Annotated in this window: 53 protein-coding genes (1 of these 53 only partly in view); 30 read left to right on the top strand and 23 right to left on the bottom strand. The window is 60.0% G+C overall.

What is annotated here, in order from left to right; genetic code table 11:
- A protein-coding gene (locus AB8E48_RS03860; RefSeq protein WP_368885828.1) for a glycine betaine ABC transporter substrate-binding protein crosses the window boundary here: on the top strand, positions 1-782 show its 3' portion. Its footprint begins 403 nt before the window's first position; 782 of the gene's 1,185 nt are visible here — the last part of the coding sequence; the start codon falls outside the window, past its left edge; it ends in the stop codon at positions 780-782.
- A gap of 6 nt (positions 783-788) precedes the next feature.
- On the top strand, positions 789-2,012 hold the full coding sequence (locus tag AB8E48_RS03855; RefSeq protein ID WP_294643817.1) for a pyridoxal phosphate-dependent aminotransferase: 1,224 nt from the start codon (positions 789-791) through the stop codon (positions 2,010-2,012).
- A 140-nt stretch (positions 2,013-2,152) separates the two neighbouring features.
- Here the strand turns inward: AB8E48_RS03855 and AB8E48_RS03850 are convergent, their stop codons facing one another.
- Both AB8E48_RS03850 and xseA read right to left on the bottom strand, forming a co-directional pair.
- Positions 2,153-2,413 carry an exodeoxyribonuclease VII small subunit gene (locus AB8E48_RS03850; RefSeq protein ID WP_298700136.1) on the bottom strand — a complete coding sequence of 87 codons (261 nt, stop codon included), beginning with the start codon at positions 2,411-2,413 and terminating at the stop codon, positions 2,153-2,155.
- A gap of 42 nt (positions 2,414-2,455) precedes the next feature.
- Positions 2,456-3,751, bottom strand: coding sequence for an exodeoxyribonuclease VII large subunit (xseA, locus tag AB8E48_RS03845; protein WP_368885827.1), 1,296 nt, complete (start codon positions 3,749-3,751; stop codon positions 2,456-2,458).
- 156 nt (positions 3,752-3,907) lie between these two features.
- Between xseA and AB8E48_RS03840 the strand changes: the two genes are divergently transcribed.
- From AB8E48_RS03840 to AB8E48_RS03795, 10 genes are all read left to right on the top strand, one after another.
- Positions 3,908-5,116: a dehydrogenase gene (locus AB8E48_RS03840; protein WP_368885826.1), complete on the top strand. Its 1,209-nt coding sequence runs from the start codon at positions 3,908-3,910 to the stop codon at positions 5,114-5,116.
- A gap of 27 nt (positions 5,117-5,143) precedes the next feature.
- Complete coding sequence (locus AB8E48_RS03835; RefSeq protein WP_314672359.1) at positions 5,144-6,229, top strand: 4-hydroxy-3-methylbut-2-enyl diphosphate reductase; 1,086 nt, start codon at positions 5,144-5,146, stop codon at positions 6,227-6,229.
- Positions 6,230-6,727: 498 nt separating this feature from the next.
- Complete coding sequence (locus tag AB8E48_RS03830; protein ID WP_070629902.1) at positions 6,728-7,681, top strand: ABC transporter ATP-binding protein; 954 nt, start codon at positions 6,728-6,730, stop codon at positions 7,679-7,681.
- Between the two features lie 70 nt (positions 7,682-7,751).
- Positions 7,752-8,510 carry an ABC transporter permease gene (locus AB8E48_RS03825; RefSeq protein WP_049349339.1) on the top strand — a complete coding sequence of 253 codons (759 nt, stop codon included), beginning with the start codon at positions 7,752-7,754 and terminating at the stop codon, positions 8,508-8,510.
- A 164-nt stretch (positions 8,511-8,674) separates the two neighbouring features.
- Positions 8,675-9,949, top strand: a complete 1,275-nt coding sequence (locus AB8E48_RS03820) for a sensor histidine kinase (RefSeq protein ID WP_368885825.1) — start codon at positions 8,675-8,677, stop codon at positions 9,947-9,949.
- 138 nt (positions 9,950-10,087) lie between these two features.
- Complete coding sequence (locus tag AB8E48_RS03815; protein ID WP_005505116.1) at positions 10,088-10,720, top strand: response regulator transcription factor; 633 nt, start codon at positions 10,088-10,090, stop codon at positions 10,718-10,720.
- A gap of 297 nt (positions 10,721-11,017) precedes the next feature.
- Complete coding sequence (gene ychF / locus AB8E48_RS03810; RefSeq protein ID WP_060824475.1) at positions 11,018-12,103, top strand: redox-regulated ATPase YchF; 1,086 nt, start codon at positions 11,018-11,020, stop codon at positions 12,101-12,103.
- 315 nt (positions 12,104-12,418) lie between these two features.
- Positions 12,419-13,270 carry a hypothetical protein gene (locus AB8E48_RS03805; RefSeq protein WP_368885824.1) on the top strand — a complete coding sequence of 284 codons (852 nt, stop codon included), beginning with the start codon at positions 12,419-12,421 and terminating at the stop codon, positions 13,268-13,270.
- A 121-nt stretch (positions 13,271-13,391) separates the two neighbouring features.
- Positions 13,392-14,267 carry a hypothetical protein gene (locus AB8E48_RS03800; protein WP_368885823.1) on the top strand — a complete coding sequence of 292 codons (876 nt, stop codon included), beginning with the start codon at positions 13,392-13,394 and terminating at the stop codon, positions 14,265-14,267.
- 353 nt (positions 14,268-14,620) lie between these two features.
- The gene (locus AB8E48_RS03795; RefSeq protein WP_368885822.1) at positions 14,621-15,412 is read left to right on the top strand and encodes a hypothetical protein; all 792 of its coding nucleotides are present in this window, start codon (positions 14,621-14,623) and stop codon (positions 15,410-15,412) included.
- A gap of 139 nt (positions 15,413-15,551) precedes the next feature.
- On the opposite strand, the gene AB8E48_RS03790 is transcribed toward AB8E48_RS03795, so the two are convergent.
- Positions 15,552-15,764, bottom strand: coding sequence for a TOBE domain-containing protein (locus tag AB8E48_RS03790; RefSeq protein WP_005505155.1), 213 nt, complete (start codon positions 15,762-15,764; stop codon positions 15,552-15,554).
- Between the two features lie 344 nt (positions 15,765-16,108).
- Here AB8E48_RS03790 and AB8E48_RS03785 point away from each other — a divergent pair, with 344 nt between their 5' ends.
- A complete protein-coding gene (locus AB8E48_RS03785; protein WP_368885821.1) occupies positions 16,109-16,477 on the top strand; it encodes a zinc ribbon domain-containing protein YjdM in 369 nt (122 codons plus the stop codon).
- Positions 16,478-16,631: 154 nt separating this feature from the next.
- Here AB8E48_RS03785 and AB8E48_RS03780 read toward each other — a convergent pair whose 3' ends face one another.
- The 4 genes from AB8E48_RS03780 to AB8E48_RS03765 all read right to left on the bottom strand — a co-directional run bounded on the left by AB8E48_RS03780 (position 16,632) and on the right by AB8E48_RS03765 (position 19,785).
- Positions 16,632-16,889 (bottom strand): GlsB/YeaQ/YmgE family stress response membrane protein, encoded by a 258-nt coding sequence (locus AB8E48_RS03780; RefSeq protein ID WP_368885820.1) that lies wholly within the window; start codon positions 16,887-16,889, stop codon positions 16,632-16,634.
- Positions 16,890-17,055: 166 nt separating this feature from the next.
- On the bottom strand, positions 17,056-17,448 hold the full coding sequence (locus AB8E48_RS03775; protein ID WP_368885819.1) for a hypothetical protein: 393 nt from the start codon (positions 17,446-17,448) through the stop codon (positions 17,056-17,058).
- A 451-nt stretch (positions 17,449-17,899) separates the two neighbouring features.
- On the bottom strand, positions 17,900-18,682 hold the full coding sequence (locus AB8E48_RS03770; protein WP_368885818.1) for an LppP/LprE family lipoprotein: 783 nt from the start codon (positions 18,680-18,682) through the stop codon (positions 17,900-17,902).
- Positions 18,683-18,861: 179 nt separating this feature from the next.
- On the bottom strand, positions 18,862-19,785 hold the full coding sequence (locus AB8E48_RS03765; RefSeq protein WP_368885817.1) for a hypothetical protein: 924 nt from the start codon (positions 19,783-19,785) through the stop codon (positions 18,862-18,864).
- Between the two features lie 132 nt (positions 19,786-19,917).
- On the opposite strand from AB8E48_RS03765, the gene tpx reads away from it, so the two are divergent.
- The gene (gene tpx / locus AB8E48_RS03760; protein WP_049327611.1) at positions 19,918-20,418 is read left to right on the top strand and encodes a thiol peroxidase; all 501 of its coding nucleotides are present in this window, start codon (positions 19,918-19,920) and stop codon (positions 20,416-20,418) included.
- Between the two features lie 268 nt (positions 20,419-20,686).
- Here tpx and AB8E48_RS03755 read toward each other — a convergent pair whose 3' ends face one another.
- From AB8E48_RS03755 to AB8E48_RS03745, 3 genes are all read right to left on the bottom strand, one after another.
- Positions 20,687-21,643 (bottom strand): AzlC family ABC transporter permease, encoded by a 957-nt coding sequence (locus AB8E48_RS03755; RefSeq protein ID WP_368885816.1) that lies wholly within the window; start codon positions 21,641-21,643, stop codon positions 20,687-20,689.
- Between the two features lie 9 nt (positions 21,644-21,652).
- Positions 21,653-21,988 carry a branched-chain amino acid transporter permease gene (locus tag AB8E48_RS03750; protein WP_070593666.1) on the bottom strand — a complete coding sequence of 112 codons (336 nt, stop codon included), beginning with the start codon at positions 21,986-21,988 and terminating at the stop codon, positions 21,653-21,655.
- Between the two features lie 459 nt (positions 21,989-22,447).
- Positions 22,448-23,296, bottom strand: a complete 849-nt coding sequence (locus AB8E48_RS03745) for an AzlC family ABC transporter permease (protein ID WP_368885815.1) — start codon at positions 23,294-23,296, stop codon at positions 22,448-22,450.
- A 223-nt stretch (positions 23,297-23,519) separates the two neighbouring features.
- Here AB8E48_RS03745 and AB8E48_RS03740 point away from each other — a divergent pair, with 223 nt between their 5' ends.
- Both AB8E48_RS03740 and AB8E48_RS03735 read left to right on the top strand, forming a co-directional pair.
- On the top strand, positions 23,520-24,032 hold the full coding sequence (locus tag AB8E48_RS03740; RefSeq protein ID WP_368885814.1) for an OsmC family protein: 513 nt from the start codon (positions 23,520-23,522) through the stop codon (positions 24,030-24,032).
- 308 nt (positions 24,033-24,340) lie between these two features.
- Positions 24,341-25,834, top strand: a complete 1,494-nt coding sequence (locus AB8E48_RS03735) for an amino acid permease (protein ID WP_049354198.1) — start codon at positions 24,341-24,343, stop codon at positions 25,832-25,834.
- Positions 25,835-25,972: 138 nt separating this feature from the next.
- Here the strand turns inward: AB8E48_RS03735 and AB8E48_RS03730 are convergent, their stop codons facing one another.
- Positions 25,973-27,796, bottom strand: a complete 1,824-nt coding sequence (locus AB8E48_RS03730; RefSeq protein ID WP_368885813.1) for a hypothetical protein — start codon at positions 27,794-27,796, stop codon at positions 25,973-25,975.
- 251 nt (positions 27,797-28,047) lie between these two features.
- Between AB8E48_RS03730 and AB8E48_RS03725 the strand changes: the two genes are divergently transcribed.
- The 3 genes from AB8E48_RS03725 (at position 28,048) to AB8E48_RS03715 (ending at position 30,064) form a co-directional block, all read left to right on the top strand.
- Positions 28,048-28,596: an NUDIX domain-containing protein gene (locus AB8E48_RS03725; protein WP_368885812.1), complete on the top strand. Its 549-nt coding sequence runs from the start codon at positions 28,048-28,050 to the stop codon at positions 28,594-28,596.
- Between the two features lie 150 nt (positions 28,597-28,746).
- Positions 28,747-29,334, top strand: coding sequence for a TIGR00730 family Rossman fold protein (locus AB8E48_RS03720; RefSeq protein ID WP_368885811.1), 588 nt, complete (start codon positions 28,747-28,749; stop codon positions 29,332-29,334).
- 25 nt (positions 29,335-29,359) lie between these two features.
- On the top strand, positions 29,360-30,064 hold the full coding sequence (locus AB8E48_RS03715) for a pyroglutamyl-peptidase I family protein (RefSeq protein ID WP_368885810.1): 705 nt from the start codon (positions 29,360-29,362) through the stop codon (positions 30,062-30,064).
- Positions 30,065-30,205: 141 nt separating this feature from the next.
- On the opposite strand, the gene pgi is transcribed toward AB8E48_RS03715, so the two are convergent.
- Positions 30,206-31,882 (bottom strand): glucose-6-phosphate isomerase, encoded by a 1,677-nt coding sequence (gene pgi / locus AB8E48_RS03710; protein ID WP_368885809.1) that lies wholly within the window; start codon positions 31,880-31,882, stop codon positions 30,206-30,208.
- Between the two features lie 129 nt (positions 31,883-32,011).
- Here pgi and AB8E48_RS03705 point away from each other — a divergent pair, with 129 nt between their 5' ends.
- From AB8E48_RS03705 to dapC, 5 genes are all read left to right on the top strand, one after another.
- Positions 32,012-32,965, top strand: a complete 954-nt coding sequence (locus tag AB8E48_RS03705; RefSeq protein ID WP_368885808.1) for an NAD(+) diphosphatase — start codon at positions 32,012-32,014, stop codon at positions 32,963-32,965.
- A 200-nt stretch (positions 32,966-33,165) separates the two neighbouring features.
- Entirely contained in the window at positions 33,166-35,079 is a 1,914-nt protein-coding gene (gene typA / locus AB8E48_RS03700) for a translational GTPase TypA (protein WP_368885807.1), read from the top strand.
- 338 nt (positions 35,080-35,417) lie between these two features.
- Positions 35,418-36,767 (top strand): PIG-L family deacetylase, encoded by a 1,350-nt coding sequence (locus AB8E48_RS03695; protein WP_368885806.1) that lies wholly within the window; start codon positions 35,418-35,420, stop codon positions 36,765-36,767.
- A gap of 512 nt (positions 36,768-37,279) precedes the next feature.
- Positions 37,280-37,600 (top strand): ferredoxin, encoded by a 321-nt coding sequence (gene fdxA / locus AB8E48_RS03690; protein WP_005505213.1) that lies wholly within the window; start codon positions 37,280-37,282, stop codon positions 37,598-37,600.
- A gap of 193 nt (positions 37,601-37,793) precedes the next feature.
- Positions 37,794-38,933, top strand: a complete 1,140-nt coding sequence (dapC, locus tag AB8E48_RS03685) for a succinyldiaminopimelate transaminase (protein ID WP_368885805.1) — start codon at positions 37,794-37,796, stop codon at positions 38,931-38,933.
- Positions 38,934-39,047: 114 nt separating this feature from the next.
- Here the strand turns inward: dapC and AB8E48_RS03680 are convergent, their stop codons facing one another.
- The 7 genes from AB8E48_RS03680 to dapD all read right to left on the bottom strand — a co-directional run bounded on the left by AB8E48_RS03680 (position 39,048) and on the right by dapD (position 45,980).
- A complete protein-coding gene (locus AB8E48_RS03680) occupies positions 39,048-39,986 on the bottom strand; it encodes an amino acid ABC transporter permease (protein WP_306525675.1) in 939 nt (312 codons plus the stop codon).
- The gene (locus AB8E48_RS03675; protein ID WP_049332080.1) at positions 39,983-40,666 is read right to left on the bottom strand and encodes an amino acid ABC transporter permease; all 684 of its coding nucleotides are present in this window, start codon (positions 40,664-40,666) and stop codon (positions 39,983-39,985) included. The genes AB8E48_RS03680 and AB8E48_RS03675 overlap by 4 nt, the downstream gene beginning before the upstream one ends.
- A gap of 20 nt (positions 40,667-40,686) precedes the next feature.
- Positions 40,687-41,517, bottom strand: a complete 831-nt coding sequence (locus tag AB8E48_RS03670; RefSeq protein ID WP_294626926.1) for a glutamate ABC transporter substrate-binding protein — start codon at positions 41,515-41,517, stop codon at positions 40,687-40,689.
- A gap of 15 nt (positions 41,518-41,532) precedes the next feature.
- Positions 41,533-42,297, bottom strand: coding sequence for an amino acid ABC transporter ATP-binding protein (locus tag AB8E48_RS03665; RefSeq protein ID WP_294626995.1), 765 nt, complete (start codon positions 42,295-42,297; stop codon positions 41,533-41,535).
- A gap of 375 nt (positions 42,298-42,672) precedes the next feature.
- A complete protein-coding gene (gene galE / locus AB8E48_RS03660) occupies positions 42,673-43,686 on the bottom strand; it encodes a UDP-glucose 4-epimerase GalE (protein ID WP_049341848.1) in 1,014 nt (337 codons plus the stop codon).
- A gap of 201 nt (positions 43,687-43,887) precedes the next feature.
- Positions 43,888-44,772, bottom strand: coding sequence for a DUF4253 domain-containing protein (locus AB8E48_RS03655; protein ID WP_368885804.1), 885 nt, complete (start codon positions 44,770-44,772; stop codon positions 43,888-43,890).
- A gap of 242 nt (positions 44,773-45,014) precedes the next feature.
- On the bottom strand, positions 45,015-45,980 hold the full coding sequence (dapD, locus tag AB8E48_RS03650) for a 2,3,4,5-tetrahydropyridine-2,6-dicarboxylate N-succinyltransferase (protein ID WP_070629891.1): 966 nt from the start codon (positions 45,978-45,980) through the stop codon (positions 45,015-45,017).
- Positions 45,981-46,081: 101 nt separating this feature from the next.
- Between dapD and dapE the strand changes: the two genes are divergently transcribed.
- The 4 genes from dapE to AB8E48_RS03630 all read left to right on the top strand — a co-directional run bounded on the left by dapE (position 46,082) and on the right by AB8E48_RS03630 (position 49,790).
- Positions 46,082-47,260 carry a succinyl-diaminopimelate desuccinylase gene (dapE, locus tag AB8E48_RS03645; RefSeq protein WP_368885803.1) on the top strand — a complete coding sequence of 393 codons (1,179 nt, stop codon included), beginning with the start codon at positions 46,082-46,084 and terminating at the stop codon, positions 47,258-47,260.
- Between the two features lie 120 nt (positions 47,261-47,380).
- Entirely contained in the window at positions 47,381-47,782 is a 402-nt protein-coding gene (locus AB8E48_RS03640; protein WP_049356447.1) for a hypothetical protein, read from the top strand.
- Positions 47,783-47,787: 5 nt separating this feature from the next.
- Positions 47,788-49,143 carry a hypothetical protein gene (locus AB8E48_RS03635; protein WP_368885802.1) on the top strand — a complete coding sequence of 452 codons (1,356 nt, stop codon included), beginning with the start codon at positions 47,788-47,790 and terminating at the stop codon, positions 49,141-49,143.
- Positions 49,144-49,412: 269 nt separating this feature from the next.
- Positions 49,413-49,790 carry a twin-arginine translocase TatA/TatE family subunit gene (locus AB8E48_RS03630; RefSeq protein WP_005505243.1) on the top strand — a complete coding sequence of 126 codons (378 nt, stop codon included), beginning with the start codon at positions 49,413-49,415 and terminating at the stop codon, positions 49,788-49,790.
- 90 nt (positions 49,791-49,880) lie between these two features.
- Here AB8E48_RS03630 and AB8E48_RS03625 read toward each other — a convergent pair whose 3' ends face one another.
- Genes AB8E48_RS03625 through AB8E48_RS03615 form a run of 3 tightly spaced genes read right to left on the bottom strand, consistent with a single transcriptional unit; the run spans position 49,881 to position 53,326 of the window.
- On the bottom strand, positions 49,881-51,083 hold the full coding sequence (locus AB8E48_RS03625) for a P-loop NTPase (protein WP_368885801.1): 1,203 nt from the start codon (positions 51,081-51,083) through the stop codon (positions 49,881-49,883).
- On the bottom strand, positions 51,073-52,005 hold the full coding sequence (locus AB8E48_RS03620; RefSeq protein ID WP_368885800.1) for a DUF1003 domain-containing protein: 933 nt from the start codon (positions 52,003-52,005) through the stop codon (positions 51,073-51,075). Before AB8E48_RS03620 ends, AB8E48_RS03625 begins: the two co-directional genes overlap by 11 nt.
- A complete protein-coding gene (locus tag AB8E48_RS03615; RefSeq protein WP_005508498.1) occupies positions 51,998-53,326 on the bottom strand; it encodes a magnesium transporter MgtE N-terminal domain-containing protein in 1,329 nt (442 codons plus the stop codon). The genes AB8E48_RS03620 and AB8E48_RS03615 overlap by 8 nt, the downstream gene beginning before the upstream one ends.
- Positions 53,327-53,456: 130 nt before the next feature.
- On the opposite strand from AB8E48_RS03615, the gene AB8E48_RS03610 reads away from it, so the two are divergent.
- On the top strand, positions 53,457-54,434 hold the full coding sequence (locus AB8E48_RS03610) for a hypothetical protein (protein WP_368885799.1): 978 nt from the start codon (positions 53,457-53,459) through the stop codon (positions 54,432-54,434).
- A 137-nt stretch (positions 54,435-54,571) separates the two neighbouring features.
- Here the strand turns inward: AB8E48_RS03610 and AB8E48_RS03605 are convergent, their stop codons facing one another.
- Positions 54,572-56,101: an aminopeptidase P family protein gene (locus AB8E48_RS03605; RefSeq protein WP_070688539.1), complete on the bottom strand. Its 1,530-nt coding sequence runs from the start codon at positions 56,099-56,101 to the stop codon at positions 54,572-54,574.
- A 215-nt stretch (positions 56,102-56,316) separates the two neighbouring features.
- Between AB8E48_RS03605 and AB8E48_RS03600 the strand changes: the two genes are divergently transcribed.
- Positions 56,317-57,282, top strand: coding sequence for a PHP domain-containing protein (locus tag AB8E48_RS03600; protein ID WP_368885798.1), 966 nt, complete (start codon positions 56,317-56,319; stop codon positions 57,280-57,282).
- The last annotated feature ends 12 nt before the right edge of the window (positions 57,283-57,294 follow it).

The following is a 57,294-nucleotide window of genomic DNA, read 5'->3' as shown; positions in this document are numbered from 1 at the left end:
ACGGCAAAATCAGCCCCGCCGCCGCGCAGAACGAACGCATCGCCGCCTCCGTGAGTGCCTCCGCTCAAGCGGCAGGCGTGACCCTGCCCCCGGCAGCTACCCCCACCGCGGAGGAGAGCACCGCCTCCGCGCATGCTACGGACGCAACCGCGAGCCCCACCGCAAGCTCCACCCGTTCCGCAGACCCCATCAACCTGCGCGCCATGAGCACCACCGACATGACCAACGCCATCTCGCGCATCCTGCCCGAAGAGCTCATGCTCCTCAACGGCGCTAACGCCACCAACAAGGATGTACTGGTCACCACCCGCGCCGTGAGCGCCCGCCACAAGCTAAGCTCCCTCGCGAACCTGCGTGACGTGCAGTCCTCCCTGGCGTTCTCCATCCCGACCGGGTACTCCAGCGGCACCTACGGCGTGGATTCTTTGCGTAGCCTCTACCGCTACCGCGTGCACGACCCGAAGATTCAGGACGACCCCGCCGAACGCGTCAACGCCCTCACCGCAGACACCGTGCAGGTGACCCTGCTGCACAGCTGCGACTCGGCAATTGACGATAACCGCCTGGTCACCCTGGAAGACCCCTCAGCGGCACTTTTGCAGCAGCAGCTGGTGCCCATTATCCGTCGTACCCTGCCAGATAGCGCCCGTACGGCGATTAACCGCGTATCATCTACATTAGACACGGGTAACCTCTCGTTCCTGTTGCGTCTGACTAGCGGTTCCAACCCCATCGCAGATGATGACGCAGCACAATTCATTTTGGATCACCCTAGAAAGTAAAGCATCATGACGAAGTACCGTCAGTCCTCAAAGTTGAGCAACGTCCTGTACGACATCCGCGGCCCCATTCTGGACGAGGCCAATCGCATGGAGGCGATGGGTCACCGCATCCTCAAACTGAACATTGGTAACCCCGCACCCTTCGGCTTTGAGGCGCCGGATGCCATCATGATGGACATCATTCGTCACCTGCCTGAAACCCAGGGATATTCCGACTCCCGCGGCCTCTACTCGGCACGTACCGCCATTGTGCAGCACTACCAGAACCGCGGCATCATGAACCTCGACACCGACTCCATCTACCTGGGTAACGGTGTGTCTGAGCTGATCCCGATGACCCTGCAGGCACTTTGCGAGACCGGCGACGAAATCCTGGTCCCCATGCCCGACTACCCGCTGTGGACCGCATCCACCGCGCTGGTGGGCGGCAAGCCCGTGCACTACCTGTGCGACGAGGAAAACAACTGGTACCCGGACATCGAAGACATTAAGTCGAAGATTACCGAGCGCACCAAGGGCATCGTGGTCATTAACCCGAACAACCCGACCGGTGCCGTCTACCCGCGCTCGATTCTGAAGCAGATCGTGGACCTGGCACGCGAGCACGGCCTGGTCGTGTTCTCCGATGAAATCTACGAAAAGATCACCTACGACGGTGCTGAAGCCATCAACATGGCGACCCTCACCGGCGATGACGTGCTCTGCCTGACCTTCTCCGGTCTGTCCAAGGCGTACCGCGTCTGCGGTTACCGTGCTGGTTGGGTCGCTATCACCGGCCCGAAGAAGGACGCAGCAAGCTACCTGGAAGGCATTCACCTGCTCGCCTCCATGCGCCTGTGCTCCAACGTTCCGGCACAGCACGCCATTCAGACCGCACTCGGCGGCTACCAGTCCATTAATGAGCTGATTGTTCCCGGCGGTCGCCTGTACGAGCAGCGCACCCTGGCGCACAAGATGCTCAACGAGATTGACGGTATCAGCTGCACCAGCGCGGATGGTGCGCTCTACCTGTTCCCGAAGATTGATATTGAGCGCTTCGACATTACCGACGACGAGCAGTTCGCACTGGACCTTCTGAAGAGCCAGAAGATTCTCTTCAGCCACGGCCGCGCGTTCAACTGGAAGGACCCGGACCACTTCCGCCTGGTGTTCCTGCCCGATACGCAGACCCTCACCAGTGCCCTGGAGCGCCTGGGTAACTTCATGGCTGACTACAAACAGAAGCACTAGCGAGCTTTACGGCCGCCTCTGCTTTGCGAGAGACAGAAATAGCCTGCCCCGCAGTTCTGATGAGCTGCGGGGCAGGCTATTTTTATTTGACGGCTGGCGGATGCGACAGGGGAGCGGGGCAACGCGCCAGGAGGGGCGTGTTAGTTCGCCGCAGGCTCCTGACCGCCCTGCTGTGCGCCGCGTGCCGCGTTCAGGCGCTCCTGCGCGCCCTGCAGCCACGCCTCGCAGCGGGCGGCAAGCGCCTCGCCGCGCTCCCACAGAGCGATGGAGGTTTCCAGGTCGCTGGCGCCGGACTCCAGCTGGCGCACGACCTGCTCCAGCTCGGCGCGCGCCTGCTCGTAGCCGAGGGTTTCGACGGGTGCGCCCAGCTCGGCGCTGTTGAAGCTAATGTTCTCGCTCATTGAGGAACCTTTCAGGGGTAAAAAACTTGGGGTGTTCGAGGTTTAGGAGATGTTCGAGGGATCCGTGGAGGTCACAGTCGCCTGCGCCGAACCGGTCGCCGCACGTACCGTAATCTGCTCGCCCTCGTTCAGCGTCGAGGCGTCACGCACAATAGCGCCCGCGGCATCCTGAACGATGGAGTAGCCGCGGTTCAGCGTCTGCGCCGGGGACAGTGAACGCACCCGCGCCAACGTGTGCGACAGGGTTGCCGACTCACGCTCCAGACGGTGCTGCACCGAACGGTGGGCGCGCTCGCGTAGCTGGCTCAGCTCCTCCACACGCATGAGCAGGGAGGACTCCGGGTGAGTGAGCACCGGGCGGCTCCGCAGCTGTGCAATGTAGTTCATCTGCATGCCCACGTAGCTGAGCACCGCGCGGTCCAGGCGGGCGCGCGCCTCGGTGATGCGGGCGGTCTCCTCCGAAATATCGGGCACAATGCGCTTACCCGCATCGGTCGGGGTGGAAGCACGTAGGTCGGCGACCGCGTCGAGGATGGGGGAGTCCGCCTCGTGGCCAATCGCCGAAACCACCGGGGTGGTGGCCGCCGCGACGGCGCGGATGAGCGCCTCCTCGGAGAAGGGGAGCAGGTCCTCGAAGGAGCCGCCGCCTCGGGCGATGACGATGACGTCAACCTCCGGGTGGGCATCCAGCTCGGCGAGCGCCGCAATGACCTCAGCCGCCGCGCCTTCACCCTGCACGCGGGTATTGCGCACCTCGAAGGTCACGCCGGGCCAGCGCAGGGAGGCGTTGCGGATAACGTCCTTCTCCGCGTCAGAATCGCGACCGGTAATCAGACCCACACGACTCGGCAGCATGGGTAGTGGCTTCTTACGCGCATCAGAGAACAGCCCCTCGGCGGCGAGAGCCTCACGCAGACGCTGCAGCTGCTCGTGCAGGTTGCCGGTGCCGACCGCATACACTTCCTTGCCGATGAGGGAGAGCTTGCCGTTCTTCCACAGGCTCGGCTTGGCGCGAGTAACGATGCGAGCGCCCACGGTCACATCAGCCGCCAGGCCGCTACCGGCACGCCCAAAGAGCGCGAGGGTGAAGGAGAAGTCTTCGTTGAGGTCCTTGAGCTCCATGAAGACGTTGCCGCCGCGGCCGTTGAGGGAGGCGACCTGCGCCTCCACCCACAGCTCGGGAACCTTGTCCACGTAGTTTTTGAGGTTCTGCGCGAGCAGGGCGAGGGGCCAGGGGTTGGTGGCGGTGGTCTCCTGCGACTTTGCGGGGAGTTGCCGCTCGTGCACGGGCGGCACCACGAGCGTCTGCTGCGCTGCGGAGGGGTTGTAGAAGTTCATACCCTCTATTGTCCCTGATTGGTCGGTTATGCGCCTGCTCACAGGTCACCCGGGTGAATCGGGGGAACTTGCACGGAGTGCAGACGGAACTTAGCTTCTGGCGCATTCTGCGGGTCTGAATCGGCTTTGAACAGTGTGAGCGGGTACCCTAGGCTCATGCGCTCACCCGATCAGTCAGCACATCAGAACAACGCCTTCAACACCGCCGCGGCTTCGTCTGCGGCGGGTACTGGCGCGCAGAACTACCCTGCGGACGCGACCCGAGTCGTGGATACCCGGATTACCCGCCCGGACGGCTACTACTCGGCAGATGAAGACACCACCCTGCTGCAGCCCACGCGCACGCTCGGTCACGCAGGTGCCCCCACCAAGGCTGAGCTGCAGGCTGCCCCGGAGCCTCCCTTCGCGGCAGGTCTGCGACGGTTCCTGACTGTTGTGCTGTGCGCCCTGGCACTGGTGACCGGACTGGGCGCGACCGCGGGCGCCTGGGTGAACTCTAAGCTCATGTCAGAGCGTGGTTTCTCGCAGATTTCCTCCAACCTGGCGGAGGATTCGCAGCTCGCCTCGCGCATCGCGGACGGCGCGGTCGAAGACCTCATGAAGTCCGAGGCTATGACAACCTTCCTCGACGGCACCAAAGAAAGCGGCTTATACTCCATTCTTGTAAAGCCGACACAAGACGGCATACGTTCCATGCTCAACCGTTCCGCGGCTGAGCTGTCAAAAACTGAAGAATATCGAAGCCTCTGGAAGGAAATAGCCGAGGAAACTCGCCGCTACAACCTTGAGCACCAGGACGGCCCCGCCGTCATTGTGCTCACCCCCTTCTACCGTGCGCTGGATGCGAAGGTCGGCTCTATCGGCTCCTTCGACCCGGACCTGACGAAGCTCGGCCCTGAAACCCTCAATATTGACCGGGTGAAGGACGGCAACAGCCAGCAGGACCAGCAGGAGTGGTACCTGCACTCCGGCATTAACCGTGCCGCCGCGCTGGGCAAGTCCACCGTGCCGCTGACTATTATCTCGGTGCTGAGCCTGCTGCTGGCTATGTTGCTGGCACCCAGGCACCGCATCCTGGTACCGGTGGTCACGGCTCTGCTCTACGCCCTGCTGGGTTGGGGCGCCGCAGCCTGGTTAGGCGGCCAGAGCCCCGAATCCCTAGGAATTACCAGCCACAGCACCGCCGGAACGGCGCTGATTACCGGGGTATGGAACCAGCTCGCACCGTCACTGACCGGGCATCTGGAGGCGGCGGCAAGCTACGGGTTGGTCCTGGCAATCCTCGCCCTGCTGCTCGGTATCCTGATTCGCCTCACCGCCCTGGGCCGTAGCCCTGCGAGCGGTGCCACAGTCATCACACACTAAAAGTCCGAACAACGTAGGATAGTAACCATGTCCACTGAAACTATTGCCCTGGGCCTGCCGCCCGTACCCCGCGAGCGCCGCAGTCGTGCCGAGGTTGAAGCCGCCGCACCCGTCAACGGTGAGAAGAAAGTCCTGCTCGCCACCCCGCGCGGTTACTGCGCAGGCGTTGACCGTGCCGTGATTGCTGTTGAGAAGGCGCTGGAGCACTACGGCGCGCCCGTCTACGTGCGTAAGCAGATTGTTCACAACCGCCACGTGGTGGAGACCCTGGAGAAGCAGGGCGCTATCTTCGTTGATGAAGTGGATGAAGTTCCCGAAGGTTCCGTGACCGTGTTCTCGGCGCACGGCGTGTCCCCGGCGGTGGTTTCCGCAGCCGGCGACCGCTCCCTGAACACCATTGACGCGACCTGCCCGCTGGTGAACAAGGTGCACCGCGAGGCTGTGCGCTTCGCCAAGCAGGACTACGACATCCTGCTCATCGGCCACACCGGCCACGAAGAGGTCGAAGGTACCGCCGGTGAGGCGCCCGAGCACATCCAGATTGTGAACTCGCCCGACGAGGTGGACCAGGTGACCGTCCGCAACCCGGAAAAGGTCGTCTGGATTTCTCAGACCACCCTGTCCGTGGACGAGACCCTCGAAACCGTGGCGCGTCTGCGTGAGCGTTTCCCGTCCCTGCAGGATCCGCCCTCGGACGACATCTGCTACGCAACCTCCAACCGCCAGGGCGCTATCAAGGAGATCGCTCCGCGCGCAGACCTGGTGATTGTGGTCGGTTCGGCGAACTCCTCGAACTCCGTGCGCCTGAAGGAAGTAGCACTCGAATACGGCGCTAAGCGTGCCGAGCGTGTGGACTTCGCACACCAGGTCGACGAATCCTGGTTCGAAGGTGTGGCAACCGTGGGCCTGACCTCCGGCGCGTCCGTACCCGAGGTTCTGGTTCAGGAGGTGCTGGCTCTGCTCGCCGAGTACGGCTACAGCACCATCGAAGAGGTCGAGACCGCGAAGGAAGATATTCTCTTCTCCCTGCCGAAGGAACTGCGTTCCGCCCTGAAGAATGACGAGAACGTGGGCCGCCAGCTCGGTGGCCGCGGCGCTAAGCCCACTCGATAAAGGCTAGATAGCCCAAATACTGCGAATAATCCCCGTATCTTCCCCGTAGTGGGGCGGATACGGGGATTTTTGTATCTGATGTGCGGGATGCATGGGTAGGGGTTCTTGTGCAGCTTCGCCTTTGTGCAGCTTCGCGTTCACGCTACGCGGGGGAGTGCCCCCTCTGCGGCGCTGGGCGCCTTGAGGACGGAGCCCCCGCTCCGCGTGACCGCCTCCGCTGCTTCGTGGTCTCGCTACGCGGGGTTTTTGCGTCTGATGTGCGGGATGCGCGGGTAGGGGTTCTTGCGCAGCTTCGCGTAACCGGTTGCCTCCGCAGCTTCGCGGTCTCGCTACGCGGGGGAGTGCCCCCTCTGCGGCGCTGGGGCGCCTTGAGGACGGAGCCCCCGCTTCGCGTAACCGGCCGCGACGCTCGCATGTCCTCAACTCATGACATTTGTCATGTGCAGGTCATGACACTCTGTACCGCACCGGCGCGAAAACCGGCGGTGTAATAGAAACATGAACACCGCAGCACTTCAGAACAGCAAGAACAACACCGCAGAAACCGTTATTTCTGCCCGCTCCCTCCGCCAGGTTTTCTCCACCCGTGCGGCAGGCACCGTGGTCGCCGTCGACTCGATTGACCTGACCGTCAAGCGCGGCGAAATCATCGCCCTGCTCGGCCCCAACGGCGCAGGTAAGACCACCCTCATCGACATGATTCTTGGTCTGACCCAGCCCAGCGGCGGCGAGTTGAGCGTCTTCGGTCGCAACGCCTCCGAGGCGGCACGCGCCGGTCTGCTCGGTGCGGTTCAGCAGACCGGTGGCCTGCTCAAGGACCTGACGATCCGCGCCACGGTCGAGATGATTGCGGCGCTGTACCCCAAGCCCATTGACGTGGATGAGGTACTCGCCGGCGCCGACCTGACCGATATCGCTAAGCGTAAGGTCGGCAAGTGCTCGGGCGGTCAGCAGCAGCGTCTGCGTTACGCCCTGGCGACCATGCACTCGCCGGAACTGCTGATCCTGGACGAGCCGACCGCCGGCATGGACGTGAATGCGCGCCGCACCTTCTGGGAGCGTATGGAAGCCATCGCCGAACGTGGAACGACCATTCTTTTTGCGACGCACTACCTGGAAGAAGCACAGAACTTCGCCCAGCGCATCGTGCTCATGGAATCCGGTTCCATCATCGCTGACGGCTCCGCCGACGAGATTCGCGCCCTGACCGGCCACCGCCACCTTTCCTTCCTCGCACCCGCACCCATCACCGACCTGGATGTGCCGGTCGAGGTGACCGAAGAGTCCGGCGGGTACCGCCACCGCATCTCCGTGCTGGAGATTGAGCAGGTACTGCGCACTCTGCTGAACAACTACAGCATCAGCGACCTGGAGGTCACCAAGCCCTCCCTGGACGAGTCCTTCACCCTGCTGACCGAGCAGGCCGCCGCCTCCAAGGCATCCGACGCCTAAACATCAGACCGCCTAAACACCACACCATCTAAACGCCACACAGCCGCTACACACTTTCAAGGAAAACATCATGCTCCGCTACGCACTCTACGACATCCGCGCTTCTATCCTCTCGACCGACCGTTTCTTCTTCGGCGTGGCACTGCCCATCGTCTTCTTCCTGCTCTTCGGTGCGATGCAGGACTACTCCTCCCAGCAGATGGGTGACGGCAACGTAGCGGCCTACGTCATGATTGGCATGGCGCTGTACGGTGCCGTGCAGAACACCGTGGCGATTAGCGGCAGCACCGTCACCGAGCTCTCCAGCGGCTGGAACCGCCAGCTGGCGCTCACCCCGCTGACCACCGGCAAGTACCTGGGCGCGAAGGCGCTGACCGCCCTGGTGATTTCTGCGGTGCCGGTGATTGCGGTGAACATTGTGGGCATGTTCACCGGTGTTGAAATCCCCGTGAACCAGCAGCTTGCAGCCGGCGCGCTGACGGTGCTGTGCGGTCTGGTGTTCGCCTTCTACGGCATCATGATGGGTCTGCTGATTCGTAACGAGAACGCCGTGTCCATTGCGAACGGTCTGCTGGTGATTATGAGCTTCTTCGGTACCGTGTTCTCCCCGCTGAGCACCGACCTGCTGAAGTACGCCCGCTTCACCCCGCTGTACGGTGCCGCCGAGATTGCCCGCTACCCCTTCGCCGCAGGTCAGACCATTATTCTGGGTGGTGAGGACTGGTTCGTGACCGAGCCGCTCTGGTACGCAGTGGTGAGCTTGGTTGTGTGGGCGGCTATCTTCCTGGGTGTTTCTGCCCTGCTGATGCGCCGCGCAACCCGCCGCTAAATGCTTCTTCCCGCCGCAGTCTCAAGGGTTCCGTAGTATCAGGGGCTTCCGAGGCTGCGGCGGAAGCCGTATCCACTCACGCTGCTCCTACTAACACTGCCGCTACTGACACCGCCGCGCCGGTGGTATCTGCACCCGCGGCACCCGCACGTTAGGCTAGAACCATGACCGAAACCCACACCCACACCCACACCCATTCCTACGAGAACGAACACCCCCATACGGAGAATGAGGCGGTACCCTCCGCCGCGAAGCGCACCCTGGGCAAGCACCGCTTCCGCTTCCTCTACCGTGAACGCCGCGGCAACGTGAACTGGCTGGCGCTGGGCTTTAGTGCCCCGTGGCTGGTGTTTCTGCTCATGCCGCTGGACAGCTTCCTCACCACCCCGGAGTTGGGGCCGGTGCGCTGGGCCGGTGTGGCGCTGGTGGCACTGTTTGCGGTGGTGAACTGCTCGGCGTACGCGGTGCCGTGGCTGGTGCCGGTCGCCTCCACGGTGCGTCGAAGCGTCATCTGGACGCTACTGATGGTGCTGCCTGTGGCTGGCCTGACGGCGCTGCGGCTGGAATCGGCGTATATGGTGTTCTTGTCGTTCAGCATGTACTTTGTGGCGTTCTGGATTTTTGGCACAATCGCCCCGTACCGCCTGCGCTTGGGTGTAGCGGCGACGATTGCCCTGGCCTGCTGGCTAATTTTTATGGCGAGCATCGGCTTTGATGTCACCGCGCGCGGTGGTATGGCCCTCTTTATCGGTGCGCCGATGGTGGGCATGCTGGGCTTCTCCTACCTGATTGAGCTGGGCGAACGCGCGGACGTAGCACGTGCCTCGCTGGCGCTCTCTGAGGAACGTGAAGAGATCGCCCGCGACGTGCACGACGTGCTCGGACACTCCCTGACCGTCATCACTCTCAAAGCGGAGCTGGCGCAGCGCCTGCTGGAGATTGACCCCGCCCGCGCCGGCGCGGAGATGGAGGCTATCGCGCAGCTGTCCCGCGCATCCCTGGCGGAGGTTCGTTCAACCGTGACGCGCCTGCGTGTGCCCGACTTTTCGGGTGAGATTGAGGGTGCGGGTCGTGCCCTGCAGACCGCCGGTATCCGTGCCGAGCTGCCGGAGGCTCAGAGTGCGCTCGCGGTGGCCGGTGTGAACGCGAAGCTGTTCTCCTGGGTTCTGCGTGAGGCGGTCACGAACATGGTGCGCCACTCGGGTGCGAACGCGGCGCGGGTACGTCTGAGCGCAACCGGCCTGGACATCCTCGATAACGGCGTGGGTGCGGGTGATGCGCGCGGTAACGGCCTGACGGGCATGGCTCAGCGTGTGGCGGCGTCTGGCGGTAGCGTGGTGATTGAGGCATCGCCCGAGCAGTGGCTGGTGGAGAACCCCGGCGGTGGGGCGGGCACGCGCATCCGTGTGAGCATGGACGGTGACACCTCACTGCTGTAAATAGGTGCTGTAGATTGTGGAACTTGTCGCCGCGCCCTGGACGGGGGAGCTACCTGCCCCTGTATGGTGGTGATAGACAACCTCACGCGGTTGTTCCGCCCGCCGTTATCACCCCGTCTTCAGCCCTGGGAGGCTCCTATGATTCGTGTTCTGCTCGCTGACGATCAGCAGCTCATCCGTGAGGCCCTTGCCGCTCTGCTGGGCCTGGAGGTTGACCTGCAGATTGTGGGTCAGGTCGGTAGTGGTGATGAGGTGTTGGGTGCTGTCGCCCTGTTGAAGCCGGACGTGGTGTTGCTGGATGTGCAGATGCCCGGTACTTTGCTGGCTGATGGTATTGAGGCGGCTGCGGCGCTACGTGATGCGGGTGCTTTGAGTGAGTCGGGTGAGCCGGTGCGCACGCTGATTGTGACGACTTTTGGCCGCCCGGGCTATGTGCGCCGCGCCCTGGAGGCTGGTGCGAGTGGTTTCGTGGTGAAGGATACGGGTGCTCGCCAGTTGGCGGAGGCGATTCGTCGTGTGCATGCGGGGTTGCGTGTGGTGGATCCGTCGTTGGCGGCGGATTCTTTGGTGACGGGTGCTTCTCCGTTGACGGAGCGTGAGGCGCAGGTGCTGCGTGAGGCGGCGTCGGGTGGTACGGCTCAGCAGATTGCGTCGGCGTTGTTTTTGTCGGCGGGTACGGTGCGTAATTATTTGTCGGCGGCGATGGCGAAGACGGGTGCGTCGACTCGTCAGGACGCGGTGCGTATCGCCACGGAGAACGGCTGGCTCTAACTCGCTGCTTCTCAATAATTCGGGCGGGGGAGCGATGGCGCTTCCTCGCCTCAGTTTTTTCGCCTTCACTTTCTCCTAACCGGTGCCTATCCCTGCACTCGGGGCGGCTCCTGCGCGAACACGGTAGAATGGTAGTGTCTATGCCCGCAGGCGCCCCGCACCCGTTTCTTCCCGAGACTGGCGGTGTCGCGCTTGGAAGCGGGCACCATTTTCGCCCTGTGCCCGCCCGCACCCGCCGCATCACGTACGCGGCGCATCCTGAGTGTTTGGTGGGGTACATGATTCGAAGGAAAACTTGTGGCTCTAACTATCGGCATTGTTGGCCTGCCTAACGTGGGCAAGTCCACCCTGTTCAACGCTCTGACCGGCAACACTGTGCTGGCGGCTAACTACCCGTTCGCGACCATTGACCCGAACGTGGGCGTGGTGAACCTGCCGGATGCGCGTCTAAACCGTTTGGCTGAGATTTTTGGTTCGGAGCGTATTCTGCCTGCGACTGTTTCGTTCGTTGATATTGCGGGTATTGTGAAGGGCGCTTCTGAGGGTGAGGGCCTGGGTAACAAGTTCCTCGCGAACATTCGTGAGGCGCACGCTATCGCCCAGGTTGTGCGTGCGTTTGATGACCCGGACGTCATTCACGTGGACGGCAAGGTTGACCCCGCCTCCGATATGGAGACCATCAATACTGAGCTGATTCTGGCTGACCTGCAGACTCTGGAGAACGCTATTCCGCGTCTGGAGAAGGCTGTGAAGATTAAGAAGGGTGACGCCGCTCAGCTGGAGACCTACAAGGCTGCGCAGAAGATCCTGGAGGATGGTGACACCATCATTTCTCGTGCGAAGGACGAGAAGCTGGAGCTGGCTCATCTGAAGGAGCTGAACCTGCTGACTGCTAAGCCGTTCATTTACGTGTTCAACGCGGATGAGGGCATTCTGGCGTCTGAGGAGAAGCAGCAGGAGCTGCGTGACATGGTGGCGCCGGCTGAGGCTGTGTTCTTGGACGCGAAGCTGGAGGCTGATCTGGTGGAGCTGTCTGAGGAGGAGGCTCGCGAGATGCTGGAGATGAACGGTCAGGATGAGTCCGGCCTGGACCAGCTGGCTCGTGTGGGCTTCTCGACTCTGGGCCTGCAGACTTACTTGACTGCTGGCCCGAAGGAGGCTCGCGCCTGGACTATTTACAAGGGTGATACTGCGCCGCAGGCTGCTGGTGTGATTCACTCTGATTTTGAGCGTGGCTTCATTAAGGCTGAGGTCGTGTCGTTCAAGGATCTGGATGAGGCTGGCTCCATGGCGGAGGCGAAGGCTCGCGGTAAGGTCCGTATGGAGGGCAAGGATTACATCATGCAGGACGGCGACGTGGTGGAGTTCCGTTTCAACGTGTAAGTCTGACGGGTCGATAGGACTTTGAGAATCCGGTGACGGAGGGATGACGAAATTCATCTCACTGTCACCGGATTTTTTGTACCCTTTAAACGCAAGCTGAATTTGTAATAATTCTCAAATCAGGAGATATGGGATACGGATATATCTGTAAATAATGAAACAAATGAAGAGAATAACGAACTTATTGCCCCGAAGGCCTTAACAGCAGGTGCGCATAGAGCTAAGCAAAATATACCTATCCAATCCCATTTTTTTGAACCATCTGGCGAATGGACTGAAATATGTAATCGATTTATTGCTCCCGTTAGGGAAGCGATGAGGCCGCTTGAGAATCATTACCAGGGTTCAGTGCTAGCTGAGCTATCAAATCGTGCACTATCTAATTTTGAAATTCTTCAGTTGGATAATCTAGTTTTTAATGGTGGCTTTATTGAAAACAACTCATTAGTGGAAAGAGTCTCTAGGGGTCTTCGAGAATGTCTAAAAGAAGTATTTTCTTCAGGATTTTTTAATCTATTTGAAGGAATTATTATTCCTGAGAATCTTGCGGGTTTAGGTAAGGAAGTAACTTTAGAAAATTTAATTGATTTGGTTTATGATGACGGAATCCCTCTTTATGGTATACCTCGATTGGATACTGTGTATAAGCTAGTGCGCGCAGATGGTTCGAGAGGAAGAGGAAATGTGCTAATTGAATGTCAAGAGTCAATTTTTGAAGATTGTATGTCTGCTCTAAATAGTCTCCATTCTGACTATGCTCAGGAAATGCGATGCTTTATTCTGAGTGGTTTATATGCTTTGAAAAACGGATATTCAGATGCGGCGCAGGGGCTATTTACAAATATTATGGATACTGTGCACCAGAAATTCTGGCCAGATAGGGATGACCGTAAGGATATTACTCATCATGAAAAGGGTGATGAGGTTCCTGAGTCGTTTGCTGAAATGAGCGTTGGAGAAAATATGGTTTTCGCTGCTCTCTGGAATAGCCATATAGCGTTCTGGCCAAAGCGGGGGGAGGAACCGCCGACGGAGTACTCGCGTCATGCGAGTGTTCATGGCGTCTCGCGTAGGCAGTATAAATTGGAAAATTGTATTCAAGCACTCATGCTTGTTACAAGTCTTCTGGTCTACGTTGACGAGAATGAACAAGTTTCTGATTCATGATTTATAATAGAAAATCCTAGTGTTAGATGCTATGTAACATATCTAGTGAAGGAATATGAAGTAACACATGGTTCGTGTTGATGGTACAGCGAGGTTTCACTTTAATGCCTAAGGCAGAAGCATGACCCTCCAAGATTGGGCGAATTTAGCTACGGCTCTTGGGGCAATAAGTACTTTTATTGTGGGTATGTCTGCTCTAGTTGTGTCAATTGCCGCGCTTCGAACGCAGCGTGAGTCGCTTCCAGTGTCAGCGGAATTTATGCTGGCCCCCCAGCGTCTCCTCATTGATGATGATGGGGTACGTTGGATTTGGGCCTCGTTGAAGAATACAGGTGTGCGGGCCTATGTACATGATATATATCCAATTGATTGGAAGCCAAAAGTTCCGATTGGCAGGAGAACCCCTAATTCGGTAAGGCTTGGTGTGCCCGATTCTTTGCCAGATAACTTAAAATCGGTAAGTAAACGAAAACTGAGACGAAATCTAGGTGTTTTCGTGCCTTCATATGTTGGTTCACAAGCTTATCTATCGTTTTGGATTTCTTGTCCTCCGGAGTTTGAAAAAATACAGTTTGTCGCTGCTGTGAGCGTACGGCGACGGGATAAAATAAGATTTATTGATAGCGAATGGTTGGATGTGCCGATTCCAGATGAAACTGCGAGGGCTGTATCGAATAAAACGTTCCTTTCTTTTGACACTTTTGTTCGCTCTGAAGATTTTATGGACCCTGCAGAATCCGAGGAATATGAATACTGGGAATACGGGTACTGGAAAGATGAATACGAGGGATCTGAACCTGAAGAAAATGACTTTTGGGGATATGGGTACTGGCAAGATGATTGCGAAGACCCTGAATCAAGAGAAAATGAATTCGAGGATCATGACTGTTGGGAATATGGGTGCTGGGAATATGAACTCGAGAAATTTCAATCCGAGGAATATGAATACTGGGAATATGGGTACTGGCAAGATGAATATGATGAAAATAGTTATTAAATACTGGATGTCCAGTAGTCTAATTCAATCTGAATGAGATGGTAGGCTTGACTAATTTTTATAGACCTTGTAGGTAAATTTGAATATAGAGGAGCCTTGCATAACGAACTGTAGTGTGGGGCTCCTCTTGATTTATCCCCGCTAGTTGCCATAATGGGCAGTCATCGGAGGGTATCTCACCAGGTGGATTCAGTAGTTAGCATCAGGTGTCACATTTGTGGATAGCGAGATGGCTGTTGGAGTGAGTGAAAAAACAAGAATATTTATCAGTATGTTGGTCTAAAATCGTGGCTTGCCATGCATACTTGTTATGCATTGAAGCAATAAAACAAGATTAGACTAGGAGAACGGCTATGAGTGTTAGTGCTGACTGGGTAAGTGCGATTGCGGGGAGCCTCGCGGCTCTTTTCTCGGCATATGCAGTCGGAGTTGCAGTATGGGTGTCTCGGCAGAGCGCCAAACAAGCAGATGCAATTGCGTCGGAACAAGCCCGACGTGAAGTACAGGCATATTATGCAGAACGTAAAGCAGAGTTTCGTGAGCAGTGCAGAGCTATTTTGTCTACCGCTAATACTATTGAGACACTGCTTAGTCCTCGAGTTTCAGAGATTTTGGCAGATTCCTCGACATCGGTAGATGCGGAAACTATGCGAACGGTTCGAACATACCTAGCGCAGCTGTCTGCGGAGACTTGCCTTCTTACAACATTTACGGATGATGCAAGCGGAATCCCCGAGACCGAAGCTCAAACAGTAAGGGAATTCTTGGAAGAAGCTGCATGGCTCTATGCGGATTCTCTGCACTTGGCAATCTTGGTTATGAACCCCAGCGATGAAGAGAATGTAGACCTGCGAAACTCTCAGAAGGTGATTGACGCTTTGCTCAACGGTTCATCGGTAAACCTGGAACCTCGTCTAATGCCCAGCTATGATTCTAAAACTCTAAATTATGATCGCAGTGATTGGGGTAATGCATGCACGCGACGGGATAAGATGCTCAAGGAATCCGGTATTGTGACTGGGCAGCCTCTTCCTGACTCTCTTGCGGAGGTAGCCGCAAGGTCATTGGGATGGGTTTCAATACGTCGTTTTGCGGATTTGACCGACCGCCTTCTTTCCTCCTGGGGTGCCGAAAATGCAGAATAAAGTGGAGTTCCGCTTCAACGTCTAAGCGATAAAAACATAACAGCGGAGCCCCGCACTGTACACACAGTGCGGGGCTCCGCCCTATTAACCCTCGCGCCACACAAGGCAGCCGCCCGGGTTTAATTCTTATTGACCGGGATTAGTGGTCAGCACCAACCATCACGTTGGACGCCTTAATCACTGCGTATGCGGTCTCGCCAACCTTCAGGCCCAGTTCCTTAATGGACTCGTTGGTGATCGATGCAGAGATAACAACCTCGGGAGCGATCTCAATCTTGACGATGCCGTTAGTCGCACCCTCAGTAATCTCAACAACCTTGCCAGCGAACTGGTTACGTGCAGAAAGCTTCATGAAGCCGTGCCTTTCACTACTCAAAACGTACAAGTACTCTAAGCACTCTACACGCCGCAGCCACCCAGAATCACCTTCCAACCAAAATATTACGCACGAACCATGCAAATTTTATTTTCGGCTTCACCCACACCCCGAACCCACCCCAAAAGACCGGCAAAAACCAGCCCCACACATGCGGTTCACACCCGCCAAATGGTATAGTCAGCACGAACGCGAGAATCCTCGCACCCTCCACCGTCACCCCCCTGCCTGGCTGACGCGCGCCCACACGCCGCAGCACCACCGCAGTAACACCGCGGAAACAGGGGAGCGGCGCATCCGCACAGATTGAAGAAGGAATCATGAGCGAAAACCTCAACGAAATCGAAGCACCCGCCTGCCCCGAATGCAGCGAAAACTACACCTACGAAATGGGTGAACTCTGGGCATGCCCTATGTGCGGCCACGAATGGGAACGCACCGTAGCAGGCGAAACCGAAGAAGCGGCAGGCTCCAAGGTTCTCGACTCCGTCGGTAACGAGCTCGTCGACGGCGACTCCGTCACCATCGTCAAGGGCCTGAAGGTCAAGGGCGGCGCAGACATCAAGGCAGGCACTAAGGTGCGCGGCATCCGCCTGCTCGAATCCCCCGTCAACGGCCACGACATTGAGGCGAAGGTCCCCGGCGCAGGCCAGATGTACCTGAAGTCCTCCGTCGTGAAGAAGGCATAAATCAAGAAGGCATAAGCCCAGGCGATATAAGCCAAGAAGACGTAACGCCTCTTGCGGGGCACAGAAAAGGCGGCATCTCCCGTACTAGCTCACGCTAGGGGAGGTGCCGCCTTTAGTTATGAAGGACTCCGTGAGCCCTCAATAGGTCGGATTGTTACTTCCTGCCGGTAAGGCCCAGGTAGACGGAAATAGTCAGCATTGCAGCGAAAATCGAAATAATCCAGCGGATCCAGTCAATGCCGCTGGTGTCCGCTACACCCAGCTGGGTTGCTGCCCAGGTACCGATAGCCGCGCCGATAGCGCCGCAGATAATGGTCCAGAGCATCGAAATGTTCTGACGGCCTCGCATGAAGAAACGTGCAAGTGCGCCAATGATTGCGCCGGTGATAATGGTGCCAATAAAAGTACCCATTGTTCTCTCCAAAGGTTATACACCTGCCGCTGTGACAGGTGGTGTGTTAGTTCCAGTGTAGGCAATGCTGGTTACGGAAAGCTTAATAACGGGTATGTTAAGGTAAACGGCACCTCAATGTTTTACGTGTAAAACACTGGGGTGCCGTTCCTAATGAATGAAGCGACTACTTCGACTTACGCCAAATCTTCAGTGCGCTACAAATCATCGGCAACTGCAGGGGCAGACGACCGTACGCAATAGCCTTACGCTGAGTGGACTGGTTACGGGCATCCAGAGCCATCTGAATGTTCGCGGGGAACACCGCAACAAACAGCAGAGCCGCAAGCAGACCACCGGCACGGCGGGTCTTATCATTAGCCAGCAGGGCAGCGGTGCCCAGCTCAGCTACACCCGAACCGTGAGTGTACGCGTGGGGAGGACCCGGCAGATACTTCGGAATAATCGAATCAAACGGATCCGGGATGATGAAGTGCAGTGCACCCATCACAGCGAGGGCACGAGCCATACGAGTAGCCGAGCGCTCAGCGCTGTACTCTTTCTTCTTAAAAATACTCATGCTCCCATTATGCGCCTGTCGGAGGCGTATTCCTCAGCTCAAAGACGCACCGAACCGCTGCGTGTTTGGCTGTCTAGAATGCGGACGATTCGCGCTGAACAGAAAAACATTGTTCAAAAGCAGGTAAGATAGGGAGCAACGGCACCACGTGCGGATGACACTTCGCCTGCTTCACCTCCGGGTGAGTCATTAGACGGAGTAAAACACCGGGTGCCTACCGGAACAATCAAAGGAGTACATCATGAAGAAGATTCTGTTCATCGCTATCCTGGCAGGCGCTGCATACTTCGGCTACAAGAAGTTCGCTGCCTAAACAGCTAGCCCTCGGGCATTCTACATATCCTTAAGCAACGAAAACCCCGCCCCTCACATATGTCACCATATGCGAGACGGCGGGTTTCTCGTATGCCCAAATCCTGGGCTCAAACACGCGGTTTATGGGGCGAACAGGCTATTCGCTCGGCGGAACCTCACCGGTCATCACAACCTTGTTCTGCGAAGAGCTCCAGCTGAACTCAGCGGTCGCGCGACCGCTCGCGCTAGCGGAGCTCTCATCGCCCTTCACGTAGCGGTAGGTCACGCTAATCGAGCTGTCGGAGGTGCGGGTAATCACCGGCGAGAACGAGTACGGCTCGTAGGTTGCGGTACCGATGAACTTGCCGCGGTGGAACAGCAGAATGTGGTGCGCCATCGAGGAGATGCAGCAATCAGACGGGGAAGAGCCCGGAATAGCGTCAATCCACGACAGCTCAGCACAGGGGTCGTAGCCCTCATAGGTGCGGGATACGTTCGTCCACTGATCCCACTTGCTCTTATTCTTCAGCTCACGCAGAGCCTTCGACACCACGGTCGATGCAGAATCAGAGGCGCAGGTGGAGTCCTTCTTCGACTCAGACTTAGCCTCGGACTTGGAATCCGATTTCGACTCGGATGCGGTCGGCTCAGCATGAACCGTAATCGTCACTACCGACGGAGCCGGAGCAGGCGACGAAGCACTCGGGCTAGCGGATGCACTCGCGGATGCGCTCGGGCTCGCCGACGGGGTCGGGAACAGCGCCTGCGTAGAAGTAGCGCTCGCGGAGGCAGAAGCGCTGCCAGAAGAAGACACCACGGTACCCGAAACAGCAGAATCAGTGCTTGCCGAGCAGGACGTGACAACAAGAGCTAGAGCGGCACCCAACGCGGGTAGAGCCAAAGAGGTGCGGCCGGTAAAGCGGCGGCGATTAGAAGACATGGGATACTCCTGAAGATGCGCGGCAGCGCGCATCGGTGCTGGTCAAGAAGTGAATAGTGAACTCGTCCAGTATAGGGAAAAAGTGGCGGGCGCGCGGTGTGCGCCGTCAGTGCCGTTCGTTACCAGTGCCGTTCATTACCGTGCTCTTCGCCGCATGCCGGGGCACAACAGAAAACCGGCTAGCAGACCTTATCGTCGGTTAGGTAGTACACCAGCCAGGCGCGCCTCGCCGTCGCAATACGCGCCGTAATCCGCGGAAAAACCCACAGACTAATAGCGCCCTGCGCCCACAAAATCAGCGAAAACAGCAGCGGCCTGAACGCATTATCGCGTGGATGCGTTCCGGGATCGAAGATGCGGATGATTGCATCAGACAGGAAAATCGACGGGAACATCAGCGACATCAGCACCGTACCCAGCACCCAGCCCGGCCCGAAACAGAGCAGAACCCAGCGGGCACTCATCCGCAGGTTCTTGCGGTGCGCCCAGCGGAACTGCCAGCCGCGCAGACGGTACGGATACATCACGCCCAGAATCGAGCCCAGGGACACCACAATAGCCGGCACCACAAAGAACGATAGGGACATCATGAGGGTGGGGGTCAGGTGCTTGTCCTGACTGTGCAGAATCAGTGCCAGCAGGGTGCCAGAAACACCCGTGATCAGACCGATTGCAATAGCCTTCGTGCGTACGAACAGGTGCAGGGCGTGCGGGTCGCTACTGCGCAACGCACGCAACGCATGCTCCTCATCGTGGCCCATCAGGTTCGTTGAGGTGACGTCCGCAACCATCCAGCCGACCATCACCAGCGCAAAACCAGACGGGCCCTTAAACTCGCTAAACAGCCACGAACGCCAGGCTTCCGGGAGCAGGTACCAGCAGATTGCCGCCAGCAGGGCGTTACATATGAGCGTCTGCGTTTCCACCGGGAGAGGGCGCGTGAACATGCGGCGCAGCTCAGTGCGCACACTCGGTCGGTACGTATTCTGCGGATCAACGAGGGCACGACCCTCCACCCGCTGACGGCGCAGGTCCTGACGGAGTGCCCTGAAATTCGTCACGGGATGCGCCAGCGGCGCAAGGCGGGAAGATACGTGCCTCAAAAAGCTCACCTGCCCATTGTAGAGGTGCCGCTAAGGCGAAGCGGCACCGCAGAAAATCAGCTATGCGGAAACTCCGCTCGCTAGTGCCTGTGTCCCCTTGCACACCCGCCGCATCCAAGGGACAATGAAAGCATGGCTGAAGTAACTCTACAGAACGAACTCGTAATCCACACCAACGGCGACCTGCCCGCAGTCGGCGCAAAGCTGCCCGAATTTTCGGTTCTCGCGGCTGATCTCTCCGAGATTTCCTCCGCAGATTTCGCAGGTAAGAACCTGGTGCTGAACATCTTCCCCTCCGTCGACACCGGTGTCTGCGCAAACAGCGTCCGCACCTTCAACAAGCAGGCTGCAGGCCTGGAGAACACCGTCGTGCTGTGCGTCTCCAACGACCTGCCCTTCGCAATCGGCCGTTTCTGCGCAGCCGAGGGCATTGAGAACGTTGTGACCTCCTCCGCTTTCCGCTCCTCCTTCGGTGAGGACTTCGGCGTGAAGCTCGTGGACGGCCCCCTGGCTGGTCTGCTGGCACGCTCCGTGGTTGTCGTGAACCCCGACGGTGAGGTTGTCTACACCGAGCTGGTTCCCGAAACCACCAACGAGCCCAACTACGAAGCAGCCCTGGCAGCTATCAAGTAAGCCCTAATAGCTATCAACTAGTAGCTATCAAGTAAGCTTAGTACGGGAGCCGGACGTGACGCCGGCACCCGCATAGTACTTCCGTCAGGGACACCTGGCGGTACACAGCACAGCAGATACTGAACGTCTACAGCGCATGATCTAGGGTTCACCCACACATGCGGCTGGCGACAGCATAACGCCCCGCCCACCCGGTATTTCGGGTGGGCGGGGCGCTTTACTATATCCAGACTTAGTGCGCGATTCAGACTTAGTGCGCGATTCAGACTTAGTGTGCAGAGGCGTCGGGATTGCCGGGAGCGTCGGTTGCGGCGGGCTCCTCGTCCGCGACCAGCATATGCTCCGGCAGGGTGCCGCGGCGCTTAGCTACCACAAAACGCGACACCAGCAGCAGAATGTACACCACCATCGAAATCAGTAGCATCGATTGCGGCGACACCAACAAACCAACCGCCGCAGACACGCCTGCGATAGCCGCGGTGGTATGGTCTTTTGAACTCTGATATGCATCGATGGCGAGCACCGCAAAGAGTGCCGTCATCACAAAATCCACGCCCTTGAGCTCACTCAAGAAGCTTGCACCTAGTACGTAGCCGAGCGTTGCGCTCGCTAGGACGCTCAAATGCAGGCCCGCGTGAATCCACAGGATGCGGGAGGCACGAAGCTTATGGCGGTCCGGTCCGGTGTTCAGCGCGTACGCCTCATCAATGAGGGTGTACACGGTGTAGAACTTCGCCAAACCACCCCGCACACGCTCAATCGGGTAGGACAGACCGTACATGAGGTGGCGGGAATTAATGAGCAGAGTCATCACCGCAATAGAGAACAGCGACGCATGATTCGAGATCATGTCAATCAGCACGAACTCTACGGAACCGGCAAAAACAACGGCAGGCAGCAGGGGAGCCACCCAGAACGGCAGACCGTAACTGTGCACCAGCACGCCCAAACCAATGCCGACAAAGAACAGGCCCAGCATGATGACACCGGCAACGCGCATCGCCTCGGCGAAGCCGCTCTCGCGCGGCTGCTGAGGCCCCTGTGCATCGGGGGAGGCGGGAGCCTCCACCACGGGAATCATGCCGGTTAGCGGAAGCGCAGAAGCAATGACCTGCTCCACCTGCTCGGGAGAAGCCTGATGGGGCGCGGGTTGGCTCGCCTGCTGAGGTGCGGGCTGATCAGCAGAAACAGCAGGGGAAGAAACAGAATTCTTAGAGATGCTCATCGTGACCCCCTAGAAAACCCAGTTAGCCAGCACAACGCAGGTGACGGTACCCGCCACCATGCTCAGCACCATATTCTTACGCCACAGGTGCGCCCCCACGGTCACCACCAGGCCCGCCAGGTACGGTGCCGCCGTTTCAACGGAAGAATAATCAATCTTTGCCACCGCATAGATGGCAAGCAACGCAACCGCGCCGAGCGGAATCCAGTGGCTGAGCGCATCCAAAAGTTCGGAGCCAGCCAGAGCCTTCTTCAAACCGAAGGGAAGCAAACGAAGCAGGAACGTAATACCTGCAGCCACAAGAATCGCGGCAAGAATATAGCCGGTGGTCACTTCACTGTTCATGAAGATTTTCTCTTTCTGCACATACTCAGCGAAAGACCCGAAAGAGGCGCGCGGGTGAAGCCGTGAAAACGCCCGCGAAAAAGGATAGGGGAGAGCCCAGCCGAATAGGGATACTAAGTAGTGCGGTAGGTACGTGAGTTGATGAAAGCCGCGAAACATGGAGGTGGAGGGTCGTTCCTCCTGCGTGAGACTAGTGCTCGGCGCGGGTAGTTGTGCGCGTTGCTAGTTCTCGCGTGACCTCGGGTGATGCCGCTCCCGGTGCGGTGTTACTCCGGGGCGGCACAGCGTTCTGCGTCGCTAGTTTCCTTAGCGGTGTCTTTCATCTGAGTCATGGGTACCTCAACCTCTGGGTGCCACCGCGCAGGTTCGCGCGGGAAGCATCGTGTAAATCCTAGAAAGAGGGGAGAGCGAAGCTCTACTCATCTATCCTAACCGGTTTTGAATACGTATGTAACGTTCTTATCGCTGTGTGGAAGCGGGCGCATCAGCGGATGCGGTGGTGCCTGAGCTCTCTGCGGCAGTGCCTGGGGTCTCTGCGGCGTTTTCAGCCTTAGCCTCTACCTCAAGCACAGCACGATGCGGTAGCGTGCCGCGGCGCTTCGCCACCGGGAAACGCGCCAACAGCAGCACCACATACGAACCCAACGCCACCACAAGGAACGAGGACGGTGCAAAAATCAGCGCGACCGCAGCCGAAACCGCCACAAAGAGCGCCGTCACACGATCCGGGTTGGCGCGGTAGCCGTCCATCGCAAGAACCGTGAAGATTGCCACCATCACGAAATCCACGCCCTTCAGATCGCTCAAGAAGCTCGCGCCGAGTACGTAGCCGAGGATTACGCTCAAAATCCAGGAGACGTAAATCAGCACGTTCACCCACAGAATGCGCGCACCCGAACGCTCATTGCGATCAGGACCGGAGTTGAGCGCAAACGCCTCATCGCAGAGAGTATGAATAGCCAGAGCCTTAGCCCAAAAACCCTTCACCCTGTGCAGAGGGTAGGAGAGGCCGTACACCAGGTGGCGCGCATTCACGAGGAACACCGTCAACGCAATCGACGCTAGGGGCGTGCCAGCGCTGACCATGCCCACCATGAGGAACTCCACCGAACCGGCAAACACCAGGGCAGATAGCAGCGGAGCAGTCCAGATCGGCAGACCGTGCGCGTTGAGGATAATACCCAAACCCAAACCCAGCACAGCAATACCGAGCATCACCACGGAAGAATCCGCAATAGCCAAGCGGAAATCACTCTGCGTGCTCGTACGCTCAGTGCCGGGACGCTCAGCGCCGGGGGTCTGTGCCATAAAAGAGTTCCTTGTGCCTGTTGTGCTCTTCAAAAAATCTACTGTGTGTGTGAGGGACTTCGAAGCTCCGCCGCGGTTTTCCAGTGTATAGGAGCACCCAGTTGACCGACGAGAAAAAGAGTCCGGGAATAAAATAATGAGAAACACGCTTATAGTGAATGACGCTAAACAACGCGGCGCTGAATAACATAGCGACCGCGCAGACAACCCGAAAGGAACCTCAATGGCTGAACAGAACAACACCGAGCAGAACAACGCAGCGCAGACCGCAGAAGAGCAGAAGAAGGTGTACTCGCGCCAGCAGGAACGCCGCGAACTCGACAACTACCGCCAGACCAAGATTGAGCGCATCGACCGCCTGCACTACCGCGCCTACGGTGCTAACGGCGCAACCCTCGACTTCGGTGTGGGCGAGGGCCTGCTGACCCCCGTCGAGCTGCTGCTCGCCGCGATTGCCGGTTGCTCCTCCGTGGACGTGGACGCGGGCACCTCCCGCCGCTCCACCCCCGAGGTGTTCGAGGTGCTCGCCTCGGCGCTGAAGCAGACCGAAGACGGCGCGGTGCGCCTCGACGACGTTGAGGTGGACTTTGATGTGCGATTCCCCGAGGATGAGCAGGGCGCTAAGGCTCAGAAGATGGTGGACCGTCTGATTCAGCTCAGCGAGCAGAAGGACTGCACCGTTTCTCGTACCGTGGAGCACCCCACGAACGTTTCGTTCCACAACCTGGCTGACTAAAGCCGGGTGGGCTAAATAGATCGGGTGAATTAGCCTGATAGGGAACCCTCCCGTACCGCTTATATATGAGCGGTGCGGGAGGGTTTTTCTGTGTTTTTGTGGTTTTGGGTGGAAAAGAGCCTCAAAAGCGAGTAGGATTGACCCTCAGATTAGGAAAACTTACGGTACGTAAGAAATCCTTAAGATTGAAGAATTTCTTGACCCAGGCACAAACCTTCGGCGGCACCACCCGCAGCAGGACTAGACTGGACACCAGACTAGACCGCTAGCAAACGCACGAAGCAATAGCCTCAGAAAGAAGACCTGACATGGCACAGCCTACAGAGACTTCCGGCGCTGCATCGGAAGCCACCCCCGCAGAGGGTGAACTGAAGCGAGGCCTCTCCGCCCGCCACATGCAGATGATCGCAATCGGCGGCGCAATCGGCACCGGCCTCTTCGTCGCCTCCGGTAAGACCATCTCCACCGCAGGCCCCGGCGGCGCAATCCTCGCCTACGCCCTCATCGGCATCATGGTGCTGTTCCTCATGCAGTCCCTCGGCGAGATGGCCGCGCACCTGCCCGTCCCCGGCGCATTCCAGACCTACGCGGCACGCTACGTGTCCCCGTCCTTCGGCTTCGCTATGGGCTGGAACTACTGGTTCAACTGGGCGATTACCGTCGCCGCCGAACTCGTCGCCGTCGGCGAGGTGATGAGGTACTGGTTCCCGGATATCCCATCCTGGGTGTGGGCGGCAGGATTCCTCGTGCTGCTGACCGGCATCAACGCCCTTTCGGCACGCTCCTACGGTGAAAGCGAATTCTGGCTCGCCACCATCAAGGTCGTTACCGTGGTCGTCTTCCTCATCGCAGGTATCGCCATGATCTTCGGCATCCTGGGCGGTAGCTCCCCGGGTGTCTCCAACTGGACCGTCGGTGAGGCACCCTTCGTCGGCGGCGCACCCGCCGTACTCGCCATCTTCATGGTGGCAGGCTTCTCCTTCCAGGGCACCGAAATGATCGGTGTGGCTGCCGGCGAATCTGAGAACCCCCGCCGCGACGTGCCCCGCGCACTGACCAGCGTGTTCTGGCGCATCATGCTCTTCTACATTGGTGCGATGGTCGTCATCGGCTTCCTGATTCCTTACTCCGACCCGAACCTGCTCACCGCAGCGGACGGCAACATCAACATCTCCCCGTTCACCCTCATCTTCGAGCGTGCAGGTATTGCCTTCGCGGCAGCCATCATGAACGCCGTGATCCTCTCCGCAGTGCTCTCTGCAGGTAACTCGGGCCTGTACGTTTCGGCTCGTATGCTCTTCGCGCTCGCGCAGGAGGGTAAGGCACCGAAGATGTTCACCCACATCAACTCCGGCGGCGTGCCCATGAACGCGCTGCTGGCTACCGCAGCTATCGGCGCGGTCGGCTTCATCGCCGCACTGCTCTCGCCGGATGGGGCGTACCTGTGGCTGGTGAACGTGTCCGGTCTGGCTGGTTTCATCACCTGGGTGGGTATTGCCGTGGCTCACTACCGTTTCCGCCGCGCGTACCTGAAGCAGGGCAACAGCTTGAAGGACCTGCCCTACGTGGCGCCGTTCTTCCCCGCGGGCCCGATTATCGCCTTCCTCATGTGCCTGGTCGTTATTGGCGGCCAGAACTACGAGGCATTCCTGAGCGGTGACTGGGCTGGCGTGCTCAGCTCCTACATTGGTCTGCCCGTGATTATTGCGGTCTGGCTGGTGCACCGCGTGGTCACTCGTGACCGTCTGATTCCGCTGGAACAGATTGACGTGAGCGGCATTGAGGTTAAGGCTTCGAAGTAACGCGAACGATTGCACCAGCTGATTGAATGAGCTGATACGTGAAGAGCCGCCGGTTCCCCTGACTGAGGGGAGCCGGCGGCTCTTTGCTATGCGCGGTTTACACTGGGCGGGTGGGGTAGACTGTGCGCCCTGCAGCTCTTAGGAGTGGCGGCGCGAGCGCAGAACGCTCAACCCCAGACCCGCGCAAATCGCGACAACGCCAATACCAACAATCACGCCAACACTGGATGCGCCGGTGTTTGCCAGGGTAGCCTTCTTGGGGCTGCTCTCCTTAGCGAGGCTGTCCTGTGCCAGGCTGTCCTTTGCCCCAGTGTCCTTAGCCAGAGTGTCCTTAGCCAGAGTGTCCTTAGCCGAGCGGGCGGCGGTCACCGGAGCCTCCTGAGCTGGCTTACTCTTGGGATGCGCCACGGTTGCGTCCTCCAGCTTGTCAGCGTTGGGGGTCTTATCGGCAACCGGCGCCGGAGTGACCGTTGCTTCCGGCAGCGCAGGCACCGTGGGTGCATCAGTCGGGTTTACTCCGATGGTTGCTTCCGGCAGCGCAGGCACCGTGGGGGCATCGGTGGGGTTCACGCCGATGGTTGCCTCGGGCAGAGGTGCCACGGTGGGCGCATCAGTGGGATTCACGCCAACGGTTGCTTCCGGCAGAGCGGGAACCGTCGGTGCGTCAGTGGGATTCACTCCAACGGTTGCTTCCGGCAGGGGCGCTACGGTGGGCGCGTCAGTGGGGTTAACGCCTACGGTTGCCTCAGGCAGAGGCGCCACGGTGGGCGCATCGGTCGGGTTCACGCCAACGGTTGCCTCAGGCAGAGGCGCCACGGTGGGTGCGTCGGTCGGGTTTACACCAATGGTTGCTTCCGGCAGGGGTGCTACGGTGGGTGCGTCGGTCGGGTTCACGCCCACGGTTGCCTCGGGCAGGGGCGCTACGGTCGGTGCGTCAGTGGGGTTCACGCCCACGGTTGCCTCCGGCAGGGGCGCTACGGTCGGTGCGTCGGTCGGGTTCACGCCAACGGTTGCCTCCGGCAGAGGTGCCACGGTGGGAGCGTCGGTGGGGTTTACACCAATGGTTGCCTCAGGCAGAGGAGCCACCGTCGGAGCATAGGTCGGAACCGCAGAAACCACGGGCTCCTGCGCGAAAAGCTCAAGAGGCTTCTGAGCATCAAACGAACCGTACTCGGCACCCTCAACGCCGGCAGCCATGGTGCCCGCAATGTACTTGTGAGAGGTATTCAGCGTCGCCGCAACATCCGCCGGGACCTTCACCTCCGTCTCAAAAGCACCGTTGTGAATCTGCGAAGCAGGTACGGTCACCTCAGCCACGAAGCGCATACCCGTCTGGGGAAAACGACCGGGAACCCACACATTCGTATCAGACACCACCACGCGCACACCGTGCGGGGTCGCCTCACCGGTGTAGCCGGTACCGCGCACCTTCAACACAGTCTCACCCTTGGTGTTCAGACGCGGCGAATCCACGTGCAGAACCGGCGCGGCGCTATCCTTCACAACGTCCATGCGCAGAACCTGACCGCCCCCGTAACCATCAACGATGATATTAGCGACGAAGCTGTAGTTCTTCGCCGGGTCAATCAGGCTACCGGGAACGTAATGGGTCGCAGTCGCCGTGCCGTCCTTGAACGGGCCCTCAACGCGCACCGTCTGAATCGGGTTCAGAAACGGGAAACCCCTATGGTTTGCCTCGTGCAATGCCGGGGCGAAAGCGGTAGTTTTCGCGGGCAGTTTCGACGCCTTGAACGTAATCTTGTTCAGACGCAGGGCAGTCTTCAACTCACGAGTATTGGTCTCAACCTTGTAGTTGTAGACCGTAATAACCGGTGGGTTATCCGGATTCGGGGTATTCGCTGCCGCAACAGAAGGCAGAGCGCACAAGCTCAAGGAAGCGGCAAGAAGAACAGAAGCGCCGGCGCTACCGTAGCGGCGGGAACGAGAAGAGTTAGCCATCATGAAGTTCCTTCTACATGGGTGATTGAGTGATCCGCACTCTTCCTGTATCGCGCCAAGTCGAGTGCGTATACGGTACCGCGACATCGCGGTTAATTACACCGTAACACGCACCTAAACGCATAAACCGGACATAAGATAACTCGCCGAAATATTACGTAAAACCAATGCCTACAGGGCGCACAATAGGGCGGATGAATAAGACAAACACGCACAGCGCCGGGTGGAGGATACGGAAATGCTAGGGTAGAAAGATGCCCACGCAGAAGAACCCGCAGAACCGAGTAGAAGCAGCCCAGCCCTCCCCGCTCGCCGAACCCAACGCTACTGAGCACAGCGCTACTGAGCACAGCGCCATCGACAGCACGCACCGCGTCGTGAACGTATGCGCCGTAGCAATCCGCAACCGGGACGGGCTCGTACTCACCGTGCGCAAACAAGGAAGCGACGGGTTCATGATGCCCGGCGGCAAACCCGAACCGGGGGAGACCCCGCTACAGACCGCCTGCCGCGAAGTGAACGAAGAAATCGGGCTCACCCCCGACCCCGCCCGGATGCACCACCGCGGACTCCTGGAAGCGGCGGCACTGAACGAGGCAGGCTTTACGGTACGCGCCGAAACCTACGAATACGCACCCACCGACGAACAACACGAGCTATTGGCTTCACTGGTGCCGCAGGCAGAAATCGCTGAGCTGCGCTGGGTCAACCCCGCCATGAGCAGCCCCTTCGATTCTGCATCGCAGGCACCGCTGAATACCGAGCAGATTTTCCCGCTGCTGGCACGCACCCCGCTACCGTAACCCCCGCCCCTGACGTGCCCCCTGAACCGGCGGGTGGCACACATGAGGTACACAGGTGCATCCGGTACCCTCAACATAGCAGCATCTATCACGGGTAGAACGCATAGAGGCGCTCCACCCCGGAAACCCCCATACACCCCAAGGAGAACCATGAAGAAGACTGACTACAACCTCGCCGTCTACTGCGGTGCACGCTCCGGCAACGATCCGCTCTTCACCACCCGCGCCCAGGAACTCGGCACCCTCTGCGCCCAGAAGAATATTGGCGTGGTGTACGGAGGCGGCCGCACCGGCCTCATGGGCACCGTCGCGGGCGCAACCCTGGACGCCGGCGGCGTGGTCTACGGCGTGGTCACCCACAAGCTGGTCGGCCTGGAGGGCGTGTACCCCGGCCAGACCACCCTCGACATTGTGGACACCATGCACCAGCGTAAAATCGCCATGATTGAGAAGGCTGACGCGTTCGTCGCCATGCCCGGCGGCCCCGGCACCCTCGAAGAGTTCTTTGAAGTTTTCAGCTGGCAGTTCCTCGATATTCACTCCAAGCCGGTCGCGCTGCTGAACGTCAACGGCTACTGGGACAAGCTCATCGACGCGATGCACTACATGGCGTCCACCGGCCTGCTCAACGAACGCTACCTGGACGAGCTCATCATCGCCACCACCCCCGAAGAGTTGCTGGAGGCGCTCGCCAAGGACCTGGAGCGCCGCGCCGCCGAAAAGAACGCTGCTGAATAAACCACCGCAGAAAACGAGATCGACTATGTCAACCACACCCAACCAGGCACGCACCCTGCTGCTGACCTTCTTCGGCCCGTTCCCCGGTGTGCCCGTGAACCCCACCGTGGCGCTCGCCGAGGGTGCTCAGCGTCTGCTGAGCCAGATGCGCCCGGACCTGAACGTCATCACCCGCGAACTGCCCGTCAGCTATGACGGTTCCAGCACCGCCCTGCGTGCCGCCCTGCAGGAGGTGCAACCCGACGCGCTCATCAGCCTGGGCGTGGCGGTCGGTCGTGACGTGGTCAGCCTGGAGCAGGTTGCTATCAATCTGGACTCTGCTGGTATTGAAGATAACGACGGCGACCAGCGCTGCGACGAGCCGATTGCGCCGGGCGGTCAGGAGGCGTACTTCTCCTCCCTGCCGGTGCGCGCCAGCTTTGAGCGTCTGCGTGCGGCGGGGGAGCCGGTCGAGATTTCGTACACCGCCGGAACCTACGTGTGCAACCACGTGTTCTACGAGGGCCAGCGCATCAGCCGCGAGCTGGGGCTGAGCATCCCCGCAGGGTTCGTGCACGTGCCCGCAACCCGCGCCGATGGTGGAGAGACGACCGAAGATGTGGAGCTGACCGCTCACCGTGACGCCGGTGGCCTGGTCCGTGATGAGCAGGGCATCCCGCAGCTACCCGAATCCACCGTGGTGCGCATTATTGCGGAGGTCGTCTCCGATACCCTGCCCGCGCTGGACTAACAGTACTGAGTCAGCCAGAACCCATATAACTAGAACCCATATAGCAAAACCGCCGGATAGCCTCCCAAACGGGAGCCTATCCGGCGGTTTATGCATCCTACACCCGCAGGCTATAAAACCCTCGGGTGTAGGTTCAAGCTACTACTTGGTGCGGTTCTTCAGATAGTAGTCAATCAGCGAAGCGGTCGAAGAATCCTGACGCTCCAGAACCTCGCGGTCACCCTCAATAGCGGGAACCAGGTCCAGAGCCAGCTTCTTACCGAGCTCAACACCCCACTGGTCGAAGGAGTCAATGCCCCAAACGACACCCTGAACGAAGGTGATGTGCTCGTACAGGGCAATCAGGGAGCCCAGAACGCGCGGGGTCAGGCGCGGTGCCATGATAGAGGTGGAGGGGCGGTTACCGCTGAAGATACGTGCGTTGACCACGTGCTCTGCGGTGCCCTCTGCACGAACCTCTTCCTCGGTCTTGCCGAAGGCGAGAGCCTGAGACTGCGCGAAGAAGTTAGCCAGGAACAGCTCGTGAACGTCCTGCTCGCCGTCCTTGGTCGGGTGGACCGGGTTAGCGAATGCCAGGAAGTCCGCGGGGATCAGGCGGGTGCCCTGGTGGATCAGCTGGTAGAAAGCGTGCTGGCCGTTGGTGCCGGGCTCCCCCCAGAAGACTTCACCGGTTGCGTAGTTGACGAAGGAGCCGTCTGCGCGAACGGACTTGCCGTTGGACTCCATGGTCAGCTGCTGCAGGTATGCGGGGAAGCGGTGCAGGTACTGGTCGTAGGGCAGGACCGCGTGGGTCTCAGCACCCAGAAAGTTCACGTTCCAGATGTTCAGCAGACCCATCAGAACGGGCACGTTCTGCGCCAGGGGAGCGGTGCGGAAGTGCTCGTCCATTGCGTGGAAGCCAGCGAGGAAGTCAGCGAAAACCTTCGGGCCGAAAACAATAGCCAGGGAGGTGCCGATAGCGGAGTCTACGGAGTAGCGGCCGCCAACCCAGTCCCAGAAGCCGAAAGCGTTCTCGGGGTCGATGCCGAATGCTGCAACCTTGTCGAGTGCGGTGGAGACAGCCACGAAGTGCTTAGCCACAGCCTCGGACGCTTCCTTACCTTCCAGCGCGCCAGCCTCACGCAGGGAGGAGAGCAACCACTCGCGTGCCACGCGTGCGTTGGTCAGGGTCTCCAGGGTGCCGAAGGTCTTGGATGCGACGATGAACAGGGTGGTCTCGGGGTCCAGGTCGGAGACCTTCTCTGCCACGTCGGTCGGGTCAATGTTGGAGATGAAGCGTGCGGTGATGCCTGCGTCTGCGTAGGGCTTGAGAGCCTCGTACACCATGACCGGGCCCAGGTCGGAGCCACCGATACCGATGTTCACGACGGTCTCGATGCGCTTGCCGGTGATACCGGTCCACTCGCCGTTGCGCACGCGCTCAGCGAATGCGTAAATCTTCTTCAGAACGGCGTGGACGTCTGCGTCTACGTCCTGGCCGTCAACGGTCAGTGCGGGGGTGTAGCCCTCGGGGCGGCGCAGCGCGGTGTGCAGTACTGCGCGGTCCTCGGTGACGTTAATGTGCTCGCCGGAGAACATTGCCTCGCGAGCCTGCTCCAGCTTGACCTCTTCAGCGAGCTTGAGCAGCAGCTCAACGGTCTCGGAGGTAATCAGGTTCTTGGAGAGGTCGACGTGCAGTTCGTCGGCGGTGAAGCTGAGCTTCTGCGCGCGTTCCGGGTCAGCGGCAAACCATTCGCGCAGGTTCGGAGTGAGGGACTTGTGATGAGCGGACAGAGCAGACCACGCGGAGGTGGTCGTAGGGTCAATAGAAGTAGTCATGGTTCCATTCTCTTATTTTCGGGTGCCCCTGTCATCTCTTTCGAGAGTGATATGGGACGATACGGCGAAAAAATCGAAACCTGGCACCCTATTGTGGGCCTTACAGTATCAAGATGTAGAGTAAAATCCATGACTTCTTCACCTGAACACACGCCCGAGACTATTTCTGACAGCGCCCCGCGCTACCTGCTCATCTCCCGCGAGGGGGAGACCCTCCTCAACGATGACGGAACCCTGCACTACCTGACCGGTAGCGATACTGCCGAGCCGCTACCCGAGGACGCTATCCTGGCGCGCAGCGTGATTCGCCCCGCTGCCTACAGCGTCGAAGCAGAAAAGAGCAGCGAGGCAGAGAAGAACGGGTCACAGGTGCACGTACTCTACTGCGAGGACGAAACCCTCGCGCAGGTCGCTGCCGACCTGAACAACCCTCGGGTGCACGCCTCCACCAGCGGTTTCCGCTACTACCCGGTCCACGACGACCCGGAAGGCCGCGCCCACTACGCTACCGCCCTGGCACGCCGCGACTACCTCATCGACATGCGCTACTCCGCCTACAGCGGTGAGGAGGCGCCCCTCGGCTCGAAGGGAATCCGCCGCACCGCCTCCGGCGAGATGGTGTTCCCCCGCATTGAACCTGCCGTCATGGCGCTGGTGACCAGCCGCGACGGCGAGCGCGTGCTACTCGCAAATAACCGCCAGTGGCACCCGAACCGCTTCGCCCTTATTGCTGGCTTTGTTGATCCGGGTGAAAACCTCGAAGAGGCGATTGCCCGCGAGGTCTACGAAGAGACCGGCTTGCACGCCCTCAGCACCGAATACCGCATGAGTGATGTGTGGCCTTTCCCGCGCTCGCTCATGATTTGCTACCGGGTGCGCGTGGACGAAAACGAACCCATCATCCACCACGACGGTGAGATTCGTGCGGCACGCTGGTTCACCGCCCCCGAACTGCGTGAGGCGATTGCTATCTCGGAGGAGCGCGGCAACAGCGACGAGGACGACCCCGCCAAGCTGGAGCTGCCCGGCACGAACGCCGTTGCCCGCCGCATGATTGATGAGTGGCTCGCCGAAAAGCCCTAGTGATACACTGGTAGCTAAGCCCAACGGAGGGGGGTCCGTTTTGGCGTGCCCGGAAATGCTCTCACCGCAGAGCGGTTCCAGGAGTAAATGCCCGAACCGGCAAGTACCTGAGAAATAAGGTACTGCCCCGTGACCCCCGCGCCTCTAGAGCGCACCCGCTGGCAAGACTATCCCCTAGATTTAAGCGAGAAACTTAACGCATGTCTGAAAACACCGCTTCGCGCCCCGACCTTCGCAATGTGGCCATCGTGGCACACGTTGACCACGGCAAGACCACCATCGTCGACGCGATGCTGCAGCAGACCCACGCCTTCTCTGCCCACGCAGATGTTGAAGACCGAGTCATGGACTCCGGCGACCTCGAAAAGGAAAAGGGCATCACCATTCTGGCGAAGAACACCACCGTGTTCTACAACGGCCCTTCCGCCAACAGTGAGACCATCACCATTAACGTTATTGACACCCCCGGCCACGCCGACTTCGGTGGCGAGGTGGAGCGCGGCCTGTCCATGGTTGACGGTGTTGTGCTGCTCGTGGACGCATCCGAAGGCCCGCTGCCCCAGACCCGCTTCGTGCTGCGTAAGGCACTGGCTGCTAAGCTGCCCGTGATCCTCGTGGTCAACAAGGTTGACCGCCCCGACTCCCGCATCGACGAGGTCGTTGGCGAGTCCATGGACCTGCTGCTGGGCCTGGCATCCGACCTGGCGGACGAGGTTCCCGACCTGGACCTGGACGCTGTGCTGAACGTTCCGGTGGTGTACGCATCCGGTAAGGCTGGCGCTGCGTCCCTGAACCAGCCCGCAGACGGCCAGCTGCCCGACAACGACGACCTTGAGCCGCTGTTCAAGACCATCATCGAGCACGTGCCCGCCCCCACCTACGACCCCAACGAGGTTCTGCAGGCACACGTGACCAACCTCGACTCCTCCCCGTTCCTGGGTCGTCTGGCACTGGTCCGTATCTTCAACGGCACCCTGAAGAAGGGCCAGACCGTTGCGTGGGCACGCCACGACGGTGAGATCAAGAACGTCCGTATCTCCGAGCTGCTGGCTACCAAGGCTCTCGAGCGCGTTCCCGCAGAGTCCGCTGGCCCCGGCGAAATCGTCGCAGTGGCTGGTATCGAGGACATCACCATTGGTGAAACCCTGACCGACGCTGAGAACCCCAAGCCCCTGCCGCTGATCAAGGTGGACGACCCCGCAATCTCCATGACCATCGGTATTAACACCTCCCCGCTGGCTGGCCGCGTCAAGGGCGCAAAGGTCACCGCACGTCAGGTGAAGGACCGCCTGGACCGCGAGCTGATCGGTAACGTGTCCATCAAGGTTCTGCCCACCCAGCGTCCGGATGCGTGGGAAGTTCAGGGCCGTGGCGAGCTCGCTCTGGCTATCCTCGTGGAGCAGATGCGCCGCGAGGGCTTCGAGCTGACCGTGGGTAAGCCCCAGGTGGTTACCAAGACCATCGACGGCAAGGTCTACGAGCCCATGGAGCACATGATCATTGACGTGCCCGAGGAGTACCTGGGTGCTGTTACTCAGCTGATGGCTGCACGTAAGGGTCGCATGGAGAACATGGCGAACCACGGTACCGGTTGGGTCCGTATGGAGTTCGCTGTTCCCGCACGTGGTCTGATTGGTTTCCGTACCCAGTTCCTGACTGAGACCCGCGGTGCCGGTATTTCTTCCTCGTACTCGATTGAGCACGAGCCCTGGGCTGGCGACATTGAGTACCGCACCAACGGTTCGCTGATTGCTGACCGTGCCGGCGTGGTGACCCCCTACGCGATGATTAACCTGCAGGAGCGCGGCACCTTCTTCGTGGAGCCCACCTCCGAGGTGTACGAGGGCATGATCGTTGGTATGAACTCCCGTGCAGACGACATGGAAGTTAACATCACCAAGGAAAAGAAGCTGACCAACATGCGTTCCTCGACCGCGGACAACTTCGAAAACCTGACCCCGCCGAAGAAGCTGACCCTGGAAGAGTGCCTCGAGTTCGCTCGTGAAGACGAGTGCGTTGAGGTGACCCCCGAGGCGATTCGTATCCGCAAGGTCATCCTGGATTCCAACGAGCGTGTCCGCGAGTTCCGCCGCCGCGCACGTGCGAACGACTAATACAGCGCGAACAATTGTTAGCGTTAGCGACTAACCTGCTCTAGTGGGTGCTGTCGTTGCGTAAGAGCCGCCGCTACCTTTCTGTATGGAAGGTGGCGGCGGTTCTGTTTAACCCTCGAACGCCTTCGGGAAATATCGGCGGGGTAGGGGAGGGGGAGGAGAGCAGAGCGCTTTTGCTTTCTGCCTAAAACCGCCTCCGAAAAGCCCGAACACCCCGCACCGTGCGGGTGAGTGTGTAAGATAAAATAATGCGCCCGAGGCGGTGGCACCTACCCGCCACCCCGCACGGCGCCGTTGACTGTCCGAAAGCCCGACCCTGCGTATGAGAGGGAAAGCCTGTGTCTGAAACCGAGAACACTCAGCCTGATTCTGCGACCCCCAGCTACCCCACGCAGGGTGAGCGCATCGCCCCCGGCTCGCGCCGCGATCTGTTGCCGAATAACTACGATGCGAAGAATGCACGCATCCTCTTCGTGCATGCGCACCCGGATGATGAAACCTCTTCGACCGGCGCAACCATGGCGTACTACGCGCAGAAGGGCGCGGAGGTGTACCTGCTGACCGCTACCCGCGGTGAGCTGGGCGAGGTGATTCCCGAGGAGCTGCATCACCTGGAGGTCGGTAAGCCCGGCTGCCGTGATAATGGTGAGGCGCTGGGCGAGTACCGTACCGGTGAGCTTGCCGGCGCTATTAAGGCGCTGGGTGTGAAGAAGCAGTTCTTCCTGGGTCAGGAGCCCGCCGTCGCTGAGGGCGCACTGCCCCTGTACCGTGACTCCGGTATGGCGTGGGGTCCGGAGGGTAAGCCCGTCGCTAACCCGGTGGCGGCGGCTGATTCGTTGACCGCGCAGCCTCTGGAACCGCAGGCTCAGGCGCTGGTGGCGGCTATTCGCGCCCTCAAGCCGGATGTTCTGGTCACCTACGATTCGGACGGCGGCTACGGCCACCCCGACCACGTGCGCGTGTACGAGATCGTGCACCGCGCCCTGCAGATTCTTGAAGATGATGAGGACCGCCCGATTCTCACCTGGGGTATTGAGGGTGAGTTCGATACGGCTGATCAGCGCGTTCAGGCGGCTATCTACGGTGACGGAACCGCCAAGCGTAAGGCGATGGAGGCGCACCGCACCCAGATTACGGTCGTGGACGAGAAGACTTTCGAGTATTCGAATAAGGTGCCTCAGAAGATTTCTGCCGTGGAGACTTTCCGCGTGCTCGACGGTGACCCGACCGCGACCGTGCATCCGAAGCCGCAGGAAGCGGGTCTGGTGGCGGGCGTTCTGACCGGCTCGATTCTGGGTATTTTCGCCGGTATCGCCGGGTCGATTTACCACGCCTGGGTCGTGTACGCGGGGGACACCGCCCTGCCGATCGGCCTGCTGGTGGCGTACCTGACGGTTTTCTTTACCGCCCTGTGGTGTGCCCTGTCGCTGCGCCGCGGCTATGCGGCGGCTGTTGTGGCCGTTGCGGCGTTCGTGACCGTGTACGTTTTGGGGTATGGCCGCCCCGATTCGCCGTTCGTGCTGGTGAACCCGAGTCACTCGGCGATTGGTTTCTACGGTGCCCTGTGGTGGTTTGGCGCCCCGGTGGCGGCGATGCTGGGCATGCTCGTGTACACTCGCGCTCGCGTGAAGGACGCGCAGTATTTCTCGCCGCGTGCGGCGCATCAGCGTGCGCGCGCTAAGAAGTAGCTCGCAAAGCTATTCGCAAAGCAATAATGTAGGGGAGGGGCGTTCCGGTGTGCCGGGGCGCCCCTCCTTCTTTGGTAGCGGTTTCTTCTGCATCCTTGTCTGGTCTGCGGGCGATGAGTTGCGAGTGTGGGCGTGAAAGCAGGAAAATAGCGAAGAAAATTTATGCGTTATTCGGTGAATTTCATGCGTGGGAAAAAGCGTGGACTTCATCAAAAAATTCATGTGACGAAGATTTCATTTTTGGCTTAATCTATTTTTAAAAGCCTGCCGACTAGCCGCAACGTAAAAAAATACCAGGTCAGCCTAGCCTAAAAAATACCCCCGCAAACCCAAATGGGGACTGTCTGTTACACCACGAAAATACTGTTAAACAGCCGGTGCGCGATAGACTATACACAGACTTCCCCGCCGGGTACCGAATACTCGGCGGTTTACTCTGTAGATTTTGCCCTGCAGCAGACGACCCGCAGACCGGCGGGCACGGGGCGAACAGCTTCTAGAAAGGCACACCAATGACCTACGTAATCGCGCTTCCCTGCGTGGATGTCAAAGACCGCGCATGCGTTGAAGAATGCCCCGTCGACTGCATCTACGAAGGCGAACGCACCCTGTACATCCACCCGGATGAGTGCGTGGACTGCGGCGCCTGCGAGCCCGTCTGCCCCGTAGAAGCAATCTACTACGAAGACGACGTCCCCGAAGAGTGGAGCGAATACGTCAGCGCCAACGCAGACTTCTTTGACGACCTGGGTTCCCCCGGTGGCGCAGCAAAGCTCGGCCCCACCGGCAAGGACGTGCCCTTCATCGCGGCACTGCCCCCTCGTGGTGAATAATCCCCGCGGCGAGTAATAACGGTAGAACCGAATAGACCAACGCATCCGATACAAGATGCGGAGAGCCTCCATCTAGCCCCCGGTGCCCACGCACCGTCTAGGCGCTGGAATGGAGGCTCTTGCTGTAGGCACGCCAGCGCGCGGACGCTAGACTAAAATGACGAAAACTAATCCCAAGCAACCAGGTGACACAATGACTTACGGCCTGAACCTGCCCGAATACCCCTGGGAGGCGCTCGCCCCCTACCGCGCAACCGCAGCCGCCCACCCGGACGGTCCGGTGGACCTGTCCATCGGCACCCCGGTCGACCCGACCCCGCAGAACATCCGCGAGGCGCTGGCGGCTGCCTCTGACGCTCCCGGCTACCCGACCACCCACGGCACCCCCGCCCTGCGTGAGGCTATTGCCGAGTGGTTTGCGCGCCGCCGCGGTGTGACGGGTCTGAGCCCGGACGCGATTATGCCCACGGTTGGTTCTAAGGAGCTTGTGGCGTGGCTGCCGTTCCTGCTGGGCCTGGGCCCGGGCGATGTGGTCGTGTACCCGCGCGTTGCCTACCCTACCTACGATATGGGTGCCCGCTTTGCCCGCGCTGAGTCTGTGCCCGCCGACAGCCTGGACGAGCTGGACGCTGACACCCGCAGCCGCGTGAAGCTGATTTGGGTGAACTCCCCGGCGAACCCGAACGGCGTGGTGCGTACCGTGGAGCAGCTGCGTGAGATTGTGGCGCAGGCACGTGAAATCGGTGCCGTGGTGGCGTCCGATGAGTGCTACGCGGAGCTCGGCTGGGGCGCTTGGGATGAGGCGCGCGGCGGTCAGCCCGTGCCGTCCATCCTGGATCCTCGCGTGTGCGACGGCGACTTCACCGGTCTGTTTGCCGTGTACTCGCTCTCGAAGCAGTCGAACCTCGCCGGTTACCGTGCCGCGTTCATTGCAGGTGCCCCCGAGCTCATGCCGAACCTGATTAATAGCCGCAAGCACGCCGGCATGATTGTGCCCGCGCCTGTGCAGGCTGCCATGATGGTGGCGCTGGCTGATGAGGCGCATGTGGCGGCGCAGAAGGACCTGTACCGTGCCCGCCGCGAGGTGCTGGAGGAGGCGATTACCGCCGCCGGTGGCCGCATTGAGAACTCTGAGGCGGGTCTGTACCTGTGGACCACTTTCGGCGAGTCCACCTGGGATTCGATTGGTCGCCTGGCGGAGTTGGGCATTATTGCTGGCCCCGGAGTGTTCTACGGCGAGGACGGTGAAGGCTACGTGCGTATTGCCCTGACCGCCTCCGACGAGGCTGTGGCGAAGGCTGCCGAGCGTCTGAAGGCATCCGCCGCCAAGTAAGTCAAGCTAACTAGCCTGCATAGCAGAAAGCCCCCGCACCCTCCCGAAAGGGGAGTGCGGGGGCTTTGCTGTATTTGCTTATTGCCGTTGGCTGGGGAGCCCGAACGAGAAGGGCTACTTGCGGCCGCCGGGCAGAACGAACATCTGAACGGTCGGCGGGTTCGGGTTATCCAGAGCGTCCGGAATCAGGTTTCGGGTCACCTTCGCGGAGGTGCGCGACGCCAGCCTGTCCGTAATGCCGGTTGCTACAGCCGTCAGAACAAAGTTCACCGTCACGAAGAGTGCCGCCGCCAGAATCAGGGTCTGCAGCACGTTGCCGTCACCGGAACCGATGCGTCGCGCCGAAGCGAGCAGCTCGGGGTAGGAGATGATGTAACCGAGTGCGGTGTCCTTCAGAATCACCACGAACTGGCTAAGCATCGAGGGCATCATTGCGGTGAACGCCTGTGGAAGCAGGATCCGAATCAGCGTCTGGGTCGGGGTCAGACCGATCGCAAGACCCGCCTCGCCCTGGCCGCGAGGAAGCTGCTTCACGCCCGAACGCAGCAGCTCAGCAATCACCGAACCGTTGTACAGGGTCAGACCAATGACCACGGCGATGAAGGGCAACTGGGCCGGTGGAAGACCGCTGTACTTGCCCAAAAAGAGCCAGAAGAAGATCATCATAATCAGCACCGGCACGGCGCGGAAGAACTCCACCACCACGGTGCCAAACCAGCGGATAACGCGGTACTGGGAGAGTCGAGCAATACCGAAGACCACACCGAACGCAACCGAGGTAACCACCGAAACCGCTGCCGCCGACAGGGTCGAGGCAAGGCCCGGCAGGTAGTAGGAACTCCAGGCGCGGGCGGTGAACAGATCAGTCCACTTTTCTGCCTCCAGCTGCCCCTTCTGACCCATCACGGTCAGCACATACACCGCAAACAGTGCGAAAAGGACTACCGCAGCAATGTTGAAGATGCGGATACGACGCTGCGCAATAGGACCCGGCTCGTCGAAAAGCACCGAAGAAGCGGCGCGGGTGTCATTACTGATAAAAGGGTTTTTCATCGCTTCACCGCCAGCTTACGGGATGACCAGGTGGTCAACGCACCAATGGGAACAACAATGATGACGAAGCCCATCGCAAACATGATGAAGATAGCGAGCACCATGTTCGCGTCGAACTCAATCATGGATTTCATTAGCCCGGAGGCCTCCGCCACCGACGCGACCGAGGCGACAGTGCTGTTCTTCGTCAACGCAATCAGAGTATTGCCGAGCGGGGTAATGGCACCGCGTAGAGCCTGAGGGAAAATCACCAGGCGGGCGGTGTCGAAGAAGCCTAGACCGATAGCGCGTGCTGCCTCAGCCTGACCCTTCGGCACGGTGTTCACGCCCGAACGGATTGCCTCGCAAATAAACGCCGAATGGTAAATCGACAGGGCAATGACCGCGTACACGAAGAAGTTCGTGTCGAAATCGTGCGAGAAGGAGAGCTGGAACTGCGTCCACACACCCAAAATGGCGAAAGTCATCATGATGGTGAGCGGAGTATTACGGACAGTGTGCACATAGGCGGTGCCCACCCAGCGCAGGGACGGGACGGGGCTGATGCGCATGAGCGCCAGCACGGTACCGAGAACGAACGAGCCAATAGCCGCCCAGAAGGTCAGCTCAATATTGGTCATGAAGGCGCCAACCACATCGTACTTGGACAGGAGGGTGCCGAGTTGGTCAAAGAATGACATTCGTGAACCTCTCTAGAGGCCTAGGCGCAGGAGGTGCCCAGGTGCGGCGGGTTGGTTTCGGTGTTGTAGTGGTAGCCGGTGCCTTCGGTGTACTTGGTGATGAGTTTCTCCCAGGTACCGTCGGCAACCATCTCGTTGATGGCGTTGTTCACGGCTTCGCACTTGTCGGTGCCCTTGGGCAGGCCCACGCCGTAGCGTTCGGTCGTGAAGGGGGAGCCAACCACTTTCAGCTTGCCCTTGTTTGCTTTGGTGGCTGCCAGACCGGCGAGGGTAATGTCGTCGGTGGTGACGGCGTCCACCACGCCGCCGTTGAGGGCTACCACGCAGTCGGAGTAGCTGTTCTGCTTGACCAGGTTCACGTTCTTGGCGAACTTGTCCTGCACCTTCTGAGCGCTGGTGGAGCCGGTCACGGAGCAGAGATTCTTACCGTTGAGGTCGTCCGGGCCGTGAATATCGGTGTTGTCGGCACGCACGAGCAGGTCCTGACCTGCGGTGTAGTAGGGGCCTGCGAAGTCCACGGTCTTCTTGCGGCTTTCAGAGATGGAGTAAGTCGCAAAAATCATGTCTACCTGACCGGTGTTGAGCATGTTTTCGCGGTTAGCGGCGGGGGATTCGACGAACTCAATCTGCTCTTCGGAGTAGCCGAGCTTGCCGGCGACGTAGCGTGCCACCTCCACGTCGAAGCCGGTGTACTGGTTGCCGTCCTGGTAGCCGAGGCCAGGCTGGTCTACTTTGATGCCGATGCGGATCTTATGGTCGCTGTCTGCGCTGGAGCATCCGGCGAGGACGCCGGTCAGAGCGAGGGATGCTGCTGCGGCGAGTGCCGCGAGCCTACGTGAATATTTTTGCATGTCGGTCCCTCCGCTTTAGTGGTTGATGATCTTGGAGAGGAAGTCCTTGGCGCGCTCGCTCTTCGGGTTGGTGAAGAACTCGTCCGGGTGCGCCTCTTCGACGATCTCGCCGTCGGCAAGGAAGACGATGCGGTCCGCCGCCTTGCGAGCAAAACCCATTTCGTGGGTCACCACAATCATGGTCATGCCTTCTCTTGCGAGGGAGACCATGGTGTCGAGCACTTCGTTGACCATTTCGGGGTCGAGCGCGCTGGTGGGTTCGTCAAAGAGCATGACCTTGGGCTTCATGGCGAGTGCGCGGGCGATGGCGACGCGTTGCTGCTGACCGCCGGAAAGTTCAGCGGGCATCTTGTGCACCTGGGAATCCACGCCGACCTTTGCGAGTAGGTTCATGGCTTCTGCTTCTGCCTCTGACTTGGACATTTTGCGGATTCGACGGGGTCCAAGGGTTACGTTATCGAGGATGTTCTTGTGGGCGAAGAGGTTGTATGACTGGAAGACCATGCCGACTTCGGCGCGGAGCTTGGCGAGGGCGCGGCCTTCTTCGGGTAGTTCTTGTCCGTCAATGGTGATGGATCCGCTGGTGATAGTTTCGAGGCGGTTAATGGTTCGGCAGAGGGTGGATTTGCCGGATCCGGAGGGTCCGAGGAGGACGACGACCTCACCTTTTCCCACGGAAAGATTGATGTTCTTCAGAACGTGGTTGGTGCCGTAGTACTTGTTGACGTCGGCGATTTCGATGAGGTTTTTCTGCGCTTCGGGAGCTGCCTGTGCGGACATCATGAACCCTTTCACGTGAGGTGCGTCTATGATGCGGGTTGTCTGTATGCTGAGTTTTCAGCTTACGCCTCAGGCGGTTTCCTGTCTGCAAAATATTCACTTTACTGTGTAAGCAATGTGAATTTTTAAGCATGAATGCATAGTTATAGTATTTTTGACGTAAAAATATGGGTCAAAAACACCCCATCTTCACAAAAGGCTCTGACTAGGGAATATATTCTTCCCTTTCTCTACGCACTCACGAGGTGTCAACTGCCTTTGGGGAGGTAGCCACGACTTGGTAAAAATTTCGAAAAAAGCGCAGAAAAGTGCCCGATAGGTGAGATAACACCTATCGGGCACTCTTCAACACCCCTCACAAGGGGCTAAAACAGCTTAGGCTTCGTAACCGTTGGGGTTGTTCTTCTGCCAGTTCCAGTGGTCGCGAACCATGGTCTTGATGTCGCGGCTAGCGCTCCAACCCAGATCGGCCAGAGCAGAGGAAGGATCAGCGTAAGAGACTGCAACGTCACCGGGGCGACGATCCACAATCTTGTACGGCAGCTCCTTACCGCACGCCTCCTCGAATGCGTGCAGAACCTGCAGCACCGAGTAGCCGTTACCGGTACCCAGGTTCCAGGTGTGCAGACCGCCGTGCTGGGTAATGTAATCCAGCGCCTTCAGGTGGCCGTCAGCCAGGTCAACCACGTGGATGTAGTCGCGCACACCGGTACCGTCAACGGTCGGGTAGTCGTTACCGAAGACGTTCAGGTGCTCGCGGCGACCCACGGCAACCTGCGCGATGAAGGGCACCAGGTTGTTCGGGATGCCCGCCGGGTCCTCACCGATACGGCCGGACTCGTGCGCACCGACGGGGTTGAAGTAACGCAGCAGAGCGATGTTCCACTTGGAATCGGATGCAGCCAGGTCAACCAGCATGTCCTCAATGTGCTCCTTGGTGCGGCCGTAGCAGGACTGCGCATCCATGTTCATCTTCTCGATGAGCGGCATGGACTCGGGCTCGCCGTACACGGTAGCGGAGGAGGAGAACACGATGGAGTGGCAGTCAGCCTCGTCCATTGCGTACAGCAGGTTCAGGGTGCCAGCCACGTTGGTCTGGTAGTACCACAGCGGCTTCTCTGCGGACTCGCCCACAGCCTTCAGACCCGCAAAGTGAATCACAGCGTCGGGGCGAACCTGCTTGAAGAGAGCCTTCATACCTTCGAGGTCAAGCAGGTCAACCTTGTGGAACTCGGGGGCGCGGCCTGCGAGTTCAGCGACGCGCTTGAGGGACTCCTCGGAAGAGTTCGCGAGGTTATCCATGACGACGACGTCGTGGCCTGCCTTGAGCAGTTCAAGTACAGTGTGGGAACCGATGTAGCCGGCGCCGCCGGTAACGAGTACCTTCATGATGTCCTTTCGGGCTTTATATATCCGGAAAAAGCGCTCCGGATGGGGGACAAAAGCTGTTGAGCTGTATCTAATAGTACAGCTGTGCACGGGGCGTAAGTACTGCGGGACACTGTGCGCTTGTGCACTCTGGTGTGAGCACGTGGGAGACGTTATTTAGGTGTGTCGACACTCGCCCCCGCCTGGCTTTATAACCCGCAGCTAATCCCACCAGAAATACCACTGGCGGCTCTGGTGAATAAACTCCGCCAGCTGCTCAACATCTTCAAACACCTGGAACGGAAGATCAGAACAAAATGCGAACTGCTCGACCGCCAGATTCTTCGCCTCCACCGGGTCGGTGACGGGGCGTTCCACCAGAAATTCCAGGCAGTCAGCACCGTCAAGAGCCGCCGGGATGGCACCGTACTTTTCACGCCAATAGTGAGTGAACGCCAGCTGCGTTTCAGCATCCGGGCAGTCATTCCAGCCGCCGAAGGGCAGGTATGCGGGAATATCGGCGGGGTCATCGGTCGGAATCTGCAGCAGGAGCATCTCGCCTTTATCCTCCTCATCCACAAGCTCGTAGCGGAGCAGAGCGGAAAGGCACGGGGCGTCAGCTTCGGGTTCCTCATCGGGCAGAAAATCGGAGCTCATAAACTCGCCCATAAGTTTGTTGAGGTTGAAGTCGTCCGGGTCGTCCTCGCTAGTATCTTCGCCGTCGTCCATAACCCGGCGCAGCTGCCGGGCAATAGCAGCGCTGCCGTACTCTTCGGCGGAGGCACCACCCCGGGCGGTACGGTAACGCCCCAGGACAGCACGAGTGTAGGCGCTCACCTGCTCGGGGGTCAGAGTTTCAACATCGTCAATGATGTCGTGCTCAAGGGACACCGCGATAACCATGCTCTCAAGCACCGTATCGTTCAGGTTCAGGAAGAAGGGGACGAACCCCTCTGCGCGCCCACGCTCAGTCAGCTCATCGTAACGAGCCATAGCATCAGCTGCCGGGGTACCCGCCGCAACACGTTCGTGCGGGTAGGGGAAGAGGCGCGTAAAGTGCCGGTAGGTTTCGCTCATCGTCGACTCTGACTTAGTTGATTCGGGCATCTGAGTTCCTCTCTGAACTGTACAAGTGGTCTGTCGTGGCGGGTGTGCTGTACCCGGTACTACCAGCCTAACGAAAGCCCGAGCAACTTGCCCTGAAAACGGTCATCGGAGCCGCTGTGGATGTGTGCCCGGCACACTAGAGCTGCGAAAGGGGAATACCGGGCATAGCAAAGGGGCCGGGATGCTTCACGCATCCCGACCCCTAAAGTTCACGGGCCGCCCCACACTAGTTCAGGTGCAGACTAGTTCAGGTGCAGCGCCTCGTTCAGCTCCACGGTGTTCTTCGCACGCGGCAGAACCTCAATCGCGCCGCTGATTGAATTGCGGCGGAACAGCAGATTCGACACACCGGACAGCTCCGCAGCCTTCACCACGCGCGCCTCCTGACCGGGCAGCAGAACACTCACGCGCGAACCAGCGGTCACATACAGGCCAGCCTCAACCACGCAGTCATCACCCAGGGCAATACCGATACCGGACTCCGCACCCAGCAGAGAACGCTCACCAATAGAGACGCGCTGAGTGCCACCACCGGAGAGGGTACCCATCGTGGAGGCGCCGCCACCCACATCCGAGCCGTCGCCCACCACAACGCCCTGAGAAATACGGCCCTCAACCATGGAGGTGCCCAGGGTGCCGGCGTTGAAGTTCACGAAGCCCTCGTGCATCACGGTCGTGCCGGACGCCAGGTGCGCGCCCAGGCGCAGACGGTCACCGTCGCCAATGCGTACGCCGGCGGGAACCACGTAATCCACCAGGCGCGGGAACTTATCAATGTGGCTCACGCTCAGGTGGCCCAGCTTGCGCAGACCAATCGCCAGCTTCTGGAACTCGGTGGCAAGCACCGGGCCGTGGTTGGTCCACGCAACATTCGCCAGGGTGCCGAACAGGCCGTCCAGGTTCAGCTCGTTGGGGCGAACCAGAGTGTGGGAGAGCAGGTGCAGACGCAGGTATGCGTCCACCGCGTCTTCGGGTGCCTCATCCAGGTTGATGGAGGCGGTACGCACCTCGGTACGGGCGTTGCGCGCCGGATGCTCAACGGCCAGGTCCTCTAGCTCGTCCGCGATGGACAGGTCGGGGGTCTGGGTGAGGGAGGGAGCGGGGAACCACGCATCCAGGACGGTGCCGGCGTGCTCGCCAGAGACAACAACATTGACCAGTGCAACGCCGGAGGCGTAACGGGGAGTGTTTTCAGACATGCCTTCCATTATAGTTTTGGGGGTGAGAGCCCCTTCAAGACCGTCTCATATGCTCGATATGGGCGTTGTGGGCGCGGGTGTGTGTACCGGGGAACCTGTAAGGTGGAAGGATGAGCGTTTCCCCGAATATTTCTGAGCGTCACCCTGTACCGCAGCCGCCCCTGAACCTGGACGTGTCCATGCCCGAGCTGACGCGTGCCCTGCTGGATTACGAGTCGGTTTCCGGCAATGAGCAGCCAATTGCTGACGCCGTGCACATGGCGCTGTCGTTCTGCCCGCACCTGCACCTGACCCGTGACGGGGACGCCATTATCGCCCGCACCGAGTTCCCGCCGCTGCCCGGCGCTGAGGGGGAACGCACCCGCATTATTCTTGCCGGTCACCTGGACACTGTGCCCCTGCCCACCGTTGAGGGTTCGCTGGGTACCGTGCCGTCCACGGTGCGTGAAGAAGAGGACGGGTACGTGCTCTACGGCCGCGGCGCAACCGATATGAAGGGCGGCGTGGCGGTCCAGTTGAAACTTGCCGCCGAACTGACCGCGCAGGACACCGACTACAACCTGACCTACATCTTCTACGACAACGAAGAGGTCGCCAGCGAACTCTCCGGGCTGGCGCGTCTGATTCGCAACCACGGTGAGCTCATCACTGACGCAGACTTCGGTGTGCTACTTGAACCGACCAATGGCACCATTGAGGGCGGCTGCAACGGCACCATGCGTTTCTTCGTGCGCACCCGCGGCCTCGCCTCCCACTCGGGACGTGCATGGCGCGGCGAGAACGCGATTCACGCACTGGCACCGGCGTTGGCGGCGCTCGCCTCCTACGAGCCGAAGACTATTGCTGTGGAGGGCCTGGACTATCGTGAGGGTCTGAATGCGGTGCAGATTTCTGGTGGCGTTGCCGGTAACGTGATTCCTGATGCGGCGGCAATGCACGTGAACTACCGGTTCGCCCCGGATAAGACCCTGGACGAGGCGGTCGCCCACGTGCGTGAGGTCTTCACCGGTTACGAGCTGGATTTTGTGGATCTTTCCCCGGCGGCTCGCCCCGGACTGGACACCCCGCTGGCGGCTTCCCTGATTGAGGCGGTGGGGCAGGAGCCTCAGCCGAAGTACGGTTGGACGGACGTAGCACGCCTGAGCGAGATCGGTATTCCCGCGGTGAACTTCGGCCCCGGTGACGCTCTGCTGGCTCACACCGATAACGAGCACGTGAGCTTTAGCCAGCTGACCCGCTGCCACGCCGATTTGCGTGCCTGGCTGCTCAGCGACCGTGACGAGGACTAACCGCGACGAGGACTAGCCGCGGCGCTAACTCTGTTGGTGCTGATTCTGCCGGTGCTGGCGCTACTATTTAAATTTAGGTGACCGTCAGGGGTTGACGGTCCTGCATGATATGAGATTGACATGAACTTTCTTCTGATTCTGCTTGCCCTGCTGATTTCGGGCATTGCGGTGCTCTCCGTTGTGGCGCTCGGCGGTGAGCGTGCCGTGCCCGGTGCCGCGTTCTTCAGCGGCGTGGGCCGTGACGGTCTGGGCACCTTCGACCGTGTGGAGGATTTCGGCTTTATCGCTCCTCTCGTCGGTGCATCCGAAGATAACAAGGCACTTGAGAACGCACCCGCCGCTGAGTCTGCTGCTTCGACCGCAGAATCTGCTGATGCTAACGTCGCTGCCGCTGAGCCGGTTCGCCGCGGTGCGGTTCCCCTGTCTGATGATGCGGAGAGCACCTTGAGCGCGCATGACTTTGTGGAGAAGCGAAAGAACCCGCAGGCTGAGGGTGTTCCTTCGGCGGCTGAGGGGAGCTAGCGCCGGTGAGTGTTCCTTCTCAGCACACTAGTCCTGTTCCGCCTGCCCGCGCTGACTCTGCCCCTCGCACCGCCTCCACGAAGGAACAGGGCGAGTCTTTTGATGAGTTGCTGACCTGGGCGTACACCGCCGCCGGTGAGCGCCTGCACCGGGTGGGGGAGCGTCTGCGTGCCCTGCCCGCGTGGCTGTCGGTACTGCTGATTTACGGTCTGTCCCGCGTGTGGGGCTTCATCGTGTTTGCTGTGGTTGGCCAGCAGCAGCTGCGCAGCCCGTGGGGTCAGCATCTGGATTATTTGTCGTTCATTAGCATCTGGGATGCCGGCTGGTATGAGCAGATCGCGGTACAGGGCTACCCGAATGAGCTGCCGGTGAACGCGGCGGGTGTGGTTGAGCAGAATCAGTGGGCTTTTTACCCGATTTTCCCGCAGCTTTCCGGTGCTATTAGCCATGCGACGGGCATCGGGTACTACCCGGTGGCGGCGACGGTTGCTCTGCTTGCCGGTTTCGCGGCGGCGTGGGTGATTTATCTGCTGTTTGAGGCGTCGTTGAAGGCGACCGGTTTCACAAGTGAGGAGTCGCCTTCTGCCCTGTCTATGTGGGCTGTGGCGTTGGTGTCGTTCTTGCCGGTGGCGCCGGTGCTTCAGGTGCCGTATGCGGAGTCGCTGAACCTGGTGTTCCTTGCCGGTGCGCTGCTGTGCCTGGTTCAGGGACGCTACGGCCTGCTGGTTCCTGTGGCGGCGTTGGCGTGCCTGTCCCGCCCGGTGGGTGTGCCCCTGGGTGCGGCTGCCGGCCTGTGGTGGTTTGCATGCTGGGTGCGTTCGAGCCGCCAGTCGGGTATGGGCACGGCGTTTGTGCGCCATCTGGGGCAGCTGGTCAGCGCCTTGGTGGTGTGTGCGTGTGCGCTGGTGTGGCCTGCGATTGCGTGGTGGGCTACGGGCCGTGTGGATGCGTACACCGCCACGGAGACGGCGTGGCGCGGTACCCATTTGGCGCCGATTCAGCCGTGGCTTTCGCAAGGGTACCTGTACTTTGGGTATGCGGCTCCGGTGCTGCTGACTCTGCTGATTTTGGGTTTTATTGCTCTGTGTTTGAGCCCCCTGGCGCGTAGGGTTTTGGCGGCTCCGTTGAACCTGTGGTGCCTAAGCTATTTTGCGTATTTGATTCTGTTTTTGAATCCGCAATCGTCGACGTTCCGCCTGTTGTTGCCGTTGTTCCCGCTGGTGATTGTGGTGGCGGCGGCGAGCCGTTCGCGGGCGTATCGTTGGGCGTTGTTGGTGGCGGGTGCGTGTGCGCAGTGGGGCTGGGTTGGCTGGCTGTGGCATTGGAAACAGCTGCCCGGCGGTGGAGACTACCCGCCGTAAACCGAATATCGTGACTGGAGACCGCCGGTGTGCTGCCGGCGGTCTTTTGCGTTCGGGAGGCGGGCGTGTCTGCGGTTGGAGCCGCAGCGTTTTAACCCGGCGGTGGAGATTATCCGCCGTAAACCGCTGATGTGGTGTTCTTAGCCGTGGGCGCAATGCCCCTCCGCGGCGCTGTAGCGTACGCCTTCTGCTTGTCCAGAGCTTAAAGACACGTCCAGAAAGCGCCGCGGGTTCGGCGGTGCTGGCTCGGAACTGATAATCTATATTCTGTGTTTGGTATTAGTGGCACCGAGTTGATTATTTTGGCCATCATCACGTTTGTGGTGATTGGTCCCGAACGCATGCCCGAATACGCCCGACAGATCCGTGAATTCGTCAAGACTGTGCGCCGCATGGCGTTTGACGCGAAGGACGACTTCAAGGAAGCCCTGGGCGAGACGGGTCTGGAAGATATTAACTGGCGCCAGTACGACCCCCGCCAGTACGATCCGCGCGTGATTGTGAAGCAGGCGTTTGCTGAGGATGACGCCGAGCGTGAGCGTGAGGCGAAGGAACGTGAAGAGGCGCTGCTGAAGGAGAAGGAAAAGTCGGAGAGCCGTGCTCTTCCGCGAGGCGCATACGCCCCCTTCGACGTGGACGCAACCTAAGATTTTGAATAGATAAGAACCCCGCACCGTGATGGTGCGGGGTTCTTTCTGTTCTCAGCTTTTGCCGTCAGCTTCTAGACGGCTAGATCTCTAAACAAAGAGCGGCAGGCTCTGACCCGCCCTCGACTCGCCCGAGTGTAGTAGCTGCGAGGCGATGGACTGAATCTCTTCGGCGGTGGTCGAATCCGGGTGGCTCCAGACCACCGGGGTGCCCTCGTCGCCGCCGGTACGCAGGTTCACATCCAGCGGGACAGAACCGAGCAGCGGTACCGGGTAGGAGAGCGCCTCCGAAAGGCGCTCAGCGAGCACCTGACCGCCGCCAGAACCGAACATATCGAGCACGGTACCGTCCGGCAGGGTCATGGCAGCCATATTCTCGACCACGCCCACGACCTTCTGACCGGTCTGCAGGCTCAGGGTGCCGGCACGCTCCGCCACATCCACAGCGGCGTGCTGCGGGGTGGAAATGAGCACCAGCTCCGCATTCGGCAGCAGCTGAGCCATGGAGATGGCAATATCGCCGGTGCCGGGAGGCAAATCCAGTAGCAGCACGTCCAGGGCGCCGAAGTGCACATCCATGATGAACTGCTCCAGGGCACGGTGCAGCATGGGGCCGCGCCACGCCACCGGCTCGTTGCCCTTGAGGAACATGCCGATAGAAATCACGCGAATAAAGCCGCCGCTGACCTTCTGCTCACCCCAACGCTGGGCGGGGGCGGGCACGTCCACGGTCGGCGGAAGAATCAGGTCATCCAGGCGGGTCGGGGCGTCGGTAATGCCCAACAGACCGGGGATGGAGAAGCCGTGCACATCCGCGTCAATAATGCCCACCGCAAGCCCGCGCGAAGCGAACGCGGCGGCAAGATTCGCGGTCATGGAGGACTTACCCACGCCACCCTTACCGGACACCACACCGAACACGCGGGTCAGCGAACCGGGCGCGGTAAACGGGTTGGAACGCTCCGGCTTGAGCATCGAACGCAGGGCGGAACGCTGCTGCGGGTTCATCGCACCCACCTGCAGCTGCACACGCTCAACACCCTCAACGGTGGCGGCGGCATCACGAACCTGCTGCTCGATGGTGTTCTTCAGCGGGCAACCCTCAATGGTGAGTAGCACCGTGACCTCAGCCCAGTGGCGGCCGGGAATCGGCTCACCGTGCTCATCCAGTTCAGGATGCACGAGTGCAGTCTCCACCATGCCCAGCTCCGTAATGGGGCGGCGCAGTTCGGGATCCTCGACGCGGGCAAGTGCCGCGTAGAGCGCATCCTGCAGGGGTGAATTAGTGGTCACGGGCGCCTCCCTCACGGGTGCGCTCTGCCTGCTGCTGTGCCTGCTGGGATTCGCGGCTCTGAGGCTGGCTCAAATCGCCTCGGTGGGAATCCTGTGGGGAGTCCTTCGCAGGGCGTTCAGCCTTGTCAGGTGCCTGCTCGGTACCGTTCTCGGTGCCTTCAGGGCTCTTGCCCCCAGAGTTCTTATCCTCAGCCTCCTGCTCCTCAGCGTCCTTTTCCTCGCCCTCGGAGATATCGATATCGTCGATAGCCTCCTCAAGGTCCTCAATGTCCTCACTGATGTCCTGCAGCTGCTCAGCGTGACGCTCCTGCTCCTGCGCAATGTTCTGCAGTTCCTCAAGAATGTCACGCAGCTCGCTACGAACGAAGTCACGGGTCGCAACCTCACGCAGAGCAATACGCAGCGAAGCAATCTCACGGGTCAGGTACTGGGTCTCCTCCAGGTTCTGCTGGTCACGCTTACGGTCCTCAGAGGCCACCACGCGGTCGCGGTCGTCCTGACGGTTCTGCGCCAACAGCAGCAGGGGAGCAGCGTAAGAAGCCTGCAGGGACAGCATCAGGGTCAGCAGGGTGAAGTTCAGGCTACGCGGGTCGAACTGCATCTCCTCCGGCGCCAGGGAGTTCCACGCCAGCCACACGCCACAGAAAATAGTCATCCACATCAGGAACTGCGGGGTACCCATGTAGCGTGCAAAACCCTCGGTCATGCGGCCGAAAGCGTCCGGGTTGGGGCTCGAGAACAGCTTCGGCTTACGGGTGCCGGGGGTGCTCAGCTGCGAGTCGCTACGCTGCGGGCGGGAGTCGCCGCGCTCACGGTTGCGTTCAGCGTACTTCTTCTCCAGGCGGTCCTTGAGGATGCGCGCCTTATCGATGCGGGGGTTCTCTTCGGTACGGTTTGCGTCGCGGCGGTTCGATTCAGGCAAAGCGTCGTCCTACCTTTCGTACGGGAGTTCCATCATCGTAAGTGCGCCAGTCTTCGGGCAGGAGCGCATCGAGCACGTCGTCGATGGTCACTGCGCCTACCAGGCGGTGCGATTCGTTCACAATGGGAACGATGGTCAGGTCATAGGTCGCCAGCACGCGTGCCAGCTCTTCCAAACTTGCCTGGTCAGAGACAGGCTCAGTGTCGGTATCGAGGATGTGACCAATCGGCTCGCTCGGCGGCACACGCAACAGCTTCTGCATGTGCACCAGACCCAGGTACTTGCCGGTCGGCGTTTCCAGGGGCGGGCGCGTCACCATGACGGCAGCCGCCATTGCCGGAGGAATTTCCTCGGCGCGGATGTGCGCGAGCGCCTCCGCAACGGTCGCCTCCGGGGAGAGGATAATCGGCACCGGGTTCATGAGCGAACCGGCGGTACCCTCGTCGTATTCGAGCAGTCGACGCACGTCGTCTGCTTCGTCGGGTTCCATGAGCTCGAGCAGCTTTTCACGCTGTGCGTCGTCCAGTTCGATAAGCAGGTCGGCGGCGTCGTCCGGTTCCATCTCTTCGAGGACCTGCGCGGCACGCTCGTCGTCCAGGTGCGACAGAATCTGCACCTGGTCCTCGGCGGGTAGCTCCTGCAGAACGTCCGCGAGGCGTTCATCCTGCAGCTCGGCGGCGATTTCGACCATGCGCTTATCGCTCATCTCGTGGATAGCATCCGCAAGGTCAGCGGGCTTGGAGTTCTCGTGGTTCGCCACGAACGCGGTTGCCGCCTGCGGTTCCACGTCGGTGGAGAGCACCGCTTCGTCCCAATCGACGATGAGGGTCTCCTTGGAACGGCGGCGCCATGTGCTGGAGGAGGAGCTAACGCGGGAGACGAACAGCTCAGTCACGCCCCAGTCGCCGTTGCGGCGCTGCTCAATGGCGACGTCCTCAATGACGGCGTCGCCGCTGCCGTCGAGCAGGCGCACGCGGCGGTCAAAGAGCTCACCCACGATGAGAGTCTCAGAGTTGCGCTGTTCGAAGCGGCGCAGGTTCACCAGGCCGGTCGAAATGATCTGTGAAGCGTCGATACTTCGCACACGGGTCATGGGCATGAACACGCGTTTCTTGCCGAGCACCTCAACGATGATGCCGACAACAATGGGTTCGCTGCCCTTGGCGGGGCGGGCGCCCGCAATGGATGCGCCCAGGCCGCGTTTGAGCACGACGACATCTCGGAGACGGCCGAGGCGGTCACCGAAAGGGTCAAAAACGTCGAGGCCCAGAAGGCGGGCAATGTAAATCTTGCTGGGGGTGCTGAACTTCGAATTGCTCACCTCTCTAGGGTACGCCCCGCCGCGGGGATTCGCACTTTGAGAAGCTTCATTGAACAGGTGTTCGCTACGCCTGTAGAGGAGCTGACTGCCCACCGGGTCCAGGGTTAGGGTGGGCGGTAGAATAGGAGCCATGACTTCTAACCTGCCGAATATTCCCTCGACCCCGCCTTCTTCATATCTGGCCTCGCGCCTGGCGCAGGCTCAGGGCAAGCCCCTGCCCGCCGGTGAGGCGATCGCCTCCTTCGTTCGTCACGATGATGCGCTCGCCGCTTTTGACGTGCTCAGCGAACAGGATTACCCGGTCACGGCGCTGTACCTGGTCAATGATGGTATCCGCCAGGTGGAGTACCCGGTACAGCCCGGTTACGGTCGTGCCCTGATTTCTGCGGCGATTCAGGGTGCGGTGATTGGCCTGGTGTTTTCGGTGCTGATGACCCTTGCCGGTGACTCTTTTATCTCTGAAGCACTCAAGTACGTGCCGCTGTCGGTTGCCGTGTTTGTGCTGTGGCAGATGTACGTTCTGCGTCGCTCCCATGGGGGTCGCTACCCGATGCGTACCGAGGCGATTCCTTCGCGTACCGTGATGTACGCTCTGCCGGAGTACGCTCAGGATGCGCGCCGCGTGCTGGGTGCGCATCCTCGCTTCTCGGCGGCGGTTGCGGCTGCGCGTGCGGCGGCGGCCCCGGAGGCTTCGCAGGCGCGTGCCGCTCAGAGCACCGTCTCGATGAATGGCGCACCGGTTCCGACCGGCGCCCCGAAGGCACCCTCGTACCGTGCGCAGGCGGGTAGCCAGCCAGCGCCGAACCAGAACCTGCCCGAGCGTGATACTACTGCGCAGAACGCGATGGCTCAGAGCGCGGCGCAGAACATGCCCGCACCGGTTACCCCTGCACCGCCTGCTCAGCCCACTCAGCCTTCCGAACAGGAACAGGCAAGCACTGACCAGGCAACCGCTCAGAAGTCAGATACGCAGAAACGTCCGGCACAGCGGTACGGTCTGCGCGTGGACGACCCGGAAGAATACGCGAAGCTGATTCAGCCCAAGCCGCAGCGTCCAACCCCGCGCCCGCAGGGCCTGCACGATAAGTCCTCGCAGGAGTCCGAATAACCGAACCTGCAATGGCGGTAGCCGCCCACAACGGCGGGAAACAGGCATAGAAGATACGCGAAAGCCCCTCACCGAATCACTCGGTGAGGGGCTTTCCCTATAAGACGTTACTAACGTAACTGGAGGGGGGCTAGGCGTTACTTCGCCAGCTTCGCCATCCACTCCTCAATACCCTCAACGGTGCGCGGCAGCGCAGCGGAGAGGTTCACGTTGCCGTCCTCGGTGCAGAGCACGTCGTCCTCAAGGCGGATACCGATACCGCGGTACTCCTCGGGGATAGACATGTCCTCTTCCTTGAAGTACAGTGCCGGCTCAATGGTGAAGACCATGCCCGGCTCCAGCTCAGCCCACATGTACAGTTCAGCCTTCGCCTGCGCGCAGTCGTGCACGTCCAGACCCAGGTGGTGGCTGGTGCCGTGCGGCATCCAGCGGCGGTGCTGACCGCCCTCAATGGTGAGGGAAACCTCGGCAGAAACCGGCAGCAGGCCCCACTCTTCCAGACGGTGAGCCAGAACCTCCATAGCGGCGTCGTGAAGTTCGTGGAACTTACGGCCCGGCTTAGCCACAGCGAACGCGGCGTCAGCAGCCTCCAGCACAGCGTTGTAGACCTTCGCCTGAACCTCGGTGAACTTACCGTTCACGGGGAAGGTGCGGGTCACGTCTGCGGTGTACAGGGTGTCGTCCTCAACGCCTGCGTCCAGCAGCAGCAGCTTGCCGTCATCGACGGTGCCGTTGTTACGGATCCAGTGCAGGATAGTTGCGTTGTTACCGCACGCTGCGATGGTGTCGTAGCCCAGGTCGTTACCGTCGGTACGTGCCACGGAGAAGAACGCAGTCTCAACGACGCGCTCACCGCGGTGGTGCTCCTTAGCCTTCGGCAGTTCACGAATGACCTCTTCGAAGCCCTTGACGGTCATATCAACGGAACGCTGCAGGTTCTCAACCTCGATAGCGTCCTTAATCAGGCGAGCCTCGGAGAGAGCCACGGCCAGTTCGGAGTCCAGCTTGTCAGCCTGCTCCAGCTCCACGCCGGTGTTGTAGCGGGAGGTGTCAACCAGCGCGTCAACAGCCGGGTCAACGTTGCGGACCAGGCGGATGTTCACGCCGCCCAGGCCCTGGTTGCCGGCGTTCTTGGTGATAGCAACCTCAAGCTCGGACAGGTCGCGGGTACGCAGACCGTAACGCTCGGAGAATTCCTTCAGGGTGGGGCGGGGGCCAACCCAGAACTCGCCGTAGCGTGCATCCGCGTAGAACTCTGCGGTGTCACGGCCAGCCAGCGGACGGAAGTACAGGGTCACCTCGTGGTTGGAACCGTTGTCACCGGTGCCCTCTTCGACGGGCTCGAAGATCAGCACGGCGTCGGGCTCGTGGTCGATGCCCAGACCGGTCTGGTGCGCAAACGCCGAGTGGGGGCGGAAGCGGTAGTCGCAGTCGTTGGAGCGGACCTTCAGCGGGCCTGCGGGCAGGACGAGGCGCTCGCCGGGGAATGCCTTGGAGATCTTGGCGCGGCGCTCAGCTGCGTAGTCTGCTACGGGCTCGCGGGTGTAGCCGTCATCTTCGGCAGGTGCCCAGTTTGCGGCAATGAATTCGGTGAACGCAGACGCCTTGGGGGTGCTGCGGTGGTCAGTCTTCTGAGCTTCGGTGCTCTTCTCATTGTTCTCAGTCATGGCTTAATCATAGCCTCTTCAATACTGGTGGGCAGGTGTTTTAGCGCTTTTGACCATAAGAGAGGGTGCGGTGGGTCAGAATATATCTTTGACCTGCGACCGGGTACCCGATATTGCGCCGCCGATATTGGTAGGGTTGAATCAGAAGAGTAGATGACATGCCTTAGACCCCGCTGAGGTGGCGACGAACTAGCAGGGGTGGGGAAGGAGAGAAGATGACGCAGACAGAACACCGAAATAGTGCACCTAATGCGCAGCAGGCGCCGCAGCCCGCTGAATCGGGCGCGCCTGAAAACCTGAACCTTGCTGGGCGTTACGATCTGCATATTCACTCCGCTATCTCTGACGGCACGCAGAGCCTGACTGAGCTGGTGCCGCTGATTGCTCGCGCCGGGTTGGCTGGGTTTGCGCTGACTGATCACGATACGACGGCTGGGTGGGCGCAGGCGGCTCAGCTGGCGGATGAGTACGGTCTGGATTTTCTGCCGGGTGCCGAGTTCTCTTGCCGTTACCGTTACACCGACGGTGAGGGCCGTGCACGCACGAAGACTATTCACCTGCTCGCTTATGGTTTTGACCCGGTGGGTTCGGAGTTGGCGCATCGTGTGGAGGCGATTCGTGCCAGCCGTGAGGGCCGTGCGCAGGCTATTGTGCAGCGTCTTGCCGCCGACTACTCGCTGACCTGGGACGACGTGTTGGCGCAGGTGGGGGAGGGGAACACGGCGGTGGGCCGCCCCCATATTGCTGACGCGCTGGTTGCCGCCGGCGTGGTTGCTGACCGTTCTGAGGCTTTCGCGAAGCTGCTGTATACGGGTAGCCCCTACTATGTGCCGCAGGATGCGCTGGACCCGCTGGAGGCGGTGCGTCTGGTGCGTGAGGCTGGGGGCGTGCCGGTGATTGCGCATCCGATGAGTACGATGCGTGGCCCTGCGTTGAGCCTGGAGTATCTGGGTTTGATGGTGGATGCTGGCCTGGCGGGTGTGGAGGTGTATCACCGTGAGAATTCGGTGGAGGACCGGGCGCGCCTGCTGGAGTTTATTGAGCGTCAGCGTGCGGCGGGCCGTGAGGTGCTGGTGACTGGTTCGAGTGATTATCACGGTGCGGGTAAGCCGAACCTGCTGGGTGAGAATACGACGGATGCGGCGACGGTGGCGCGTATCCGCGAGCAGCTGGCGGCATAGCACTAAAACAAA

Origin of the sequence: Rothia mucilaginosa (assembly GCF_964211445.1) — a bacterium.
GTDB classification, from domain to species: Bacteria; Actinomycetota; Actinomycetes; order Actinomycetales; family Micrococcaceae; genus Rothia; species Rothia mucilaginosa_E.
The sequence above is the reverse complement of the archived record's forward strand: the minus strand, read 5'-3'. Positions and strand labels throughout refer to the sequence as shown.

Coding starts and splice junctions, on each gene's coding strand:
- AB8E48_RS03855 (WP_294643817.1), top strand. CDS start 789: ATGACGAAGTACCGTCAGTCCTCAAAGTTGAGCAACGTCCTGTACGAC.
- AB8E48_RS03850 (WP_298700136.1), bottom strand. CDS start 2,413: ATGAGCGAGAACATTAGCTTCAACAGCGCCGAGCTGGGCGCACCCGTC.
- xseA (WP_368885827.1), bottom strand. CDS start 3,751: ATGAACTTCTACAACCCCTCCGCAGCGCAGCAGACGCTCGTGGTGCCG.
- AB8E48_RS03840 (WP_368885826.1), top strand. CDS start 3,908: ATGCGCTCACCCGATCAGTCAGCACATCAGAACAACGCCTTCAACACC.
- AB8E48_RS03835 (WP_314672359.1), top strand. CDS start 5,144: ATGTCCACTGAAACTATTGCCCTGGGCCTGCCGCCCGTACCCCGCGAG.
- AB8E48_RS03830 (WP_070629902.1), top strand. CDS start 6,728: ATGAACACCGCAGCACTTCAGAACAGCAAGAACAACACCGCAGAAACC.
- AB8E48_RS03825 (WP_049349339.1), top strand. CDS start 7,752: ATGCTCCGCTACGCACTCTACGACATCCGCGCTTCTATCCTCTCGACC.
- AB8E48_RS03820 (WP_368885825.1), top strand. CDS start 8,675: ATGACCGAAACCCACACCCACACCCACACCCATTCCTACGAGAACGAA.
- AB8E48_RS03815 (WP_005505116.1), top strand. CDS start 10,088: ATGATTCGTGTTCTGCTCGCTGACGATCAGCAGCTCATCCGTGAGGCC.
- AB8E48_RS03805 (WP_368885824.1), top strand. CDS start 12,419: ATGAGGCCGCTTGAGAATCATTACCAGGGTTCAGTGCTAGCTGAGCTA.
- AB8E48_RS03800 (WP_368885823.1), top strand. CDS start 13,392: ATGACCCTCCAAGATTGGGCGAATTTAGCTACGGCTCTTGGGGCAATA.
- AB8E48_RS03795 (WP_368885822.1), top strand. CDS start 14,621: ATGAGTGTTAGTGCTGACTGGGTAAGTGCGATTGCGGGGAGCCTCGCG.
- AB8E48_RS03790 (WP_005505155.1), bottom strand. CDS start 15,764: ATGAAGCTTTCTGCACGTAACCAGTTCGCTGGCAAGGTTGTTGAGATT.
- AB8E48_RS03785 (WP_368885821.1), top strand. CDS start 16,109: ATGAGCGAAAACCTCAACGAAATCGAAGCACCCGCCTGCCCCGAATGC.
- AB8E48_RS03780 (WP_368885820.1), bottom strand. CDS start 16,889: ATGGGTACTTTTATTGGCACCATTATCACCGGCGCAATCATTGGCGCA.
- AB8E48_RS03775 (WP_368885819.1), bottom strand. CDS start 17,448: ATGAGTATTTTTAAGAAGAAAGAGTACAGCGCTGAGCGCTCGGCTACT.
- AB8E48_RS03770 (WP_368885818.1), bottom strand. CDS start 18,682: ATGTCTTCTAATCGCCGCCGCTTTACCGGCCGCACCTCTTTGGCTCTA.
- tpx (WP_049327611.1), top strand. CDS start 19,918: ATGGCTGAAGTAACTCTACAGAACGAACTCGTAATCCACACCAACGGC.
- AB8E48_RS03755 (WP_368885816.1), bottom strand. CDS start 21,643: ATGAGCATCTCTAAGAATTCTGTTTCTTCCCCTGCTGTTTCTGCTGAT.
- AB8E48_RS03750 (WP_070593666.1), bottom strand. CDS start 21,988: ATGAACAGTGAAGTGACCACCGGCTATATTCTTGCCGCGATTCTTGTG.
- AB8E48_RS03745 (WP_368885815.1), bottom strand. CDS start 23,296: ATGGCACAGACCCCCGGCGCTGAGCGTCCCGGCACTGAGCGTACGAGC.
- AB8E48_RS03740 (WP_368885814.1), top strand. CDS start 23,520: ATGGCTGAACAGAACAACACCGAGCAGAACAACGCAGCGCAGACCGCA.
- AB8E48_RS03735 (WP_049354198.1), top strand. CDS start 24,341: ATGGCACAGCCTACAGAGACTTCCGGCGCTGCATCGGAAGCCACCCCC.
- AB8E48_RS03730 (WP_368885813.1), bottom strand. CDS start 27,796: ATGATGGCTAACTCTTCTCGTTCCCGCCGCTACGGTAGCGCCGGCGCT.
- AB8E48_RS03725 (WP_368885812.1), top strand. CDS start 28,048: ATGCCCACGCAGAAGAACCCGCAGAACCGAGTAGAAGCAGCCCAGCCC.
- AB8E48_RS03720 (WP_368885811.1), top strand. CDS start 28,747: ATGAAGAAGACTGACTACAACCTCGCCGTCTACTGCGGTGCACGCTCC.
- AB8E48_RS03715 (WP_368885810.1), top strand. CDS start 29,360: ATGTCAACCACACCCAACCAGGCACGCACCCTGCTGCTGACCTTCTTC.
- pgi (WP_368885809.1), bottom strand. CDS start 31,882: ATGACTACTTCTATTGACCCTACGACCACCTCCGCGTGGTCTGCTCTG.
- AB8E48_RS03705 (WP_368885808.1), top strand. CDS start 32,012: ATGACTTCTTCACCTGAACACACGCCCGAGACTATTTCTGACAGCGCC.
- typA (WP_368885807.1), top strand. CDS start 33,166: ATGTCTGAAAACACCGCTTCGCGCCCCGACCTTCGCAATGTGGCCATC.
- fdxA (WP_005505213.1), top strand. CDS start 37,280: ATGACCTACGTAATCGCGCTTCCCTGCGTGGATGTCAAAGACCGCGCA.
- dapC (WP_368885805.1), top strand. CDS start 37,794: ATGACTTACGGCCTGAACCTGCCCGAATACCCCTGGGAGGCGCTCGCC.
- AB8E48_RS03680 (WP_306525675.1), bottom strand. CDS start 39,986: ATGAAAAACCCTTTTATCAGTAATGACACCCGCGCCGCTTCTTCGGTG.
- AB8E48_RS03675 (WP_049332080.1), bottom strand. CDS start 40,666: ATGTCATTCTTTGACCAACTCGGCACCCTCCTGTCCAAGTACGATGTG.
- AB8E48_RS03670 (WP_294626926.1), bottom strand. CDS start 41,517: ATGCAAAAATATTCACGTAGGCTCGCGGCACTCGCCGCAGCAGCATCC.
- AB8E48_RS03665 (WP_294626995.1), bottom strand. CDS start 42,297: ATGTCCGCACAGGCAGCTCCCGAAGCGCAGAAAAACCTCATCGAAATC.
- galE (WP_049341848.1), bottom strand. CDS start 43,686: ATGAAGGTACTCGTTACCGGCGGCGCCGGCTACATCGGTTCCCACACT.
- AB8E48_RS03655 (WP_368885804.1), bottom strand. CDS start 44,772: ATGCCCGAATCAACTAAGTCAGAGTCGACGATGAGCGAAACCTACCGG.
- dapD (WP_070629891.1), bottom strand. CDS start 45,980: ATGGAAGGCATGTCTGAAAACACTCCCCGTTACGCCTCCGGCGTTGCA.
- dapE (WP_368885803.1), top strand. CDS start 46,082: ATGAGCGTTTCCCCGAATATTTCTGAGCGTCACCCTGTACCGCAGCCG.
- AB8E48_RS03640 (WP_049356447.1), top strand. CDS start 47,381: ATGAACTTTCTTCTGATTCTGCTTGCCCTGCTGATTTCGGGCATTGCG.
- AB8E48_RS03610 (WP_368885799.1), top strand. CDS start 53,457: ATGACTTCTAACCTGCCGAATATTCCCTCGACCCCGCCTTCTTCATAT.
- AB8E48_RS03605 (WP_070688539.1), bottom strand. CDS start 56,101: ATGACTGAGAACAATGAGAAGAGCACCGAAGCTCAGAAGACTGACCAC.
- AB8E48_RS03600 (WP_368885798.1), top strand. CDS start 56,317: ATGACGCAGACAGAACACCGAAATAGTGCACCTAATGCGCAGCAGGCG.